Raw genomic sequence first — 57,671 nt, forward strand, 5'->3', positions numbered from 1 at the left:
CCGGGGTGCCGCCGTAGACGCCCTTGGACACCGACGCGGCGACGATCCGGATGCGGTGGCCGCGGTGGTACGTGAAGGCGTTCGGGTACGGGTCGGACTGGGCGCGCACGAGCCGGTCGAGGTCCTCCGCCGGCCAGGTCCAGTCGATGCGGCTGTCCTCCTCGGCGCGCTTGTGGAAGAAGCTGGCCTTGGAGCGGTCCTGCGGGGTCCAGTCGGTGCGCCCGGCCGCGATCAGGTCCAGGCCGTCGACGGTGATCGGGCCGAACAGGGCGAGGGTCTTGTGGAACAGGTCGGTCGTGGTGTCGCGGTCGCCGACGGGGACCGCCCGCTGCAGGACGATGTCGCCCGCGTCGAGCTCCGCGTCCATCATGTGCGCGGTGACGCCGACCTCGCGCTCGCCGTTGATGAGGGCCCAGATCAGCGGGGAGAAGCCGGCGTAGGCGGGAAGCAACGAGTCGTGCACGTTGAGGGTGCCGAGGCGGGGCAGCTCGAAGATCTCCGGCGGGATCCAGGTGCGCCAGTTGGTGGCGACGATCACGTCCGGGTCCGCCTGCTTGAGCCGGTCGAGCAGTTCGGCGTCGCCGGGCCGGTCCCGGATGATCACCTCGACGCCGTGTCCGGTCGCGAGGTCGGCGACGGAGTCGTTCCAGATCCGCTCGTACGGGTGGTCGCTCACCGGATGGGTCACGACCAGCGCGACCTCGTGCTCGGAGGCCAGCAGCGCCTGGAGCGTGCGGTGCCCCCAGGTCTGATATCCGAACATGACGACGCGCATGGGGCCTCCCAGATGAGTGACGGCATTCGATGCCATAGCCTTCGATCGGGAGTTAGGTTAGTCTACCCTTCATTCACGTGGTAGCCGCAGGGCGGTCGTGACAAGCGCGAAAACTAAGGTTAGGCTTCCCTAACTCCTCGCCGGTCGGTGGTGGAGGCGGAGCGGTCGAGCCGGGCTCGACATGGACGATGGGACTGCGATGCCAGAGCCGCGCGGGGATCAAGGACCGGTCTTCGATCTGGTCGGGGTGGGCTTCGGGCCATCGAACCTGGCGCTCGCGATCGCCGTGCAGGAGCGCGCCGCCGCCGGCGGCACGCCCGTGAGCGCCGTGTTCCTGGAGCGGCAGGCCTCGTTCGGCTGGCACCGGGGCATGCTCATCGAGGACGCGACGATGCAGGTCTCGTTCCTCAAGGACCTCGTCACGATGCGCAACCCGACCAGCTCCTTCAGCTTCCTGTGCTACCTGCAGGAGCGCGGCCGGCTCATCGACTTCGTCAACCACAAGAGCCTGTTCCCGCTGCGGGTCGAGTTCCACGACTACCTCGAGTGGGCCGCCGCCCGCGTGGACGACATGGTCCGCTACGGCCAGGACGTCACCGCGGTCCGCCCCGTCTTCGACGACGACACCATCAGCGCGTACGACGTGGAGACCCGCGACCGGACGGGTGCCCGCCGGACCGTCCGCGCCCGCAACGTCGTGCTCGCCAGCGGGCTGCGCCCCGCCCTGCCGCCGGGCATCGAGGCGTCGAAGCGCGTCTGGCACAGCCGCGACCTGCTGACCAATGTGGACGATCTGGCCGGCGCCGACCCGTCCCGGTTCGTGGTCGTCGGCGCCGGGCAGAGCGCCGCCGAGGTCACCGCGTTCCTGCACGAGCGCTTCCCCTCGGCCGAGGTCTGCGGCGTGCTGTCCCGCTACGGCTACAGCCCCGCCGACGACAGCCCCTTCGCCAACCGCATCTTCGACCCCCTCGCCGTCGACGACTACTTCGACGCCTCCGCCCAGGTGAAGTCGATGCTGCTCGGGTACCACGCCAACACCAACTACTCCGTCGTGGACACCGACCTCATCGAGGCGCTCTACCGCCGGGTGTACCGGGAGAAGGTCCTCGGCTCGCAGCGGCTGCGCCTGCTCAACGTCTCCCGCCTCACCGCCGCCGAGGAGCTCGGCGACCGGGTCGCGGTCACCGTCGAGTCGATGCTCACCGGCGCCCGCACCGTGCTGGACGCCGACGTCCTCGTCTGCGCCACCGGCTACACGCCAGCCGACCCGTTCCCGCTGCTCGGCGAGCTCGCCGGCCGGTGCCACTACGACGATGAGGGGCGCGCGGTCGTCGAGCGCGACTACCGCATCCGCACCGACGCGAGCGTGCTGGCCGGCATCTACCTGCAGGGCGGCACCGAGCACACGCACGGCATCAGCTCGTCGCTGCTGTCCAACACCGCGATCCGCTCCGCGGAGATCCTGGAGTCGGTCTGCGACCGGCGCCGCGCCTCCGTGCCCGCACTGTCCGGGTCGGGCTCCTACGCGTGAGCCGGTCGACCACACCGGAGCCGCCGGGCGCGGCGGTCCTCACCTCAGGGCCCACTGGAGGGCCCACCACGGCACGCCCGCTGCCGGCACCCGGGCGTGCCGTGGTGCCGGACCTCCAGCCGGCCGCCGCCGGGAAGAGCCGGCCGGCCGGGCTGGCCGCCACGAACGCCCGCCGGGCGGGGTGGCTCGCCGGGTCCGTCGGCGTGCTCGCCGTGGTCTGCCTGCTGAGCATCGCCGTCGGCACCAAGAACCTGTCCCCGGCGACGATCTGGGACGCGTTCGCGCACTACACCGGCACCGGCGACCAGTCGATCGTGCGGGACCTGCGGGTGCCCCGGACCGTGCTGGCGATCCTCGTCGGCGCCTCGCTCGGCATCTCCGGCGCCGTCATCCAGGCCGTCACCCGCAACCCGCTCGCCGACACGCAGGTCCTGGGGATCAACGCGGGCGCCGGGCTGTTCGTCGTCGTCGCGATCGGGCTGCTCGGCCTGTCGAGCATCACCGCGTACGTCTGGTTCGCGTTCGCGGGTGTCGTCGTCGCGATGCTGCTCGTCTACGCCCTCGCCGCCGTCGGCCGGGGACCGGCCACCCCGGTGCGGCTGCTGCTCGCCGGCGTCGCGCTCGGCGCCGTGCTCGACGGCATCGCCTCGGGCATCCGGCTCGTGCGCCCGCGCGCCTTCTACTACCTGCGGTTCTGGGACGTCGGCGCGCTCACCGGCCGCGGCTGGGACGTCATCGGCGCCGTCGCGCCGTTCGTCGTCGCGGGGCTCGTCCTCGCGCTGCTCGTCGCCCGGTCCCTCAACACCGTCGCGCTCGGCGACGACCTCGCCCGCTCCCTGGGCGCCGGCCTCGGCCGGACCCGCGCCGGCGCCGTGCTGTCGGTGACGCTCCTCGCGGGCGCGGCGACCGCGGCGGTCGGGCCGATCGGCTTCGTCGGCCTCATGGTGCCGCACGTGGCCCGCTGGATCACCGGCCCCGACCAGCGCTGGATCTTCGCGTTCACGCTCGTCGGCGGGCCGGTCCTGCTGCTGTCCGCCGACATCGTCGGCCGGGTCGTGCTGCGCCCCGGCGAGCTGCAGGCGGGCATCGTGACCGCGTTCATCGGCGCGCCCGTGCTCATCTGGCTCGTCCGCCGCCGCTCGGCGAGCGCCCTGTGAAGCCGCTCGTGTCGCCGCCCGTGGCGGCGAAGTCCACAGTGGATCCGGCGGCGCGGCGGCGGACCGTCGACTTCGGACGGACGGTGCTCACGCTGCGGGCCGGGCGGGGCGTCTCGGTGCGCGCCGGGGTGCGCGTCGCCGTCACCTGCGTCGTGCTGCTGCTCGCCGCCGCGGCGTTCGCGGTCCTCGCGCTGGGCACCGGCGAGTTCACCGCGACGCCCGCCGAGGTGCTGCAGGCCCTGTCCGGCGACGGGTCCCGCGCGGTGCGGCTCGTCGTCGTCGAGTGGCGGCTGCCCCGGGTGCTGCTCGCGCTGCTCGTCGGCGCCGCGATGGGCGTCTCCGGCGCCATCTTCCAGGCGCTGACCCGCAACCCGCTCGGCAGCCCCGACATCCTCGGGTTCAGCACCGGCGCGTACACCGGCGTCCTGGTCTGCGTCGTCTTCATCGGCAAGAGCTACCCCGCGACCGCCACCGCCGCGCTGGCCGGCGGGATCGCGACCGCCGCGCTGGTCTACGTGCTCTCGCTGCGGCGCGGGGTCCAGGGCTTCCGGCTCATCATCGTCGGCATCGCGGTCAGCGCCGTGCTGAGCTCCGTCAACCAGTGGTTCATCATCAAGATGGACCTGCAGACCGCCGTCGCCGCCACGATCTGGGGCAAGGGCACGCTCAACGGCCTCGGCTGGGACCAGGTCCCGCCGGCCGCCGCCGCGATCGGCGCGCTGTGCCTGGGGGTGGCGGCGCTCGGCCGGCGGCTGCAGGTGATGGAGCTCGGCGACGACGCGGCCGCCGCGGTCGGCGTCGGGGTCGAGCGGACCCGCCTCGCCTACCTCGCGCTCGGCGTCGCGCTCATCGCCGCCGCGACCGCCGTCGCCGGGCCGATCTCGTTCGTGGCGCTCGCCGCGCCGCAGCTGGCGCACCGGCTCGCCCGCACCGCCGGGATCGCCCTCGTGCCGTCCGCCGCCATGGGCGCGCTGCTGCTCATGGCGAGCGACTTCGCGGCGCAGCGGGTGTTCGCGCCGACCCAGCTGCCGGTCGGCGTGGTCACCGTGTCCATCGGCGGCCTGTATTTCGTGTGGCTGCTGGCCCGCCAGGCGAGGAGATGAGGATGAGCGGACAGCGAAGCGGCTCGGGCCGCGAATGGTCAGGCCGGCGCCGGAGCGCAGCGGAGGTGGCGGCATGACCCGGTTACGCGCCGACGGCATCACCGTCGGCTACGACCGCAGGACGATCAGCACGGACCTGGACCTCGCCGTCCCCGACGGCCGGTTCACCGTGATCGTCGGCCCCAACGCCTGCGGCAAGTCCACGCTGCTGCGCGCGCTGTCGCGGCTGCTCACCCCGGCCAAGGGGCAGGTCCTGCTGGACGGCAGGGCGATCCACGCCTACCCGGCGAAGGAGGTCGCCCGCCGGCTCGGGCTGCTGCCGCAGTCGTCCGTGGCGCCCGACGGCATCACCGTCGCCGAGCTCGTCGCCCGCGGCCGGTTCCCGCACCAGCGGCTGCTGCGCCAGTGGTCGGTCGACGACGAGGCCGCGGTCGCCGCGGCGATGGCCGCGACCGGCGTCGCCGAACTGTCCGGGGAGCTGGTCGACACGCTGTCGGGCGGCCAGCGGCAGCGGGTGTGGGTCGCGATGGTCCTCGCCCAGCAGACCCCGATCGTGCTGCTCGACGAGCCGACGACGTTCCTGGACATCGCGCACCAGGTCGAGCTGCTCGAGCTGTGCCTGCGCCTCAACCGGGAGCAGGGCACCACGATGGTCGCGGTCCTGCACGACCTCAACCACGCCTGCCGCTACGCCGATCACATCGTGGTGATGAAGGCGGGCGTCGTCGTCGCCGAGGGCGACCCGCGGGAGGTCGTGACCGGCGGCCTCGTCGAGGACGTCTTCGGCCTGCCGTGCCGCATCATCCCCGACCCGGAGACCGGCACGCCGCTGGTCATCCCGCGCGCCGGCGCGCTGCACGCGGCCACCGCAACGCTCTGAACCGACCTTGTGAGAAGGGAACCATCAAGCATGTCCAGCAACCCGTTCGACGACGAGAACGGCACGTTCTTCGTGCTCGTCAACGACGAGGAACAGCACTCGCTGTGGCCGACGTTCGCCGCGGTGCCGGCCGGCTGGCGGATAGTCTTCGGCGAGAGCGGCCAGACCTCCCGCCAGGAATGCGTGGACTACGTCGACCGCCACTGGACCGACCTGCGGCCGAAGAGCCTGCGGGACAGTATGGCGCAGGACGTCGCAGCGGCCGTCTGACGATGCCGCCGATGACCGGATCCCGCATCCTGCGGCGCTCCCTCACCCGTAACCGGGCCCGCCTCACCGCCGGCACCGGCCTCATCAGCCTGCACCAGCTCGCCGAGGCGACCGTGCCGGTCCTCATCGGCGTCGGCATCGACCGTGCCGTCGCACCCGGCGACGGCACGGCGCTGCTGCTGTGGGTGGCGGCGCTCGCCGCGCTCTTCGTCGGCCTGCACCTGTGCTACCGCTTCGGCGCCCGCCAGCTGATGCTCGCCATCGCCAACGAGGCGTACCTGCTGCGCGGCGAGCTGGCCGCGAGGATCGTGCACCCGCGCCGGCTGCGCACCGACCTGCGCGCCGGTGAGCTGCTCACGGTGTCCAGCACCGACGCCGACAACGTCTCCTACCTGCTGGACTACGTGCCGCGCATCGCCGGCGCGATCACCGCGACCGCCGTCAGCGCCGCCGTGCTGCTCGCCGTCGACTGGCGGCTCGGCCTCGTCGTGCTGGTCGGCACGCCGGTTGTGCTCGTCGGCATGCAGTTCGCCGGCCCGCTCATCACCCGGCGGGTCACCGAGCAGCAGGAGCTTGCCGGCAAGGCCACGGCGCTCGCCACCGACCTGGTCAGCGGGGTCCGTCCGCTGCGCGGGCTCGGCGCCGAGCGGGCCGCAGCCCGCCGCTACCGCGACGTCAGCCAGGCCTCGCTGCGCGCCGCGCTGCGGGCCGCCGGCACCCAGAGCCGCTACCTGGCGTTCTCCACCGCGGGCAGCGCGCTGCTCGCCTGCGGGGTCGCCGTGCTCGCCGGCTGGTTCGCCCTGGACGGCCGGATCAGCGTCGGCGAGTTCATCATGGTGATCGGCCTGGCCCAGTTCCTCCTGGAGCCGATCGGGCTCCTCGCGATCGTGCCGAGCTGGGTCGCGGAGGCGCGCGCCTCCGCGGACCGGTGCGCCCTGGTCCTGGGTGCCGACCTGCTCCTGCCGGCGGGGGCAGAGCAGAAGACCGTCGCAGAGCCGCATCTTGTACTGGCGGCGGTGCGCCACGGCACCCTCGAAGGCCTCGACCTGACGGTGCGCCCCGGCGAGTTCGTCGGCGTGGTGACCCCCCGCTCCGCCGACGGCGAGGCCCTCGTCCGGCTGCTCGCCGGCGGTGTCCCCCCGGACGAGTTCGAAGGGTCGGTCACGCTCGGCGGGGTGGCCCTCCACGACCTGGAGCCGGCCGGCGCACGGGCGCTCATGCTCGTCGAGCCGCACCACACGGACCTGTTCACCGGCACCGTCGCGGCCAACGTCGCCCTGCTGGAGGACGGCGGGGCAGCGGACCAGGCAGGAGATCAGGCAGCGCTGGCGGCCGCGCTCGAGGCGTCGGCCGCCGCCGAGGTCGTCGACGGCCACCCCGACGGGATGCAACGGCACGTCGCCGAGCGCGGCGCCACCCTGTCCGGCGGGCAGCGGCAGCGGCTCGCGCTCGCCCGCGCGCTCCTCGCCCGCCCGCCGATCCTCGTGCTGCACGACCCGACCACCGCCGTCGACACCGTCACCGAGCACTCGATCGCGCGGTCCGTCCGCGCGCTCCGGCAGGGCAGCACCACCGTCGTCATCACCAGCAGCCCCGCCATGCTCGCCGTCACCGACCGGGTCGTCGTCGTCGACGACGGCAGGGTGTCGGTCGAGGGCGGCCACGCCGAACTCGGCGCGACCCACGACGACTACCGGAAGGTGGTACTACGGTGAACCAACTTCCGATCGCCGACCGGCGCGAGACGCTGCGCTGGCTGCGCGGCGAGCTGCGGGCCCGGTGGAGGGAAGCGGCCGGCGCGTTCGCCGTCGGCCTGCTCGCCGCCGCGGCCGGCGTCACCCCCGTCTACGCCCTCGGCGTGCTCGTCGACCGGGTCCGCGCCGGCGCGCCCGCCTCCGACATCGTCGGCATCACGGTCGTCATCGTCGCCGCCGCGATCGTCGCCGGCGTCACCACCGCCCTGTCGAGCTACCTCATCGCGCGGCTCGGCGGCCGGATCCTCGCCGCGCTGCGGGAGGACGTCGTGGCCCGCGCCGTCACGCTGCCCGCGACCCGCCTCGAACGGATCGGCAAGGGCGAGCTCATGTCGCGGGTCGGCCCGGACGTCGCCGCGGTCAACAAGGCCGTCACAGACGTGCTGCCGACGATGACGTCCTCGGTGCTCCTCGCGGCACTCAGCGTCGCCGCGATGGCCGGCATCGACTGGCGGCTCGGCCTCGCCGGGCTCGTCACCGCGCCCCTGTACGTCCTGGCGCTGCGCTGGTACCTTCCGCGCTCCGGCCCCGGCTACGCCGTCGAACGCGCCGCCGTCGGCGAACGGTCCCAGCTGCTGCTGGAGAGCGTGCAGGGGCTGCGGACCGTGCACGCGTACCGCCTGGAAACCCCGCACCTGCGGGGGATCGACGCCGCCTCCGCCCGCGCCCGCGACGTGTCGGTGAACGTGTTCAGCCTCTTCACCCGCTTCGTCGGCCGGATCAACCGGGCCGAGTTCGCCGGGCTCACCGTCATCGTCGTCACCGGCTTCCTGCTGGTGCGGGACGGCTCGGTCACCGTCGGCGGGACCGCGGCCGCGGCCGTGCTGTTCCACCGGCTGTTCAACCCGGTGTCGATGCTGCTGTACACGTTTGACGAGCTGCAGGCGGGCGGGGCCGGCCTGGCCCGGCTCGTCGGGGTCGTCACCATCCCCGACGAGCGCCCGGCGACCGTCGAGGGACAGTCCCCCTCGGACAGTTCGCTGGAGCTGGCCGGCGTCCGGTTCGGCTACCCCGGCGGCCCCGAGGTCCTGCACGGCGTCAGCCTGCGCATCGAGGCTGGGCAGCGGGTCGCGCTCGTCGGCTCCACCGGCGCCGGCAAGTCGACCCTCGCCGCCGTCGCCGCCGGCATCCTCCAGCCGGCCGCCGGGTCGGCGGGCGTCGGCGGGATGCCGGTCGCGCACATGGGCCCGGAGCTGCTGCGCTCCCAGGTCGTCATCATCACCCAGGAGACGCACGTCTTCGCCGGTGAGCTGATCGAGGACCTGCGCCTCGCCCGGCCCGGCGCGACCGACGCCGAGATCGACGCGGCCCTCGCGACGGTCGGCGCCGCCGACTGGGTCCGCGCGCTGCCCGAAGGGGTGCGGACCGTCGTCGGTGAGGGCGGCCACGAGCTGACCGCCGCCCGCGCGCAGCAGATCGCGCTCGCCCGGCTGGTCCTGGCCGACCCGGCCGTCGCGATCCTTGACGAGGCCACCGCGGAGGCCGGCAGCTACGGCGCCCGCGACCTGGAGGACTCCGCGCTCGCCGCGACCGCCGGCCGCACCACGCTCGTGGTCGCGCACCGGCTCACCCAGGCCAGGTCCGCCGACCGGGTCGTCGTCCTCGAGGACGGCCGGGTCGCCGAGGAGGGCGGCCACGACGAGCTGCTCCTGGCCGGCGGCCGGTACGCGCAGCTGTGGGCGGCGTGGGAGTCCCGCACGCCCACCTTCCCGTAACCGTACGAAATCACATAGAGGCAGGAACAACCGTGTCCACAGTGGACGTGCTGCGGCAGCTGGACGACTGGAACGACCCGACGGAGCCCGGCCACCGCAGCACCGTCGCCGCGGCGTTCACCGCCCAGGTCCGGCGGACCCCGGAGGCGCTCGCCCTCGTCGCGGGCGGCACCCGGCTCAGCTACGCCGAGCTCGGCGCCCGGGTCTTCCAGCTGGCCCGGTCGCTGCGCCGGCGGGGGCTCGCCGACGAGGAGGTCGTCGGCATCGCCGTGCCACGCTCCCCGGAGATGGTCGTCGGGGTCCTCGCCGCCATGGTCGCCGGCGGGGCGTTCGTGCCCGTCGACCCGTCCTGGCCGGCGGAGCGGCGCCGGCAGGTGCTCGCCGACGCGGGCGCCCGCATCGTCCTGGACACGGCCGCGTTCGAGGCCGGGTTCGCGGACGAGTCTCCGGAGCCGCTCGACCTGGACCTGGCGCCGGCCCGCCTCGCGTACGTCATCTTCACCTCCGGCTCGACGGGCCGGCCGAAGGGCGCGATGATCCGGCACGAGGCGATCTGCGAGCGGCTGCGCTGGCAGATCGAGGAGATCCTGCTGTTCGGGCCCGGCGACGCGAGCCTGTTCAAGGCGCCGCTCGCCTTCGACATCTCCGTCAACGAGATCCTGCTGCCGCTGGTGTCCGGCGGCACCGTCGTCGTCGCCGAGCCCGGCGGCGAACGCGACCCGCAGTACCTGCTCGACCTCATCGCGGCGGAGAAGGTCACGTTCGTGTACCTCGTCTCGTCCATGCTGGACGTGCTGCTGGAGATGGATCGGGGGCACGGCCGCCTGTCGGGCCTCAAGCACGTCTGGTGCGGCGGGGAGGTGCTCACCCCGGAGCTGTTCGACCGGTTCCGCAACCAGCTCGGCACCACCCTGTACCACGGCTACGGCCCCGCCGAGGCGACGATCGGCGTCTCCCACGTCATCTACCGCGACGCCGCCGAACGCATCGCCACCTCCATCGGCCGGCCCAACCCGCACACCCAGCTCTACGTCCTGGACGACACGCTCACGCCGCTGCCGCCCGGCGAGACCGGCGAGCTGTACGCGGCCGGGTTCCTGCTCGGCCGCGGGTACGTCAACGCGCCGGCCATGACCGCGGCACGGTTCGTCGCCAACCCCTTCGCCGTGGGCAGCCGCCTCTACCGGACCGGCGACCTGGCCCGCTGGACCCCGGACGGCACCCTGGAGTTCGTCGGCCGCGCCGACAACCAGGTGAAGATCCGCGGCATGCGCCTGGAGCTGGAGGAGGTCGAGGCGGTCCTCGCCGCGCACCCGTCGGTCCGGCACGCGGCCGTCGCCGTGCGGCGCAACGCGGCCGGCGCCGCGCACCTCGTCGGCTACGTCATCGCCCCGGCCTCCACGGCGGGCGCGGACCTGCTCGCCTGGTGCTCCGAGCGGCTGCCCGAGCACGCGGTGCCGAGCGTGATCGTGCCGCTGGACGCGCTGCCGGTCAACGCCAACGGCAAGGTCGACCGGGCCGCGCTGCCCGCGCCGGCCCTGCCGGGCAGCGGCGGCGGGCGGGCGCCGGAGACCGCCTTGGAGCGGGCGCTGTGCGACGTCTTCGCCGCCGTGCTCGGCGTGCCCGTCGCCGCGGACGACGACTTCTTCGCCCTCGGCGGGGACAGCATCGTCGCCATCGGCGTGGTCCGCGAGGCCCGCCGCGCCGGGATCGCGCTGCGCCCCCGCGACCTGCTCACCCACCGCACCCCGGCGGGCGTCGCCGCCGTCACGTCGGTCGCCGCCGCCGCGGCGCCGTCCACGGTGGAGCGCGCCGGCGCCGTCCCCGACACCCCGATCGTCGCGTGGCTGCGCGAGCACGGGCCCGCCCTCGACGGCTTCTACCAGGCGGTCAGGCTCCACACCCCGCCCGGCCTCACCTTCGATAGCCTCCAGCAGATGGTGGCGGCGCTGCTCGCCGCCCACGACGCGCTGCGGGCCCGCGTCGACGACGCCGGCGGCCTCACCGTCGCGCCGTTCGACCCCGCCGCCGTGCCCGCGGTGGCGCCGGCCGGCACCCTGGCGGAGACCGTCGCCCGGCTCGACCCCCGCCGCGGTGTCATGGCCGCCTTCACCTGGGACGAGCAGGCCGGGCACCTGCTCGTGGCCGTGCACCACATCGTCGTCGATGGCGTCTCCCTGCGGGTCCTCGCCGAGGACCTCGGCGCCATGTGGGACGGCGGCACCTTCGCGCTGGAGCCCGCCGCCACGTCGCTGCGGCAGTGGGCCACCGCCCTGCACGGCGCCGCCCGCGACGGGAGGTTCGCCGCCGACGTCGCGTACTGGCAGCGCGCCGCCGCCGTCGCCGACCCGCCGCTGGGCCGCCGCCCGCTCGACCCGGCCCTCGACCTCGTCGCCACCGAGGAACGGCTGACCGTCAGCCTGTCCACCGCCACCACCGCGCGGCTGCTCGGCGCCGTGCCCGCCGCGATCCACGGCGGCGTCGACGACGCGCTCGTCACCGCCGCCGCCCTCGCCGTGCACCGCCGCCGCGGCGCGGCCGGGCCGGTGCTGCTGGAGCTGGAGGGGCACGGCCGGCAGGAGGACCTGCTTGAGGGCCCAGCCGGCGACCTCGACCTGTCCCGGACCTTCGGCTGGTTCACCACCCTCTACCCGGCCGTGGTCGACCCCGGCGACGGCACCGACCTCGGCGCGGCGGTGAAGGCCGTCAAGGACCAGCTGCGGACGGTGCCGTCGCAGGGCCTCAGTCACGGCGTGCTGCACCACCTCGCCGGCCGGGCGGATCTCGCCGCGGCGCCGCAGGTGCTCGTGCACTACCTAGGCCGGTTCGGCGCCGGCGCCGGCCGCCCCTGGACGCAGGTGTCCACCGTGGACGAGGACCGCGACCCGCGGATGCCGCTGCCCCGCGTCCTGGAGCTCAACGCGGTCACCCTCGACACGGCCGACGGGCCGGTGCTGTCCGCGACGTTCAGCTGGCCCGCCGGGGTCCTCGACCGGACCGACGTGGAGGCGCTCGCCGGACACTGGGCCGGGCTGCTCGACGCGATCGCCGCCGACCCCCGCGTCGCCGGGCACACGCCGTCGGACTTCCCCCTGCTCACGCTGGACCAGTCCGATGTGGACCGCTTCGACACCGGCGCGCTGCGGGACGTGCTGCCGCTGTCGCCGCTGCAGGCCGGGCTGTACTTCCATGCCACGTACACCACCGGCGCCGACCCCTACGTGGTGCAGCAGCGGGTCGAGCTCACCGGCCCCCTCGACGCCGACCGGCTGCGTGCCGCCGCGGACCGGCTCCTGGACCGGCACCCGAACCTCGCCGCCGCGTTCCGCCCCACCGCCGCCGGTGACGTCGTCGCCGTGCACGCCGGCGGCACCGCCGCGCCGTGGCGGACCGTCGAGGTCACCGACCCGCGGGACGGCCGTGAACTCGACGGGATCGCGGCCGTGGACCGGTCCCGGCCGTTCGACCTCGCCGAGCCGCCCGCGATGCGGTTCACCCTGGCCCGCCTCGCCGCCGACCGGCACGTGCTCATCCACACGATCCACCACATCGTCGCCGACGGCTGGTCGGTGCCGGTGATGTTCAACGACCTGCTCGCCCTGTACGCCGGCGCGCCGCTCCCACCGCCGGTGCCGTTCCGCGACTTCCTGGCGGCTCTGGATGGACAGGCGCCCGACCTGGCGGTCTGGGACCGGCTCCTTGACGGGGTGACCGAGCCGACCCGGCTCCTCGCCGCGCTGCCACACACCGGCGACGGCGCCGACGGGCACGGCCGCGTCACCCGCGAGCTGCCGGCCGCGCTCGCCGCGTCGGTGCGCGGGTTCGCCACCGCGCACGGCCTCACCGTCGGCAACGTCGTCGGCGGCGTCTGGGGCGTGCTGCTCGGCCGGCTCACCGGGCGGGCCGACGTCACGTTCGGCTCGACGGTCGCCGGCCGGAGCCTGGCCGTGCCCGGCATCGAACGCATCGCCGGCCTGCTCATCAACACCGTCCCGGCGCGGGTGCGGTGGGCGCCCGGCGAGCCGCTCGCCGCCGCCGTCGGCCGGTTCGCCGCCGACCAGCGCGAGACCATGGAGCACGAGCACGCGCCGCTGACCGAGCTGCAGCGCCGGCTCGGCACCGGGGAGCTCTTCGACACCCTCGTCGTCGTCGAGAACTACCCGGACATCGAGGTGGCGGGCGGGGACCTGCGGGTCACCGGCATCGACGTCGTCGAGGCGCCGCACTACCCGGTCACCCTCATGGTGCGCCCCGGCGACCCGTTCACCGTCACCGTCACCCACGACCGGCGGCACGTCGACACCGTCACGGCACGGCGGCTGCTCGGCATGTACGAGACGCTGCTGGCCGCCCTGGACGGCACCTGCGCCGCGCCGCTCGCGAGCCGCGCCGCCGCTCCCGCGCTGCCCACGGTGCACGACGGGACCGTGCTGGACCTCCTGACCTACCCCGGCGGCACGGCCGTCGTCTGCGGGGACCGGGAGCTGACCTACGCGGAGCTCGACCGGCGCTCCGGCCGGCTCGCGCACGCCCTCGCCGCCGCCGGGGTGCGCCGCGGCAACCTGGTCGCGGTCGCCGCCGCCCGCTCCGTGGACCTGCCCGTCGCGGTGCTGGGCGTCCTGCGGGCCGGTGCGGCCGTGCTGCCCGTGGATCCGGCGTACCCGGCGGCCCGCATCGAGCTGATGCTCCGCGAGGCGGCACCCGTCTGCGTCCTCACCGACGACGCGGCATCCGGCGGGCACGGGCTGCCGGTGCTGCGGATCGGCGCGGCGGTCGACGGGGCCACCGGTCACCTGCAGGTGCGCGGGCTCACCGGCGCCGACGCCGCCACCGTGCTGTTCACGTCGGGCTCGACCGGCGTGCCGAAGGCGGTCGTCGGCACCCACGCGGCGCTGGCCAACCGGCTCGCCTGGGCCCGGGACGCCTGGGGCCTGCGGTCCGGGCGGGTGCGGATCGCGAAGAGCTCGCTGAGCTTCGTCGACGGCACCACCGAGCTGCTCGGCGGGCTCGTCGCCGGCGCGACCGTCGTCCTCGCCGACGACGCCACCGCCGCCGACGGCGCCGCCCTCGGCCGCCTCGTCGAGCGCAGCGGCGCGACGCAGCTGCTGGCCGTGCCGAGCCTCGCCGCGGCCCTCGCCGACAGCGCCCCGTCCCGCGTCCGCGGGCTGCGCCGCTGGATCACCAGCGGCGAGGCGCTCACCCCGTCCGTCGTCCGGGCACTCACGGCCGCGTCGCCCGGCGCCGAGATCGTCAACTCGTACGGCTCGTCCGAGGTCGCCGGTGACGTCCTCACCGCCGTCGTCACCGCCGCGGACCGGCCCGTCCCGCTCGGCACCGACGTCCCCGGCGTGCGGGTGCACCTGCTCGACGCGGCGCTGACCCTGGTGCCCGACGGCGCCGCCGGCGAGATCTACGTCGGTGGCGTGCAGAACGCCCGCGGCTACCTCGGCCGGCCCGGCATCACCGCCGGCCGGTTCGTCGCCGACCCGTTCGGCGCGCCGGGGGACCGGCTGTACCGCACCGGCGACCTCGGCCGCCGCGACGCCGCCGGACGGATCGAGTTCCTCGGCCGCGCCGACGACCAGGTGAAGATCAACGGGTTCCGAGTGGAGCTCGCCGAGGTCGAGGCGGCCCTCACCCGCCACCCCGGCGTCACCGGCGCGGCGGCCGCCGTCCGCGGCAGCGCCCTCGCCGCATACGTCGCCGGCGCCGGCGTCGACCCGGCCGCCGTCCGCGACGCGCTGCGCGCCGAGCTGCCCGCGCACCTGGTCCCCGCGACCGTCACCGTCCTGGACGCGATCCCGCTGCTGCCCAACGGCAAGCGCGACCGCGCCGCGCTGCCGTCGCCGGTGGTGCCGCGCCAGCGGGGCGCGCAGGGCGGCGGCTCGCCGCGGGCGGCGCGGATCAGCGCCTGCTACACCGCCGTGCTCGGCACCGAGGCCGGGCCCGGCGACGACTTCTTCGCCCTCGGCGGCGACAGCATCGCCGCCATCCGCGTCATCAACCGCCTCGCGCAGGACGGGATCGTGCTCACCACCCGCGACATCTTCGACCACAGGACCCCGGGCGCCCTCGACGCGCACCTGTCCGCCGCGACCCCCGGCACCGCGGCGGCGGCGCAGGCGGACCCGGAGGCGGTCGGCCCGCTGCCGCTGCTGCCCGCCGCGGAGCGGCTCACCGACGTCCCCGACGGCGCACCCGCCCGGGTCGCGCTGTTCGAGGCGCCGCCGGGGCTCACCGGACCCGTGCTCGAGCGGGCCCTGCAGGCCGTCCTCGACCACCACGACGGGCTGCGCCTGCGGATCACCCGGGAGTCCGGCCTGTTCCTCACCCTGGAGCTGACCGCCCCCGGCACCGTCGAGGCCCGCACCGTGCTGCGCCGCGCGCCCCTCGAGGCGGGCGCCGTGGACCGGGCGCTCGCCGCCCTCGACCCGGCGGCCCCGCTCACGGTCGTCTGGCTCGACGCCGGTGCCGGCGCGGCCGGGCGGGTGCTGCTCGCCGGGCACCCCCTCGCCGCCGACGACGTGACCCTGACCCTGGTCGCGGACGACCTCGCCGCCGCGTGCGCCGCCATCGCCGACGGGCGCACCCCGCAGCCGGCGCCAGTCGGCACGCCGCTGCGCGCCCACGCCCGCGCCACGCAGGAGGACGCGGGCCGCCCGGCCCGGGTCGCCGAGTTCGCGCACTGGCAGGACGTGCTCCGCCCCGCCGCTGATGTCGCGCCCGGTTTCCACGGCGCCGCGCCGGGAACCACCGGTCGGCACACCCGGGTCTTCGAAGGGACCCTCGCCGCGAAGCTGGCCGCCGCGCCGGAGCTCGCCGCGGTCGCCGCCCTCCGCGTCGCCGTCCAGGAACCCGCCGACCTCGTCGTCGAGGTCGAGCGCGTCGCCCGCCACCTGGTGCGGGTCGGCGCCGGCGAGGACCTCACCCGCACCGCCGGCCTGTGCGCCGCGGTCGTGCCCGTCCGCGTGGCGGCGGCCGCCGACGCCGAGGCCGCGCTGGTGCACGCCGCCGTCGCGCTCGGCGCCGCACCCGACGGCGGCGTCGGCTTCGGCCTGCTGCGCCACGGCAACCCCAGGGTCGGCCGCGCCCTCGAAGGCCTGGAACGCGCCGCCGAGCCGCGGATCCTCAGCCGCAGCTCCGGGTTCGGCGCCCCGGGCGGCTGGCCCAGGCTGCCGGTCGCCGCGTCCGCCGACCCGCTGCTCGGCACCCGGTACGCCATCCAGTGCGACCTCACGCTCACCGGCGACGGCCGGGTCGAGGCGACGCTCCAGCACGTGTCCGAGGTGGACGGTGCGGGCCTGGCCGAGCGGTGGTGGCGCGCACTGGAGGCGATGTCGCAGCAGGCGCAGCCCGCCACCGAGGTGTGGGACCTGTCGCCGCTGCAGCTCGGCGTGTACTACCAGGCGACGTTCGACCAGACCGCCAACACCTACATCGCGCAGAACGTGTTCGAGCTCGACCGGCGCGTCGACGTCGACGCGATGACGGCCGCGTTCGGCGCGCTGCTGCGCCGGCACCCCACGCTGCGGGCCGCGTTCGTCGGCGAGGGCGTCCCCGCCCCCGTCCAGGTCATCGCGCCCGCGGAGACGGTGCCGGCCGTGGTGTCCGTTGTGGACACCCCGGACGACGCCGCGTTCGCCGCGCTGGTCGACCGGGACCAGACCGAGCCGTTCGACCTCGCGACCCCGCCGCTGGTGCGCCTCACCGTCGCCCGCCGCCCCGGCGGCCGCGACGCGCTGCTGCTGACCAGCCACTTCCTGCTGTGGGACGGCTGGTCCCGGGAGCTGGTCCTGCGGGACCTGTTCGCCCTCTACGCGGGCCGCACCCCCGCGGCGCCCACGGCGTCGTTCACCGACTACCTGCGCTGGCTCACCACCCGCGACACGGCCGGGTCCGGCGCCGCCTGGCGCAACGCCCTCGCCGGGGTCACCGAGGCGACCCTGGTCGTGCCGGAGGCCGCCGGGCGCGCGCCGATGCTGTCGGAGCGGGTCCACGCCGTGCTGCCCGCCGACGTCACCGCCCGCCTCACCGAGCAGGCCCGGCGCGGCGGCGTCACCCTCAACTCGCTGCTCACCGCCGCGCTCGGCCTCGTCATCGGCTACGAGACCGGCCGCGCCGACGTCGTGCTCGGCACCACCGTCGCCGGCCGCCCGACCGAGCTGCCCGGCATCGACCAGGTCGTCGGCCTGTTCCTCAACACCGTGCCGGCGCGGGTCACCGCGGCCGCCGGCGCGACCGTGCTCGACCTCGCCCGCCGCGCCCAGGCCGACCGGCTCGACCTCGGGCCGCACGAATACCTGGGCCTCGGCGAGATCCAGCGGGCCGCCGGCCACGAGCAGCTCTTCGACTCCCTGTACGTGCTGCAGAACTTCCTCGCCGACGACACGTTCGCCGACCTGGAACGCGAGCAGGGCATCGCCGGCGTCGGGTACACCGACACCACCCACTACCCGCTCACCTGGGTGCTGACCCCGGGCGCGACCCTGCGGCTGAAGCTCGAGTACCGCCCCGACGTGTTCACCGGGGCGCGGGCCGCCGCCCTCGCCGACCGGCTCGTCCGGCTCCTCACGAGCCTGGCCGGCGGGCTCGACGTCCACGTCGGCGCCCTCGACCTGATGTCGCCCGGCGAGGCGGACGGGCTGCGGGCGGCGTGGCGGTCCACCGAGCACCCGATCGTCGACGCCACCATCGCCGACATGCTCGCCGAGCGGGCCGCGGCCTGCCCCGCCGACACCGCGCTCGTCGCCGCCGGCGAGACCCTCACCTACGCGCAGCTCGACGCCCGCGTGAACCAGACCGCGCGGCTGCTGCTCGACCGGGGCGCCGGGCCGGAGCGGATCGTCGCGCTCGCCCTGCCCCGCGGCATCGACATGGTCGTCGCGCTGTTCGCCGTGCTGCGGGCGGGCGCGGCATACCTGCCGCTGGAGCTCGACCACCCCGTCGACCGGCTCGCCGAGATCCTCCTCGACGCCCGCCCGGCGCTGCTCGTTGCGCTGCCCGGCACGCCCGTCGCGGCCCGGCACGAGCGCGCCGTCGTCAGCCCCGCCGACGCGGCCGCGTTCCCGGCGGACCCGCCGCCGGCGACCGGCGACCCGCACCGCCTCGACCGGCCCGCCTACGTCATCTACACGTCCGGCTCGACGGGCAAGCCGAAGGGGGTCGTCACCCCGTACCGCGGCCTCACCAACATGCAGCTCAACCACCGCGCCGAGATCTTCGCCCCGGCGGTCGCCCGGGCCCGGGCCGCCGGCCGCGACCGGCTGCGGATCGCCCACACCGTGTCGTTCTCCTTCGACATGTCGTGGGAGGAGCTGCTGTGGCTCGTCGAGGGCCACGAGGTGCACGTCTGCGACGAGGAGCTGCGCCGCGACGCGGTCGCGCTCGTCGCCTACTGCCAGGCGCAGCGGGTCGACGTCATCAACGTGACCCCCACCTACGCCCACCACCTCTTCGACGAGGGGCTGCTCGACCCGGCCGGGCACCCGCCGTGCCTGGTCCTGCTCGGCGGCGAGGCCGTCTCCGATGCGGTCTGGTCGCGCCTGCGCACCACGGACGGCACGACCGGCTACAACCTGTACGGGCCCACCGAGTACACCATCAACACCCTCGGCGCGGGCACCGAGGACAGCGCGACGCCGACGGTCGGCCGTCCCATCTGGAACACCCGCGGCTACGTCCTCGACGCGTTCCTGCGGCCCGTCGTGCCGGGCACCATCGGCGAGCTGTACATCGCCGGCGCCGGCCTCGCTCGCGGCTACCTCAACGCCGGCGGGCTGAGCGCCGCCCGGTTCGTCGCCGACCCGTTCGCCGCCGGTGGCCGCATGTACCGCACCGGCGACCTTGTCCGCGAGCGCCCCGACGGGAACCTCGACTTCCTCGGCCGCAGCGACGACCAGGTGAAGATCCGCGGCTACCGGGTGGAGCTCGGCGAGGTCGAGGCCGCCGTCGCGGCGCTGCCGCGGGTCCGCCAGGCGGCCGTCGTGGCCCGCGCCGACGCGTCGGTGCCGGGCCTCAAGAAGCTCGCCGCCTACCTGGTGCCGGCGGGCGACGGCGCCGACCTCGCGAGCGCCGTGCGGGCGGCCCTGGCGGAGCGCCTGCCGTCCTACATGGTGCCGTCCCTGTACGGCGTCGTGCCGTCCCTGCCGCTGACCGTCAACGGCAAGCTCGACGTCGCCGCCCTGCCCGAACCGACCGCGCCCGGCGCCGCCGCCGGTGCCGTGCGGGGCCCGCGCAACGACCGCGAACGCGTGCTGTGCGCGATCTACGCCGACGTGCTCGGCCTGCCCGCCGTCGGCGTCGACGAGGACTTCTTCGTCGCCGGCGGGGACAGCATCTCCTCGATCGCGGTCGCCGGCCGGGCCCGCCGCGAGGGCCTGCCCGTCACCCCGCGCGACATCTTCCGCCGCCGCACCGTCCAGGCGGTCGTCGCCGGCCTGCCCGCCACCACGGAGGTCGCCGCTGCCGCCGCCGACGACGCGGTCGGTGTCGTCGCGCTGACGCCGATGCTCGCCGAGACCCGCGCGGCGGCGACCCCGCTGACCGGGTTCTACCAGGCGATGACGTTCCGGACCCCGGCCGCGCTGACCCGGCCGGCGCTCGACGCCGTCCTGCGCGCGCTCGCCGACACCCACCACCTGCTGCGCGCCGTGGTCGACCGCGACTGGACGATCACCGTCCCGCCGGCCGGCCCGCCCGTGCCGGTGACCGAGAGCGCCGACCTCGACGCCGAGGCCGCCGCCGCGCGGCTCGACCCGCACCGCGGTGTCATGCTGCAGGCCGTCTGGTCGCCGGCGGCCCGGGAGCTGCTGCTGGTCGCGCACCACCTCGTCATCGACGGCGTGTCGTGGCGGATCATCGGCGCCGACCTGGCCCGCGCCTGGCAGGACGTGGCCGCCGGCCGGCCCGTGGCCCTCGACCCGGTGCCGGCGTCGTTCCGCGGCTGGTCCCGGCTCACCGCCGCGCGCGGCGACCGGTTCCAGGCCGAGCTCGGCCACTGGCGGGACGTCCTCGCGACCCCCGACCCGCTGCTGGGCTCCCGCCCGCTCGACCCCGCCGCCGACACCGGCGCGACGGTGCGGACGGTCACCGTGACCCTGCCGGCCGCCGACAGCTTCCTGTCCCGGGTGCCGGCCGCCATGTACGGCACGGTCAACGACGCCCTGCTCACCGCGTTCGCCCTCGCCGTCGGCGCCTGGCGGCCGACGCGTGCCGGCTCGGCGGTCCTGGTCAGCCTCGAAGGCCACGGCCGGGAGGGCGACGTCTACGACGCCGACGTCGACCTGTCGCGCACCATCGGCTGGTTCACCGCCATCCACCCGGTGCGGCTCGACCCCGGCGCCGTCACGTGGGACGAGGTCCTCGCCGCCGGGCCCGCCCTCGCCGGCGTCGCCGGCGCGGTCAAGGAGCAGCTGCGGGCCGTGCCCGGCAAGGGGCTCGGCCACGGCGTCCTGCGCCACCTGCGGCAGGAGCTGACCGGCCCCGTGCCGCAGATCCTGTTCAACTACCTCGGCCGGTTCCCGGCCGGGTCCGCCGGCGACTGGGCGCCGACCGGGCCGCTGCGCGAAGGCGTCGACCCGGCGAACCCGGCGATGACCCTGGAGGTCAACGCATTCGCCGCCGACGGCCCCGGCGGCACCACGTTCACCGCGGCGCTGTCCTACCCGTCGGGGCTCTTCACCGAGGCCGACGTGGCCGGGCTCGCGGACCGCTGGCTCGCCGCGCTCGCCGCCCTCGGCCGCTGCGACGCCTTCGGCCACACCCCGTCGGACTTCCCCCTGGTGCGGCTCACGCAGGAGGACGTCGACGACCTCGCCGGCTTCGAGGACGTCCTGCCGCTGCTGCCGCTGCAGGAGGGCATGTACGTGCACCAGGCCATGGCCGAGCCCGGCGCCGACACCTACGTGGTGCAGCAGGTCGCCCGGCTGACGGGCCCGGTCGACCCGGCGCGGCTGCGGGCCGCGGTCGAGGCGACCGTCCGCCGGCACGCCGCCCTGCGCGCGGGCTTCCGCGAGCTGCGCGACGGCCGGATCGTCCAGGCGGTCGCGCCGTCGGTCGAGGTGCCGTGGCGGGTCGTCGCCGGCGGCGACCTCGCGCTGGTCTGCGCGGAGGAGCTGGCCCGGCCGTTCGACCTGGCCCGGCCGCCCGCGCTGCGCTACGCCCTGGTCTCGCTCGGCGACACCGACCACCGGCTCGTCGAGACGATGCACCACGTCCTCGCCGACGGCTGGTCCTACCCGCTGGTGTTCAGCGACATCGTCGCCGCCTACGAGACCGGCGCGGACCTCCCGGCGCCCGCGACCACGTTCCGCGACCATGTGGAGGCCGTCGCCGCCCGGGACCGGGACGCGGCCCGCGCCGTCTGGGCCCGCGCCCTCGACGGGGTCGCGCCGTCGCTGCTGTACCCGTCAGGCAGCCCCGTCGCCGCGCACGACAGCGTCCACAGCGCACTGTCCACCGAAGACACCGCGGCCCTGTCCGCCGCGGTCCGCGCGCACGGCGTCACGCTCAGCACCGCCGTGCACGCCGCGTGGGGGCTGCTCCTCGGCCGGCTCCTCGGCCGGGACCGGGTCGTGTTCGGCTCGACCGTCTCCGGCCGCGGCGGCGAGCTGCCCGGCGTGGAGACGGTCGTCGGGCTGCTCATCAACACGCTGCCGCTGCCGCTGTCGTGGCGGCCCGGCGAGACCCTGGGCGCGGTCCTGACCCGGCTGCAGGACCTGCAGACCGAGGTGCTCGACGCGCAGCACGTCGGCCTCGCCGAGCTGGCCCGGCTCGCCGGCGTCCGGGAGCTGTTCGACTCGATGGTCGTCGTGGAGAACTTCCCGGCGGTCCGGGCGGGCGTGGACTCGCCGCTGCGGGTCGACGGATTCACCGGCACCGACTCGCCGCACTACCCCCTCGCCCTGGTCGCGTTCCCCGGCGACGAGCTGACCCTGGAGGTCAAGTACGACGTCGCGCTCGTTGGCGCCGCCCGGGCCGCGGAGCTCCTAGCCCTGGTCGAGGAGATCCTGCGCGGCTTCGTCACCGGCCTCGACCAGCCGATCGGCGCGCCACCCGCGCGGGCAGGCGTGGACGGCACGCTCGCGGGGCCGCGCTCCACCGTGGACGGCACGCTCGCCGAGCCGCGCTCCGCCGTGGACCCGGCGGCGGTGGCGGTCAGCCACGGCCGCGACCACCTCACCTACGCCGAGCTCGACGCCCGCGCCAACCGCCTCGCCCGCGAGCTGACCGCCCGCGGGGTGCGGCCCGAGTCGCGGGTCGCGGTCGCGCTGCCCCGCGGCCTCGACCTGGTCGTCGCGCTGGTCGCCGTCGTCCGCGCCGGCGGCTGCTACGTCCCCGTCGACACGGGCGCGCCGGCGAGCCGCATCGCGTACATCCTCGCCGACGCCGCACCGGTGTGCCTGCTCACCGACGCGGCCACCGCCGCCGAGCTGCGCGGCGACGTCCCGGCGGTCCTCGTCGACGGGCCGCTGCCGGCCCACGACACCGGCCCTGTCACCGGCACGGGACTCGCGCCGGACAACACGGCGTACATCATCTACACGTCCGGCTCGACCGGCCGGCCGAAGGGCGTCGCGGTCACCCACCGCAACGTGCTCACACTGTTCGCCGCCGCCGAGGAGCTGTTCACGTTCGGCGCGGGCGACGTGTGGACGATGTTCCACTCCTACGCGTTCGACTTCTCCGTCTGGGAGCTGTGGGGCGCCCTGCTCTACGGCGGCCGGCTCGTCGTCGTCGACGGCGACGTCGCCCGCGACCCGCGCCGCTTCGCCGCGTTGCTGCGCGACGAGCGCGTCACCGTGCTCAACCAGACGCCGTCGGCGTTCTACCCGCTCATCTCGGAAGACACGACCGGCCTGGCGCTGCGCTACGTCGTCTTCGGCGGCGAGGCGCTCGACCCGTCGCGGTTGCGGCCGTGGTACGAGCGGCACGCCGACGACGCCCCGCGGCTGATCAACATGTACGGCATCACCGAGACCACGGTGCACGTGACGTTCCGCGCGCTGAGCCGGGCCGACGCGGCCGCCGGCAGCGTCATCGGGGATCCGCTGCCCAGCCTGCGCGCCCACGTGCTGGACGCCCGGCTGCGGCCCGTCCCGCCCGGCGTGACCGGCGAGCTGTACGTCGCCGGCGACCAGCTCGCCCGCGGCTACCTCGACCGGCCCGGCCTGACCGCGTCCCGGTTCGTCGCCAACCCGTTCGGCCCCGGACGGCTGTACCGCAGCGGCGACCTCGCGATCCGGACCGCCTCCGGCGACCTGGTCTACGCCGGGCGCTCCGACCAGCAGGTGAAGGTCCGCGGCCACCGCGTCGAGCTCGGCGAGATCGAGGCGGCGATCCTCGACGTCGACGGCGTCACGAACACCGCCGTCAACCTGCACGACGGGCGGCTCGTCGCCTACCTCGTCGGCTCCTCCACCGTGGACACCGAGCTCGTGCGGGCCTCGCTGGCGCAGCGGCTGCCGTCCTACATGGTGCCGGCGGCGTATGTGCGGCTGCCCGCACTGCCGCTCACCGTCAACGGCAAGCTCGACCGGGCCGCGCTGCCCGCGCCGACCGGCGAGCGGGCCGCACCGGTCGAGGTCGCCGCCGGCGAGTCCGACACCCAGCGGCTGCTGCGCGCGCTCGTCGCGGAGGTTGTCGGGCTGACCGAGGTCGGCGCCGACGAGGACTTCTTCACCGTCGGCGGCGACAGCATCATCGCCATCCAGCTGGCGAACCGGGCCCGCCGCGCCGGCCTGTCCATCAGCCCGCGCGACGTGTTCGTCCACCGCACCGCCGCCGCCCTCGCCGCGCAGCTGGCGCCGGCCGCCACCACTGAGCAGGCGGCGCCGGTGACGGCGGCCGCCGCGAGCGACGGGGTCGGCGAGGTGCCGCTGCTGCCGATCGTGCAGCGCCTCGCCGAGCTGGGCGGCCGCATCCACCGGCACAACCAGGCCGACCTGCTCGTCACGCCCGCCGGGCTCACCCACGAGGACGTCACCGCGCTCGTCGACGGCCTGGTGCGCCGGCACGACGCGCTGCGCCTCCAGCTGCACCGCCCCTCGCCGATGCTGTGGTCCCTGGAGGCCCGCCCGTCCGCCGCGGTGTCCACCGTGGACGTCCGGCGGGTCGGTGCGGCCGGGCTCGCCGACGCCGCGCTCCGCGAGCTGGTCGGGGTCGAGTCCGACGCGGCCACCGGCCGGCTCGACCCCGACGCCGGCGAGGTCCTGCAGGCCGTCTGGTTCGACCGCGGGCCGGGGGAGCGCGGCCGGCTGCTGCTCGTCGCCCACCACCTCGTCGTCGACGGCGTGTCCTGGCGGATCCTCACCGAGGACCTCCGCGACGGCCTCGCCGCCGGCCCGGTGACGGGCACCTCGCTGCGCGCGTACGCCCGGCTGCTGCAGGAGCAGGCCGGCCAGGCGGCGCGGCTCGGCGAGTTCGAGCACTGGGCCGCGACCCTCGCCCCCGGCGGCGAGCTCGACCCCGCGAAGCACACCATCGGGCTCACGGTCGGCCAGACCCGCGACCACGACCTCGTCCTCCCGCCGGACGTCACCGGGCCGCTGCTCGGCGCGGCCGGCGCCGACGTCACCACCGCGCTGGTCGCGACGCTGGCGGCGGCGGTCGCCCGCTGGCGGTCCGCGCGCGGCGGCGACCCGTCCGCGCCGCTCACCGTCGACCTGGAGCGGCACGGCCGGGAGGAGCTCGACGGCACCGACCTGTCGCGGACCGTCGGCTGGTTCACGGCGATCGCACCCGTGCGCCTGCCGGCCGTACCGGACGCGCACCAGGCACTGGCGGAGGCGCGCCGGCTGGTGACGGCCGCGCCGGACAACGGGCTCGGGTTCGGGCTGCTGCGCTACGCCAACGCCCGCACCGCCCCGGCGCTCGCGCGGCTCGGCACGCCGCAGGTGCTGTTCAACTACCTCGGCCGGTTCGCCGCGCCGTCCGACGCGGACTGGGACACCGCCCCGGAGGCGGACGCGCTGCGGACCGCGTCCGACCCGGACCTCGGCACGCCGTACCTGCTGGAGGTCAACGTCGCCGTCCGCACCACGCCGGACGGCCCGGAGCTGCGGGCCGTGCTCACCTACGCCGACGAGGGCCTGGACATCCCCGGCCTCGCCGCGCACTGGGCCGGCGTGCTGCGGGAGCTGGGCGCGCCCACGGAGGAGGTGTGGCCGCTGTCGCCGCTGCAGGAGGGCCTGTACGTGCAGGCGGGCCTCGCCGGCGACGCCGACGTCTACATCGCGCAGAACGCGTTCGACTTCACCGGCCGCCTCGACCGCGACCGCCTCGCCGCCGCCTGGACCCGCGTCCTGGAGCGGCACCCGGCGATCCGGCTCGGCTTCACCGTGTCGGGCACCCGGCCCGTCGGCGTCCTCGGCGCCGCCCTGCGCGGCAAGGTCGGGGTCGTGGAGGCCACCGGCGACCTCGAGGCCGTCATGGCCGAGGACCGGACCCGGCCGTTCGGCCTGACCACGCCGCCCCTGGCGAGGCTCACGATCGTGCGCCGGCCCGACGGCACCGACCGGCTGCTGTTCACCTACCACCTGCTGCTGTGGGACGGCTGGTCCCGCGAACTCGTGCTGCGGGACCTGTTCGCCCACTACGCCGGGCAGACCCCGGCGCCACCGGCGGGCCGGTTCACCGACTACCTCGACTGGGTCGCCGCCCAGGACGCCGACGCCTCCGCGAAGGCGTGGGCGGATGCGCTGCGGGGCCTCGACGAGCCGACCGTGCTCTACCCCGCCGCCGCCGGCACCCGGCCGGTCCTCGCGACCAGCATCGCCCGGCAGCTCACCGAGGAGCAGACGGCCCGCCTCACCGCGCAGGCCCGCGCGGAGGGCGTCACGCTCAACGCCGTGCTCAGCACCGCGCTCGGCGTCGTCCTCGCCCACGCCGCCGGCCGCAACGAGGCCGTCTTCGGCACCACGGTCGCCGGCCGCCCGACCGAGCTCGACGGCATCGACGAGGTCGTCGGCGTCTTCCTCAACACCGTCCCCGCCCGGGTTACCCTGACCCCCGGCGAGGCGGCCCGCGACGTGCTGCGCCGCGTGCAGGCCGACCGGATCGACCTGATGCCGCACGAGTACCTCGGCCTCGGCGAGATCCAGCGGGCCGCCGGCCGCTCGACGCTCTTCGACAGCCTGTACGTGCTGCAGAACTTCCTTGACGACGACACGTTCACCGACCTGGAGACCGAGCACGGGATCGTCGGCGTCACCGCGGTCGACGCCACCCACTACCCGCTCACCTGGGTCGCCACGCCCGGGAGGCGGCTGCGGATCCGCCTCGAGTTCCGCGCCGACGTCGTCCCGCCCGGGGACGCCGACGCGCTGCTCGACCGGCTCCAGCGGGTCCTGCTGGCGCTCGCCGGCGACGTCACCGGGCCGGTCGCCGCGCTGCCCGTCGCGGACCCGGCCGTGCTGGAAGGCGTCCAGGGGGAGATCCTGCCGGAGACGATCGCCGAGCTGATGGCGGCGCAGGCGGCGCGCACCCCGGACGCGCCCGCGCTCACGTCCGGCGCGACCACCGTCACGTACGCCGACCTCGACGCCCGCGTCAACCGGCTCGCCCGGCACCTGCTGCGCCTCGGCGCCGGCCCGGAGCGCGTGGTCGCGCTCGCGCTGCCCCGGTCGATCGACATGGTCGTCGCGCTGTTCGCCGTGCTGCGCACCGGCTCCGCCTACCTGCCGCTGGAGCTCGACCACCCCGACGAGCGGCTGCGGGTGATGCTCGACGACGCCCGCCCGTCGCTGGTCCTGACCGCCGGCCGCCTCGACGGCGTCCGCCTCGACGAGCTGGACCTGTCCGGCGAGTCCGGCGCCCCGCTCACCGGCGCGGAGCTCGGCGCGTTCGCGCCCGGCACCCCCGGCCGCCTGCACCACCCCGCGTACGTCATCTACACGTCCGGCTCGACCGGGCGGCCGAAGGGCGTCGTCACCCCGTACCTGGGGCTGACGAACATGCAGCAGAACCACCGGCAGGCCATCTTCGCCCCGACGATCGCCGCGCACGGCGGCCGCACCCTCACCATCGCCCACACCGTGTCGTTCTCCTTCGACATGTCGTGGGAGGAGCTGCTGTGGCTCGTCGAGGGCCACCACGTGCACGTGTGCGACGAGCACCTGCGCCGCGACGCCGTCGCCCTCGCCGGGTACTGCGCCCGGCACCGCGTCGACGTCGTCAACGTCACCCCGACCTACGCCCAGCACCTGCTCGACGCGGGCCTCCTCGACGGGCCGCACCGGCCGGCGCTGGTCCTGCTCGGCGGCGAGCACGTCCCCGAAGGGCTGTGGGCGACGCTCCGCGACACCGACGGGGTGCTCGGCTACAACCTGTACGGGCCCACCGAGTACACCATCAACACCCTCGGCGGCGGCACCACCGACAGCGCGACGTCCACCGTGGGCACCCCCATCTGGAACACCCGCGGCTACGTGCTGGACGGCTGGCTGCGGCCAGTGCCGCCCGGCGTCCCCGGCGAGCTGTACATCACCGGCGCCGGCCTCGCCCGCGGCTACCTCAACCGGCCCGCGCTCACCGCCGACCGGTTCGTCGCCGACCCGTTCGTGGCCGGCGGCCGCATGTACCGCACCGGCGACCTCGTCCGGCTCCGCACCGACGGGCTGCTGGACTTCCTCGGCCGCACCGACGACCAGGTGAAGATCCGCGGCTACCGGATCGAGCTGGGCGAGGTGCAGGCGGCGATCGCCGCGCAGCCCGGCGTGCGGCAGGCCGCCGTCCTCGCGGTCTCCGACGGATCGGGGGGCAAGCGCCTCGTCGCGTACGTCGTGTCCACTCCGGACGGTCTGGACGTGGCGGCGCTGCACGCGGCGCTGAAGGCGACGATGCCCGCCTACATGGTCCCCGCCGCGTACGCCGTCGTGCCCGCGCTGCCGCTGACCGTCAACGGCAAGCTCGACGCGGCCGCGCTGCCCGAGCCGCGGCCCGTCGCCACCGCCGGGCGCGCCGCCGCCACCGACACCGAACGGCTGCTGTGCACCGTCTTCGGCGAGGTGCTCGGCATCGACGGCTACGGCGTCGAGGACGACTTCTTCGACCGCGGCGGCCACTCGCTCATCGCGATGCGCCTCCTCGGCCGGCTGCGCGCCGAGCTCGCCGCGGACCTGCCGCTGCGGGCGCTCTTCGACGCGCCCACCCCCGAACGGCTCGCGCTGCGGCTCACGTCGGCCGGCGCCACCGCCCGTCCGGCGCTGACCCGGCGCCCGCGCCCCGGACGGATCCCGCTGTCGCCGGCCCAGGAGCGGCTCCTCCTGCTGCACCACCTCGACCCAGCCTCGACCGCGTACAACTACCCCCTGGTCATGCGGCTGCGGGGCGGCGTCGACGTCGCGGTGCTGCGGGCCGCCCTCGCGGACGTCACCGCCCGGCACGAGGTGCTGCGGACCCTGGTGACCCTCGACGGGCAGCACGTGCTCGAGGCCGTCGACGTCCCGGTGCACGACCGGCTCGACGCGGCCCTGTCAGCCCCGTTCGACCTGGCGGCCGAGGCGCCGATCCGGGCCGCGGTCGTCGCCGAGCCCGGCGGCGACACGCTCCTCGCCCTGGCCCTGCATCACATCGCGATGGACGAGTGGTCGGACCAGCCGCTGCTGCGCGACCTGACCACCGCCTACACGGCCCGCCTGGCCGGCCGGGCTCCACAGTGGACGCCGCTGCCGGTGCAGTACGCCGACTACGCCGCCTGGCAGGCCGACCTGCTCGGCGACCCCCTGGACCAGGCCAGCGGCCACGCCACCGCCCGCCGGTTCTGGCTGCGGCAGCTGCGCGGCCTGCCGGAGGAGATCCCGCTGCCCGGCGCGCTGCCGCGGACCGCACCCGGCCCCGCCGGGCAGGTCGGCGCGACGCTGCCCGCCGCCCTCGTCGCCCGGCTGCGCGCCATCGCCGGGGAACAGCAGGCCAGCCTGTTCATGGCCCTGCACGCCGGCCTCGCGGTCCTGCTGTCCCGGCTCGGCGCCGGGGAGGACGTGCCGATCGGCACGCCCACCTCCGGGCGTGGCGACCCTGCGCTCGCCGACCTCGTCGGGTTCTTCGTCAACACCGTCGTGCTGCGCACCGACCTGACCGGCGCGCCGACGTTCACGCAGCTGCTGCGGCGGGTCCGCGCCGCCGACCTCGCCGCGTTCGAGCACGCGGAGCTGCCGTTCCAGCAGGTCGTCGAGGCCGTCAACCCGCCGCGGGCGGCCGGCCGCAACCCGCTGTTCCAGGTGATGATCGGCTACCACCACCGGCCCGCCGACTCCGTCGCCGGCGGCACCGTCCTCGGGCTGCCGCTCGGCCCGGAGCCGGAGTTCGCCGCCGATCCGAAGGTCGACGTCAACGTCACCTTCGTCGACGCGGGGGAGACCGTCGCCGTCACCGTCGAATACGACACGGCCCGCTTCACCGCAGCCACCGCGTCGCGGCTGACCTCGCGCCTCGTCGGGCTCCTCACCGACCTGGCCGCGCATCCCGACGCGCCCGTCCGAGACGCGGCGCTCCTCGCGGCGGACGACGAGACCGACCTGGCCGCGTGGCGGGACGGCGGGCCGCTGCCGCCGACGGGCTCGTGGGTCGCGGCGTTCCGCGGCCACGCCGCCCGTGCCCCCCACACCGACGCGCTCGTCAGCGGCGGCCGTACGTGGAGCTACGCCGAGCTCGACGCGGCCTCCGACCGGCTCGCCGCGGCGCTGGCCGCGCGGGGTGCCGGGTCTGAGCGGCTGGTCGGGATCTCGCTGCCACGCACCGCGGACCTGGTCGTCGCCGTCCTCGCCGTGCACAAGGCCGGCGCGGCGTACCTGCCGCTGGACCCGGCGTTCCCGGCCGAGCGCCTCGCGTACATGGTGCAGGACGCGGAACCCGTCGTGGTGCTGACCCCGGACACCGCGCTGCCCTCGGCGGAGCCCGCGGGCCTGCCGCACGCGGAGCCCGGGAACGCGGCGTACGTCATCTACACCTCGGGGTCGACCGGCCGGCCGAAGGGTGTCGTGGTCACCCACCGCGACCTCGACGCGTTCCTCGCCGCGATGGACTCGGCGGTGCCGATGACGGCCGCGGACCGTCTGCTCGCCGTCACCACGCTGTCGTTCGACATCTCCGTCCTGGAGCTGATGCAGCCGCTGCGCACCGGCGGCTGCATCGTGCTGGCGTCGGGCGAGGAGGTCCGCGACCCGGCCCTGCTCGCGCCGCTCGCCGCCGCGGCGACCGTCATGCAGGCGACGCCGTCGCTGTGGGCGGCGCTGCTGGAAGCGTCCGATGTGGACCTCACCGGCGTGCGGGCCCTCGTCGGCGGCGAGGCGCTGCCGCCGTCCCTGGCGGACCAGCTGCGCCGGCGGACCCGTTCGGTGACGAACCTGTACGGGCCGACCGAGGTCACCGTGTGGGCGACCGTGTCCGCCGTCGGGGAGGGCCGGCCCACCATCGGCGGGCCGCTGCCCGGCACGACCGCGCACGTCCTGGACGCCGCGCTGCGGCCGGTGCCGCCGGGCGTCGCCGGCGAGCTGTACCTCGGCGGCGCGCAGGTGACCCGCGGCTACCTCGGCCGCGCGGCGCTGACCGCCTCCCGGTTCGTCGCCGCCGCCGGCGGGGCCCGCCTGTACCGCACCGGCGACCTGGTCCGGTGGCTGCCCGGCGGCGACCTCGAGTTCCTCGGCCGCACCGACTTCCAGGTGAAGGTCCGCGGGCACCGCATCGAGCTCGGCGAGATCGAGGCGGCCCTCGCCGCGCACCCGGCGGTGGCCCGCGCGGTCGTCGTCGCCCGCGACGACCGGCTCGTCGGGTACGTGACCACCGACGGCACCGACCCCGGCGACCTGGGGCGGCACCTGGCCGAGCGGCTGCCCGCGTACATGGTGCCGGCCGCGTTCGTGGTGCTGGACGCGGTACCGCAGACACCCAACGGCAAGGTCGACCGGGTGGCGCTGCCCGCGCCCGACTTCACCGCCACCACCACGGCGGACCGCCCGCGCAGCAGGACCGAGGCGCGGCTGTGCGCGCTCGTCGGCGAGGTGCTCGGGGTGGCGCGGGTCGGCGTCACCGACGACTTCTTCGCCCTCGGCGCGCACTCGCTGCTGCTCGTCAGGCTCGCCGCGGCCGTCCGCCGCGAGCTCGGTGCCGACGTGCCGGTCGCCGACCTGTTCACGGCGCCGACCGTGGAGGGCCTCGCCCGCCGGTTGGCCGGCGACCTGCCACCCGGTGACGCCCTCGCGCCGGTCGTCATGCTGCACCCCGGCGCCGGGCGGCCGCCGCTGTTCTGCCTGCCTCCGGCGAGCGGTCTCGTCTGGCAGTTCGCGGGGCTGAAGCGGCACCTGCCGGCGGACGTGCCGCTCATCGGGCTGCAGTCGCCGCGCCTGAGCCGGACCACCGGCCTGCCGTCCACACTGGACGAGCTCGCCGCGGAGCTCGCCGGCCGGGTGCTCGAGCACGCGCCGGACGGCCCGGTGCGGCTGCTCGGCTGGTCGTTCGGCGGCGCCGTCGCGCACGCCGTCGCCCGGCTGCTCGTCGGGGCCGGCCGGTCGGTGACGTTCGTCGGCATGCTCGACTCGCGCGTCACGCTGCCGGTCGTCGAGGGGGAGTGGGACGGGCCGGCCGCGATCGCCGCGCTGCTGCAGGAGCTGGGCTACGACGTGCCGGCCACCTCGGTGCCGACGGTGCGGGACGCGGTGTGGTTCGTGCGGGCCGCCGGCGGTGGCGTGGCCGCCCTCACCGACGAGCAGATCGCCCGGGTCGTGGAGAACTACCTCGACAGCGACCGGATGATGGCCGGCGCGCGGCCCGGCGTCCTCGCCGCGGACGTGCTCTTCGTCGACGCGACCGTGCCGGAGCCCGGCTTCACAGGGACGGCGTCGGACGGGTGGCGGTCCCTTGTGGACGGCCGGCTGACGGCGGTCGGGCTCGCCTGCGGGCACTCGGAGCTGCTCGACCCGGCGGTGCTGGAGCAGCTGGGGCCGCTGGTGGCCGAGGCGCTCTGACCGCAGACAAAGAGGGGCGGCGCCACGACGGCGCCGCCCCTCTTGTGTGGTCGCGGGTTACGCGGCGGCGAGGTCCGGGACCTTCGTGGCCGGGTCGTTGTCGGCGGCGGCGGCGAGCGCCGGCACCAGGATGTCGAGGGCGAAGAGCAGCGCGTTGGGGCCGCTGTAGGCCAGCGCGCCGGACAGCGGGGTCTCGAACGTCGTGTACAGGGCGCGGTCGGTGGTGACGACCTTCAGCTTGGCGAACACCGGCGAGGCGGTCATCGTGGCCTTGGTGGCGCCGTTGACGAAGAGGATGTCCTTGTCGAGCAGGTCGAGCCGCTCCTCGCTGATCTCGTCCTTCTCGGCCTGCGCGGCGAAGCCGAGCGCGTCGAACAGGGCGCGGCGCGGGTCCTTGGCGGCGATGAGCCAGTGCTGGCCGTTCTCCGGGCCGAAGTCCTCGACGAGCACCTTGCCGGCGAACTCGGGGTGCGCCTTCTTGACCTCGGCGAGCTTCGCGTTCACCTTGTCGACGAGGGCCTTCGCCTCGGCCGACTTGCCGAGCGCCTTGCCGGTGGTCAGCGTCTGTGCGTCCCACGGGGTCTGCTCGTCGGCGTAGTCCTTCGACTGCACGACCGTCGGCGCGATCTGCGTGAGCCGGTCGTACGTCTCCTGGTTGACCGTCTCGTAGATGGCGATGATCAGGTCGGGCTTCTCCTTGAGGATGGCCTCGAAGTTGATCTCGGCGGAGAACGTCGGCAGCGTCTTGCCGCCCAGCGCCGACTTGACCCACGGGTAGTTCGGGTACTCGGTGAACCACTCGCGGGTGCTGACCGGCGTGACGCCAAGGGCGAGCACGAAGTCCTGGTCGTTCCAGCCGACCGTGAGAACCCGCTTCGGCTCGGACTCGATCTTCGTGGAGCCGAACTTGTGCTCGATCGTGACGGGGAACGCGGCCGGCGCGGCGGACCCGCTGGGCGTCGCGGCGGCGGAGTCCTTCGTGTCGTCGCCGCAGGCGGCGAGGCCGGTCACGGCGAGCAGGGCGGCCGCGGCGAGCGCCGTGCGGCGCGACCACGTCCTGGGTCGGGGGGTGCGGGTCATCAATGCTCCTTGGAGAGTTCGGGGTCGCGGCCGCCGCGCCGGAGGGTGGCGCGCCGAGGCAGGAATGTAGGTTAGCATTGCCTAACTTAGGATGGGCTTCCATGTCCGTCCTTTCGGGACCTCCATGTCTGCCCCTCGGAGAGGACGACTCAATGCAGCGCACCCTGCTCGGCGGAAAGATCCACCGCGCCACGGTGACCCAGGCCGACCTGCACTACGTGGGATCGATCACCATCGACAGCGCGTTGCTGGAGGCCGCCGGCCTGGTCGAAGGGGAGCAGGTGCAGGTCGTCGACATCGACACCGGCGCCCGCCTCACCACGTACGTGATCGAGGGGGCCCGCGACAGCGGGGTCATCGGCATCAACGGCGCCGCCGCCCGCCTCGTCTCGCCCGGCGACCTGGTGATCATCATGTCGTTCGAGCTGGTCGACGCCGCCGAGGTCGCCTCGCACCGCTCCCGCGTCGTCCACGTCGACAGGGCCAACCGCATCGTCGAGCTCGGCACCGACCCGGCCGCGCCCGTCCCCGGCGACCCCGACCAGCGCCCCGGCCGGGACGCCGGTCTGGACACTGCCGCGCCGGCCCTCGCCGCGAGCCGCTGACGTCATGGCCCCGCCGTGGGGGGACGACGCCTGCACGCTGACGGTGTGCCGCGACTGCTGCTGCGGCAGCACCGACAAGCACCCCGACGTCGACCACGACGCGCAGCTCGCCGCGCTGCGCTCCGGCGCCGGCCGGCACCGCGTCCGCGTCAGTGAGTGCCTCTCGGTCTGCGAACGCTCCAACGTCGTGGTGGTCCAGCCCTCCCGGGCCGCCCGCCGCGGCGGGGCCAGACCCGTCTACCTGGGCGACATCCTCGGCCACGACACCGTCGACGCGGTGGGCGCGTGGCTCACCGCCGGCGGCCCCGGCGTCGCCGAGATGCCCCCGGGGCTGCGGGACCACGAGTTCGACGCCGCGACCTGCGTCGGCTGCTGAAACCGGCGTCGCGGCGGGCCTTCCCGAGATCGCGTCTCATCACCGATGCTGAGCCGATGGTCATCGCCCTGGCCCGCCGCGACGACGTCACCATCGCCTACGAGCGGCTCGGCCCGCCCGGCGGCGAGCCCCTGCTGCTCATCATGGGGCTCGGCATGCAGCTGCTGTCGTGGCCCGACGAGCTGTGCGCCGAGCTCACCAGCCGCGGCTACAGCGTCGTCCGCTTCGACAACCGCGACGCGGGCGAGTCGACGCACTGGTCGCAGGCCGGCAACCCGAGCCTGTTCGACCTGCTGACCCGCCCGCGGGCCGTGGCGCCGTACCGCCTGGCCGACATGGCCCTCGACGCCGTCGCCGTCCTCGACGCCGTCGGCTGGCCCTCCGCCCACGTCGCCGGCGCCTCCCTCGGCGGCATGATCGCGCAGACCCTCGCGATCGGGCACCCGGACCGCGTGCGGACGCTGACCTCCATCATGTCCACGCCGGCGCCCCAGATCGGCCGCGCGCGGCTCGGGGCGCTGCGCGCCCTCGGCATCCCGCCGGCCACCACCCGCGACGAGGCCGGCGAGCGCATGCTCCAGGTCTTCACCGCCATCGGCTCGCCCGCCTACCCGCGCGACGAGGCGTGGCTGCGCGACGTCGGCCGCCGCGCGTACGACCGCGGCCACGACCCGGCCGGCGCCCGCCGCCAGCTCGCCGCCATCCGCGCCTCCGGCGACCGCCGCCCGGGCCTGGCCACGGTCCGCGTCCCGACGCTGGTCGTGCACGGCGACGCCGACCCGCTCATCCGCGTGGCCGGCGGGCACGCCACCGCCGCCGCCGTGCCCGGCGCCCGCCTCGTCGTCCACCCCGGCATGGGCCACGACCTGCCGCGCCCGCTGTGGACGCCGATCCTCGACGAGATCGGCGCCCTCACCGCCGCCTGATTCCGGTTGTGGGCCCGCATAGGATCGGGCCTGTGACCGAGCCGACGGATCCGCACGTCACGGCCGCTGTGGACCGGGGCGACGTGGACTGGCTCGCCGCACACGTCGACGGCACCGCCTGCCCGCCCGCGCTGCTGGCCCGGCTCGCCCGCCACGGCGACCCGTCCCTGCGCCTGCTCGCCGTGCAGTGGCTCGGCGCGCGGCTCATCGGCGGAGACGTCGACGAGGATCTCCTGCGGCTGCTCGGGACGGACGAGACGCCGGAGGTCGCGCTCGCCACGGCGACGCTCTTCCAGCGGCACGGCCGGCTGCCGCCGTCCGCCTGGCCCCGCTGGCGTGAGCACGGTCCGGTGGCGGTGGTGCGGGTGGCGTGGCTGCGGGCCGAGCTGCTGCACCTGCCGGGCCGCCTTCCCGCCGAGCCGCCCGGCGAGCCGCTGCTCCAGGCGGTGGCCGGCCTGGCCTGCGCCGACGCGTCCGACCCGCCGCGGCTGCTCGACGAGCTCACCGGCCGCGACGACCCGGTCCTGCACGGCGCCGCGCTCCGCCTGTGCCGGGAGGGGCTGCGCGCCGCGGTGCTCGCCCCCGCCGCCGCCCGCCGGATCCTGGGGCGGCTCCTCGACAGCGGCACGCCGGCGGTCGTGGCCGGCGCGCTCACCGAGCTGGCCGAGCCCTGGGCCGCCGTCGACCCTGTCGCCCCGCACCGCCTGCGCGCGCTCCTCGCCCCCGCGCCCACCGGTCCCGGCGTTTCGCCGGCGGGCGTCGCCGGCACGGCGGATGTCGCATCGGCGGCGGTGGCGGCCGCGGCGCGGCACGGCCTCCGGGAGCCGCTGCTCGACGCCGGCGCCGACGTCCGGGTGCCGCCCCGGGTCCGGCAGCGCGCGCTCGAAGCGCTCGGCGAGCTGCTCGACCGCGAGCACATTCCCGCCGTCGTCGGTCTCGGTGCCACCGATCCGTTGCTGCTGGGCCCGGCTGCGGTCGCCTGCCTCACCACCATGCACCACCGCGGCCTGATCGTCGCCGCCGCCGACGCCGCGGGTGTCGTGAGTCTCGCGCTCGCCGACCACGCGATTCCCGCCGGCGACGTCGCGGCGCTGCTGTACACGGCCCGGCACGCCACCCGCGCCGCACTCCTCGCCGGTCCCGCTGCCTGTTCCGTTCCCGGTTCGTCTGCCGGGGCTGATGACGGGAGTGGGGCGGACTGGGCGCGGCGGCTCGACCTGCTGGTGGCCCTCGCGCGGCAGGGGGCGCCGGACCTCGACATCGGCGGGGACGTCGCCGCGTTGCTGCCTCGTGCCGCCGAGCCGGAGCCGTTCCTGGCCGCGATCCGGGCGCTGCGCCACGCTCCCGCCGAGGACGCCGTGCTCGCCGCCCTGCCCCGCGCGCCGGCCGCGGCGCTGCACGCTCTCGAAGCGGTCGGCGGCGACCGTACCGTCGCCGTGCTCGCCGACGGTCTCGCCCAGGACCTGCCGTTCCTGCGGCCGTGGCGGCACCAGGCGCTCGAGCTGTGCTGGCTGCTCCAGCCCGACCCGGCCCGCCGGCACGCGCTGCTGCTGCGGCTCGACCCGGCGGCCCTGCCCGACCGGATCGCCGCCGACCTCGGCCGCCCCGACGAGCGCGAGCTCGCCGTCCTGCGCGCCCGCGCCACCCCCGACCGGCCGCTCCAGGCGCTGATCTGGCTGGCCGGTCACGCCGCCGCCGTGGACGACGTGACCGAGCTGCTAAGCCGGATCGTCGCCGAGCTGGCTCTCGCGTACGACACCCGCGGGAACCCGCCGGACGAGCAGCACCGGCTCCCCGCCGACCTCGCCGCCGTCGACCCGGACCGGGACCGGCCGGCGGCCACGAAGCGGATGCCGGTCGTGCCGCAGGAGGCGCTCGCCGCGCTGCAGGGGCTGGGCCGCCGCCTGTACCGCGACGGCCGCATCCGCCCCGTCTGCCTCCTCGACGCCGCCGACCACGCCGCCGACCACGCCGCCGACCCGGACGGCGCCGCTGGAGGTCTCTCCGGCCCGTACGATGCGGCCGGACGCTTCGCCGGGCGGCCTGACGCCGCTCAGTTGGACGCCGGCGAGCGGGTTAGCCGGTGACGCGTTCGCCGCGAGCGTCGCGCTGGACCTGCTCGACCGGCCGGGGACGCCGCCGACCGAGCTGGCGGTGCTGCTCGAGCTGCTGGAGCGGGCACCGTGCGAGCGAACCCGCGCCCGCACGCACCGGTTCCTGCGCCACCGCGACCCGCACGTGCGCAAACACGCCGTCGCGGTCCTCGCCCGCGACGGGATCGAGGCACTCGCCGCGACGCTGACGCCGCTCACCGCCGCTGGGGACGTGCAGACGGTCCGCCAGGCCCTCATCGCGCTCGGCCGGGCCGGCGCCCGCTGGGCCGGTCACGCCGTCGCCGCCTGCCTCGAACACCCGAACATGAACATCAAGAAGGCCGCGGCGGAGGCGTTGCGCACCACCGGAACCCCAGCCACGGTGCCGCACCTGCTCGGCTGGCTCGGCCGGCACGACAACCCCGGCCTGCGGGCCGCGCTGACCGCCGCGCTGCGGGCGATCCTCGCCGACGCGGCCGACGCGACCGTCATCGCCGCCTTCGAACGTTCCGGCGAACTCCCGCTGCTCGAATCCCTCGACGGAGCCCTGACCGCGCGGTCGGTCGCGGCGCTCACCGACCAGGGCTCGCCGGCCGGCCCGGCGCTGCTGCACCTCATCGCCGGCGGCCGGCTGCGGGTGCGGGACGGCGCCGTCGCCTCGCTCGCCGGCCGGATGGCGGCGCACGGCATCACCCAGTCGGCCGCGGCCGCCGTACGTGAGCCGCATCCGGACCTCGTCGCCCTGACCCGCGACGGGTGGCACGCCGGGACCGCCCGCCGGGTCGCCGCCGCCGAGGGGGAGCTGCCGGAGACGCTGCTGCCCGGCCTGCGGCGGCTGCTGCCCGACTGGCTCAGGCTCGCGGCCGCCGAGCCGGACCTGCGCCCGTCCGTGCTGCGGCTCGTCGTGCGCTGCTGCCCGGCGCCGTGGACGCCCGAGGAGCGGATCGCGTTCGGCCGCGCGCGGTCCACTGTGGTCACCGGGGTGGGCGAACTGTCGCACGCCGCCCGCGACGCCCTCCTCGCCGTCCTCGAGGACCTGGCCCCACACCTCACCCCCGCCGCGGCGCTGGACGTGGCGTCCAGGTTGCGGGCCGCGCCGCCCGCGCCCGCCGGCCTCCGCTCGACCCTCGCCACGTTGCGCCGCTGCGGCGCCGTCCTCACCCGCCACGACGTGGAACGCGCCCTCGCCGATGCCGCGCTCGGCGCCGACCCGTGGCAGGCCGAGACGCGTGTCCTGCGCGAGGCGTTCGGCTTCCAGCCGTCCACAGGAGAGGCGTTTGATGCCAAACCGTCCACAGCGGAGTCAGGGGAGCGCCTCGCTGCACTGATCGAGGCGTGGCCCGGCACCGCCGCCGACGAACGCCCCGCACTGCTCGACCGGATGGTGGCCCTGCAACCCATTGACGCTCCACTGTGGACTCTCGGTGAGGAGGCCGGCCGCACAGGCCCGGCGCCGCGGACCCCGCACGACGGCGACCTCGACCAGCCCCGCTCGGCTGCCCTGCGCGACCGCCTCCTCACCATGCTCGACCACCCGCAACCCGGCACCACGCAGCGCTTGCGGGCGGCCGAGGCGCTGCGCTCGTGGCCCGAACCGGCCATCCAGCGTCGTCTGCTGCAGGTGTACCTGCAGCGCGACGCCGACCTGCCGCCCACCCCGGCACTGGCCCGCGCGCTGACCCCCGAGGACCTGGCCGCCGACGCCCCTGTCCCGCGGCTGCACCAGGCGATGCGGCTCACACACTGGCTCGTGCCTGCGGACCTGCCGCCGTTCGTCCCGGCCCTGCTCCGGCTGCGCGACCACCCGGACCCGTCCGTCGTGGCCGCCGCCGGCACCGCGCTGCACCGGCTGCCGCGCTCCACGGCCGCCACCCTGCTCGGCGATCCGCCCGCGCCGTTGCTGCCGGAGCCGGCCGAGCCCCGCTTGCCGGCCGGGCTGCTGGACCGGCCGTCGGCGACGGTGCGCCCACCGACCCGCGACGAGCTGCTGCACCTCGCCCGCGACGGCGACGCCACGAGGATCCGCGTCGCCCTGGCCGGTCTGGCCGAGACCGGCGACGGGACCGGCCTGGCCGAGCTGCTCGGGGACCTGCTGCGGCACCCCGAGGCGAAGGTCCGCCTGCACGCCCACCGCGTGTCGCGCCAGCTGCTGGACCGGCCCACGTACCTGCGGCACAGCGAGGTCCTGCTCGCCGACCCGCAGCCGGACATCGTGCGCGCCGCGGTCCGCGCGGTCAGCGGCGCCGCCTGGGCACCGGCGATCGGCGCGGTCGTCGGCCTGCTGCTGCACCCCGACCCGACCGTCCGCCGCACCGCCGAGGCCGGCCTGACCCGCTTCGGTCCCGCCGTCGCGCCGGCGCTCACCAAGGCCGCCGCCCGCGCCCGCCCCGACCGCCGCGCGGCGTACACGAAGATCCTGACCGCTGTCACGACGCCCCGATAGCGCTCGCCGGCCGCCCGCCCTACGGTGCTGACCGCCGACGTCCGCCCTCTGTGCCGCGGTCCTACGGCTCAGTAGCCGCTGCCGGTGGACGGCGCGTCAGCCGGCGGCTCCCCGCGCTCGCGGGCGGCGAAGTCGTCGAGGATCGCCTCGGTGACGGTCGCGCCGAAGCGGGTGGCGCCGGCGCGGTGCAGGGTGAGCAGGGTGTCGAGGCTGCGGACCCCGCCGGCCGCCTTGACCTCGACGTGCGGGGAGACGGTGGCGCGCATCAGCTGGATGTCCGCCAGGGTGGCGCCGCCGCCGGCGAACCCGGTGCTGGTCTTCACGAACCCCGCACCGGCCCGCTCCGCGATGCGGCAGCCGGCGACCTTCTGCTCGTCGGTGAGGTACACGTTCTCCAGGATCACCTTGACGACCCGCCCCTGCGCCGCGGCGATCACGGCCGCGATGTCGTCGTGCACGTACGCCTCGTCGCCGCTGCGCAGCCGCCCGATGTGCAGCACCATGTCGATCTCGTCGGCGCCCGCCTCGACCAGCGCCCGCGTCTCCGCAGCCTTCACCGTGGTGAGGGTGTCGCCGTGCGGGAACCCCGCCACGGTCCCGACGAGCACGCCCGTCCCGTCCAGTGCCGCCCTGGCGAGGCCGACGTCGGACGGCCGGACGCACACCGAGGCGACCGCCCGGCGCGCTGCGACCTCACACCCGTGCCGGACGTCGGCGGTGGTCAGCTCGGGCCGCAGCAGCGAGTGGTCGATCATCTTGGCGACGTTCATCGGGACTCTCCTGTTCCGGGTGGCCGCACGTCGAACGTGACGCGCAGGTCGTAGCGGGCGCCGACATACCGGCTGACCGTGTGCTCCAGCGGCGCCGAGTGCTGGTCGACGATCAGCCGGGTCTCGACCAGCAGCGGCTCGTCCGCAGGCACGTGCAGCCGCTCGCCGTCGGTGCCGGCCCGCTGCGCCGTCAGCGTCGACGAGCCGAGCGTCGGGCGCAGGCCCAGCCCGTGCAGCGCGTGGTGCAGCGAACCGGCCTCCAGATCGAGGTCGAGCAGGGCGCTCAGGTGTGCGGGGAAGCAGGCGTACTCGACCGCGAGCGGGACGTCGTCGGCGAGCCTTACCCGGGCGATCGACACCACCCGGGGTGCGGCGGCCGTCAGTCCGAGCGCCGCCGCCTCGGCCGCGGAGGCCGCCCGGACCTCGCCCTCCAGCAGGCGCGAGCGCGGGGTGCGGCCCCAGCCGCGCACCTGGTCGTGGAAGCTCATCAGGGTCCCGGCGGCCCGCGGCTCGGGCCGCTGCCGCACGAACGTGCCCCGCCCCTGGATCCGCTCGATGAGCCCGTCGGACTCCAGGGCGTTGAGCGCGGCCCGCACCGTCATCCGGGCGACCCCGAACTCCGTGGCGAGCACCGACTCGGCCGGCACCGTGTCGCCGGGCCGCGCGCCGGCGAGCCGCGCCCGCAGCTCCCGCTCGATCCGCACGTACAGTGGCGCCTTGCTCACCAGTCCTCCAGGTCCTCTAGACAACCTAGACAGTGCCAGACGCGTAAGGGGAGCGTCAACCCGACCGGGTGATCGATGGTCGATACCGTGGAAGCCCGGGGCGGCCCGTTCCTATGGTGGTCCGATGAGCGCAGCCGGAGCGGCCATGTTGGGTCTGTTCGCCGCGCTCATGCTCGAAGCGCTCGACCTGCTGGCGGCCCGCCGCCGGACCGCGCGGCCGCCGTGGCGCGGGTCGGGCGAGCCGGGGCCGACGGCGTACGCGGTGTCCGCCGCCGTCCGGTGCCTCGCCGGCGCGGGGCTGGCCGCGTGGCTCGGGGCGTCAGGACAGGCGTCCGGCCCGGCCGGGGCGCTGGCGTCAGGGATCGCGGCACCGTTGCTGCTGACACAGATCGCCCGGGTTGCCGCGCCGTTCCTGAGTTTCGCCGCCGTCGCCGGTACGACCGCCGCCGCCCCTCCCGAGACCGCCACGCCGATGCTGAACGGCGCCGGACGGGTGTCACGCCTGCGCGTCAAGCTGCCCGCGGCCCGCAAGAAGACCGGCGACGACCACCATGCGAGTTGAGGCCTTCCTCGCGCGGCTGCTCACCGCGCTGGGGCGTCACGACCGATCGGCGCCGGCCCGTGGGCTGGTGCTGGCCGCGCTGAGCCGGGACACGCCCGCCTTCGGCGGCACGGTCCAGGCCGCCGGCCAGCCGCGATGGCCCGCGCCGCGCCATCGAACCGCCCCACCGGATCAGCCCGCCGCCCCGGTCCGCCGCGGCACGCCACTGTGGCGCGCCCGGACCGCCGACCCGACGCACCCCGATGTCGTCCCATCAGACCAGCCGGGCTCCTCGGACAACGACCGGCCGGCCCGAACCGCCGTGCCTACAGACCAATCGGGCGCATCAGCCGCCCCGGCAGCCTCGGACCATGCGCCCGCCCGCCGTCGGCGATCGCTGTGGCGTGGCCGGGCCGACTCGCCCGGTCTCGTGCCCGGCGACTCGGCGGGGCGGGGTCGCGGCGGGTCGGTGACGGATCAGCCGGGTGCTCCGGATGGTGAGTCGGCGCGTCGTGGGCGGTTGCTGTGGCGGGGCCGGGGTGCGTCCTCCGACGTCGCGCCGGCCGGATCGCGGTGGCCGGGGCAGGGTGCGTCGCCGGACGTCGCGTCCGCGGGCTCGCGGTGGCCCGGGCAGGGGGCGGTGCCGGACGTCACGCCCGGTGACGCGGCTTCTACGGGGTCGCGGTGGCCGGCGCGGGGTGGATCGCCCGCGGAGCCGCCCGACGCGGACGTCGCGTCCGCGTTGCCGCCGCGGCAGGCGAAGCGCGAGGCCGCCTGGCCACCGCCGCTGTTCGCCATGCCCGACGCGAGTCCGGCGCGGCGCTCGCCGTCGACGACGACCCGGCGACTGTGCGCGGCGGTACACCTCGACTCAGGCCTCGCAGAGCGGGTCGTCGCCGAGCTCACGGACGACCCGCGGCGGGCCGTGGCGCCGTCGGTCGGCCTGGACCTGGAGCCGGTGCTGTGCCACGCGCTGCGGGCCAGGCTGCTGGGCACGGTCAGGGACGCGTTCCTCACCGCGGCGGTGGTCGTCGCGCTGATCCTCGCGCCGCGCACCACCGCCGCGGTCCTGCTCCTCGGCGCCGTCGCGGGGCTGTGCCGGTCGAAGGCGGTGCGAGGGGCGCCGCCCGCCGGGCGGGCGCTGCTGGCCGCCGCGCTGGTCTTCGGTCTCGTCACGGCCGTCGGCGCGGTGCTGACGGTCGCCGGCTCGACCGTCGCGGCGCCGGGCGGTGAGCTCGACCGGGTCGTCGCCGCCGTCGGCGCGGCGCCCGGGGGACGGGTGTGGGCGGCGCTCGCGGTCCTGGCCGGGTGCGCCGTCGGCGGGCACCTCGCACACCTGTGGTGGACCGCCACGACCCTCACCGCCGGGACCCACCCGGCCCCGGTGCGGGCCTCGACCGCCCGCCGGGTCGCGGTCGTCGCGGCCGCGCAGCGGGGCAACGTCGCGTTCAGCCGGGGCGACCCGTTCGTCGGTGCCGGGCCGCGGGTGCGGGCGTGGTCGGTCGCGGTGGCGCTGCGCGCGATCGACTCCGGCGGCTACCGCCCCCGCAGCCCCGCGACCCTCGACCCCGTCCTGCTGCGCCGGCACGTCGGTCAGGCGCTGCAGGGCCTCGGCGACGGCACCGGGCATCACGGGGTGCCTGGGCTGACGGTGACGTCGTACCTGGCCGCGGACGGGGTCCGCGGCGGCGGCGACCCGCTGCTCGAAGACGGCGTCCCGCTGCCGCTCGCGTCCCGGGAGGCCGTCGACGCGGTCGTCCGGGCCCCGCAGGAGGGCCTGCGCCACTACGACCGGGTCGTGATCGTGCCGCGCGCCAGGGCCGTCACCACCGCCGAGGGCCGGCCGGTCGTGCCGCCGGACGACGGCGACGGGCACGTGTCCGTGTTCGTGCACACGTCGATCGAGGCCTCGGTGGTGTACGTCGAGCTCTCCGCCCACGTCCTGCCACCGGTACGCACCGCGTGCTTCGTGCCGGCGCCGGTCGTACACCTGGAGCTGCTCACACAGCTGACGGCCGCGCCGTGGCGGCTGACCCGCACGGCGGCCCACCGGCTGCGAACCCTGGCGCGCCGGCCCGACCCCGGCGGCTGGCACGACCACAGCGCCCGCCTCGGCATCCGCGACCTCGTCGGCGACCCCACCGCCGCCCTGCCCGCCCTGGAGGCGACGAAGTACGTGAAGATCGTCGAACGCGTCGTGGTCGAAGCCGTGGCCGACTTCCTGGAGCGTTACGACCTGGACGCCACCTCCTTCCGCGCCGAGGTCCCGACGACCCGCTGAGCCGCTCCGCCGGCCGTGCTCACGGGGCGCCCGAGCCGGGGGTGACCAGCCCGGTCTCGTACGCGGCGACGATCGCCTGGGCGCGGTCGCGCAGCTGCAGCTTCGACAGGATCCTCGCGATGTGCGTCTTGACCGTGGCGTCGCTGAGCTGCAGTTGCGCCGCCAGCTCCGCGTTGCTGAGCCCCCTGGCGAGCAGCCGCAGCACCTCCACCTCGCGCGGCGTCAGCCCCGACAGGTCACGATGGAGCGTGGCGGTGCGGGCGTCCCGGGTCGCGTACCGCTCGATGAGCCGCCGCGTGATCGACGGCGCCAGCAGCGCGTCACCGGCCCGGACCAGCCGCACCGCGCCGACGAGGTGCTCGGGGCTGACATCCTTGAGCAGGAACCCGCTGGCCCCCGCCGACAGCGCCGCGTAGACGTACTGGTCGAGGTCGAACGTCGTCAGGATGATGACCCGCGGCGCGGCCCCCGTGACAGGCCCGCCGAGAATCCTGCGGGTCGCCTCGAGACCGTCCATGCGCGGCATCCGCACGTCCATGAGCACCACGTCGGGCCGGGTGCGCCGGACCGCGTCGACCGCCTCGGCCCCGTCGGCCGCGTCCGCGACCACCTCGATCCCACTCGCCGTGAGAATCATCCGGAACCCGGTCCGCACCAACGCCTGATCGTCGGCGACGACCACCCGCAACGGCTCGCTCACGAAACCTCCCTCCACCACACTCCGACCAGGATGCACCGCACCCGCCCACCGCCCTGGACGCCCCTCCTCCAGACGATGCCGCCCGGACACTGCACTTCGCGCCGCAGCCAAGATCGAAGGACAGCCCTGGCCGCGGGCGTGACCGGATCCATCCTTCGATCATGCTGGGTGGCAGCGTTCAACGATGGGCGAGGCCCGGCAGCAGCCGCGCAGATCGCCGGTGCACCTCGGGGACTGCGACATCGCCAACTCACCACAACCACCACGGACAAGGTCGCACCGACCCCGCCGCCGCGCCCGCCATGTCGGCGAACGGGGTTTGTACCCGCACTGCTGGGGTGGTGGCGGCGGACGGCATGCTGTTGCTGGTCGCGGTCCTGTCGGTGCTGCTGGGGAACGGCGCGGTGTTTGCGTTGCGGGATGGCACGTTCGCAGAGACGGGGCAGGTGCCGCGCTGCTGAGGACGGCGCTGAGGGGACGGGTGCTCTCTGCCCTGGGGATCGACGCGGTGTCGGCACGAACGGCGCACCGGTGCGGGACGGTGTGCTGTTGGGGACGGTGCACTGTCTGCGTTGCTGGGGAACGGCGCAGGGGATGGTGCGATGTCCGTGTTGCTGGAGACGGCGCTCTGCCTGGGTTGTTGCGGGACGTCGCGCGGATTGCGCTGCTCGGGAACGGCGCGTTTGCAGGGGGCGGTGCAGCGTCCGGGAAGTGGGGGACGGTGCGTTGGCAGGGGATGGCGCAGGGACTGGGTTGGGGACTGTCGGCTGTCTGCGTTGTGGAGGACGGTGCGGCGTCCGCGCTGCCAGGGGCGGCGCGGTGTTGGAGACGGCGTGCAGCCCGGGTGGTTGGGGGACGGTGTATTGGCAGGGGTTGACGCAGCGTCCGGGGTGATTGGGGATGGCGTGCAGCCCGGGTAGTCGGGGACTGCGAGTCGGCAGGGGATGGCGCAGCTTCCGGGCGGTTGAGGATGGGGCGGCGTCGGGCGGTCTGCAGGTGCGGGGGAAGCGTGGGTGGCGGTCAGTCCAGGTCGGAGAGCCGCTTCAGGTAGCGCAGCATCGCGGTCTCCCGGTGGGTGGCCGGGGAGGAAGGCGTCGCCCGTGACTGCATGGCTGGTCAGTAGCGCCGCGCCGACGGGGAAGGGCGGGGCCGGGGATGTGGGCGCCGGGTGGTGAGGTGGGCGGGTCATGGGGCGGGGATCGGGATGGTGGCGTGGACGCGGAAGCCGCCGGTGGGGGTCGGGCCGGCGGACAGGGTGCCGTCGTGGACGGTCAGGCGGTCGCGGAGGCCGGCCAGGCCGCGGCCGCTGCCAGGGTCGGCGGAGGCGTCGGCGGCGCCACCGGTGTCGGTGACGTCGACGTGCAGGGTGTCGGTGGTGTGGTCGACGGTGACGGTCACCGAGGCGCCCACGGCGTGCTTGACCGCGTTGGTCAAGGCCTCCTGCACCACCCGGTATGCCGCCAGCTCCACCCCCGCGGGCAGTGGCACCCGCGTGCCGGTCTGGACGACCTCGACGGGGACGCCGGTGCGGCGGACGCGGTCGGCGAGGACGTCGAGCTGGTCGAGGCCCGGCGTCGGGGCGAGGTCGGGGCCGTCGTCGTCCATCGTGAGCAGGCCCATGACGTGGCGCAGCTCGACCATCGCGGCGCGGCCGCTCGACTCGACCGCCAGCAGGGCCTCGCGGGCCAGGTCGGGCTCGGTGTCCAGGACGGTGCGGGCGGCGCCGGCCTGGACGACCATCATGCTGACGCTGTGGCTGACCACGTCGTGCAGCTCGCCGGCGAGCCGGGCGCGCTCCTGCTGGACGGCGAGGCTCGTCGCGGTCGCCTGCTCCCGCTGCAGGGCCAGGGCCCGCTGCTTCCAGACGTGGATCGCGTTGGCGGTGAGGCTGACCGCGCACAGCAGCAGGAACACCGCCAGCCCCGGCCCCGCCTCCGTCTCCGCGTCGCCCCGGCCGCTGGCGAGCAGGGCCACGGTGGCCACGATAACGCTGCCGATCGCGAGGGCCCGGTGGCGGCTGTAGAGCGCGGCACTGTAGGCGGCGATGACGAAGCACACCAGCGCCGGCGTCGGGTCGAACCCGGGCTCCGCGCGCAGCAGCAGCGCGGCCACGACGATGACCCACAGCGAGGCGACCGGGAACCTGCGGCGGGTCACCAGCGGCAGCGCCAGGAGCGCGGCCAGGACATACTGCCCGGTGGACGGGTCGTCGGGGACGAAGTGCGGGCCCGGGTCGGGGTCCGGCGGCTCAGGGACCGGTGGCAGGCGAAGGTCGGGCACCCGCATGTGCCGGTCGCCGTCGAAGACGAAGTCCGGGGCGGGCGCGTCGCCGGGCTGCGACGTGCTGCTGACCGTGACCAGCGTGAGCACCAGCGCGAGGACGGCGTCGGCGGCCCACGCCCACCTGCTCAGCTTCGGCATCGGGCCGCTCACGCGCCACAGCTCGGCGCCGATCGCCCGCAGCTGCTGCCGCACGAACCCGATGTCCACGGCCCAAGTCTGCCAAGCGCCCCGCCGCCTGGCATCGGCTTCAAAGACCACACGCCGCCGCGCTGTGTAGTCCAAAAGGATGACGCACCCGCCGGAGACCGTCACCGTGGCCGACGTGCCGGAGACCGCCCGCTTCCTACGGTCGGAGCATCCACACGAGACGACCGCGGAGGTACACCGTGAGCGCGCCACTCATCCAGATCAGCGACGTGAGCAAACGGTACGACGACGGCCCACCCGCCCTCGCCGGCCTGACGCTGCGGATCGACGCCGGTGAGGCCGTCGCCGTGCTGGGCGCGTCCGGCAGCGGCAAGTCCACGCTGCTCAACCTGATCGCCGGGCTGGACCGGCCCACGTCGGGCAGCGTCACCGTCGACGGCGTGCGGGTCGACGGGCTCGGCGAGGCCGCGTCCGCGAAGTACCGCCGCGCCCGCATCGGCATGGTCTTCCAGTTCTTCAACCTCGTCGACGACCTGACCGTGCACGACAACGTCCTGCTGCCCGCGCAGCTGGCCGGTGTACCGAGGGGCGAGGCCACCGCGAGGGCCGGCGAGCTGCTGGAGAAGCTGGGGGTGCGGCGGCACGCGAAGGCGTTCCCCGGCCGGCTGTCCGGCGGTGAGCGGCAGCGGGTCGCCGTCGCGCGCGCCCTCATGAACCGCCCGTCGCTGCTCCTCGCCGACGAGCCGACCGGCGCCCTGGACACGGCGTCCGGCCGCGAGGTCCGCGACCTGCTGACCGCCCTGCACCGCGACGGTCAGACCGTCGTCCTCGTCACCCACGACGTGACCCTCGCCCACGAGTGCGCCACGAGGACCGTGGAGCTCGTCGACGGCCGCCTCAGCCGCGACGTCAAGCACGGCATCCAAGCAACGGTGACGGCGTGAGCGGCGTCGGCAGTGTGGTGCGTGCCGGCGGGCGGCGGAGGGTCCAGTCGGTCGTGATGGCGTTGACGACCATGCTCGCCGTTTCCGCGTCGGTACTGGCAGCAGGCCTCCTCGACGCTTCCCGCGCGCCCTTCGACCGGGGCTTCGCCAAGCAGCAGGGCGCCCACCTGACGGCCACGTTCGACGCGGGCGCCGTCACCGCGGACACCGTCGCCGCCACCGCGAAGGCGGCCGGCGCGACCGCGTCCGTCGGCCCGTTCAGGACCGTGTCGCTGCGCCCGACGACGGTCAGCGGCAGCCGCATCCCGCCGGGGCTCCAGCTGCCGCCCGCGATCCTCGCCGGCCGTGCCGACCCCGGCGGGCCCGTCGACCGGCTCGACCTGACCGCCGGCCGGTGGGCCACCGCCGCCGGGGAGATCGTGTGGGCGGCCGGCCGGTCGCCGCTCGAGGTCGGCGACCGGCTCACGTTCACCGATTCGCCGGGCAGCCCCACGCTCACCGTCGTGGGCCTCGCCAGGTCGGTCGGGACCAGCGCCGAGGCGTGGACGACCCCCGACCAGCTGACGGCGCTGCTCAGCGGCGACGTCAAGGGCGGTTTCCAGATGTTGTACCGCTTCGCCGACGCCACCACCGACGCGCAGCTCACCGCGCACCGGGCCGCCGTCGCCGGCGCGGTGCCCGCCGACGCGATGACGGGCGCCGCGTCGTACCTCACCGTGAAACGCGACGCGGAGCGCCGGGCGGCGACGTTCGTGCCGTTCGTGGTCGCGTTCGGGGTGCTCGGGCTGTGCATGTCGGTGCTCATCATCGGCGTCGTCGTGAGCGGTTCGGTCGGCGCCGCGACCCGCCGCATCGGCATCCTGAAGGCCGTCGGCTTCACCCCCGCCCAGGTCACCCGCGCGTACATCGGCCAGGCGCTGATCCCGGCCACCATCGGCGCCGCGCTCGGCGTGCTGCTGGGAAACCTCGCCGCGGTGCCGGTCCTGGCGGACGAGAGCGACGCGTTCGGCACCGCCTCGATGACGGTCGCGCCGTGGGTGAGCGTGGTCGTGCCGCTCGTCGCGCTCGCCGCGGTCGTGCTGACCGCGTTCGTGCCGGCGCTGCGGGCCGGCCGGCTGCGCACCGTCACCGCCCTGGCCGTCGGCCGCACCCCGGCCAGCGGGCGCGGGCGGACGGCGCGGCGGCTGCTGGGCCGCCTGCCGCTGCCCCGGCCGGTGAGCCTGGGGCTGGCGAACCCGTTCACCAGCCCGTCCCGCTCCGCGACGATCGTGGCGGCGGTCGCCCTGGGCGCGCTCGGGGTGACGTTCGGGGTCGGCCTCGCCACGTCCCTCGCCGGCATCCAGGAGGGCCTCAACCGCCGCACCGCCGGCGCCGTCGTCGCCCACGCGTTCACGTTCGGCCCCGGCCCCGGCGGCCCCGCCGGCCCGCCGGCACCGGGCCAGCCGGGCGGCCCGGGCGGTTCGGGAGGCCCCAGCGCCCCGGTGAGCGCCGGCCAGCCACCCGGTGCGGGGCAGAACGGCAAGGGCGGTCCGCAGACGGACGCCGAGGCCCTCGGGAAGGTGCGGGCCGCGATCGACGCGCAGCCCGGCACCCGCCGGTGGTTCACCACGGGGCACGCCGAGATCGGGGTCTCCGGCCTCACCACCCCCGCCGACGTCGTCGCCTTCACCGGGGACTCCTCCTGGGGCGCGTACAAGATGATCTCCGGGAAGTGGTTCGACGGGCCGGGCCAGATCGTGGTGCCGACCGCGTTCCTGCGCGCCACCGGGCTCAAGGTCGGCGACACGGCCACGCTGACCGACGCCGGGCGCTCGCTCAAGGTCCGGATCGTGGGGGAGTCGCTCGACCTGAGCGACGACGGCCGGGGCGTCGTCACCGACGCGGCCACCCTCACCGCCCTCGGCACCGTCGTCGAGCCGGAGTCGGTCGAGTTCCACATCGACCTCGCCCCGGGCGCCACCGCCAAGTCCTATGTGGACGCGCTGAACAAGGTCCTGGAGCCGCTCGGCGGCGGCGCCGACGTCAACGTCGGGGAGATCAGCGAGACCGTCGTCGCCATGGACACGCTCGCCGCGACGCTCACCCTGATGCTCGTCGTCGTCGCCGGGATGGGCGTGCTCAACACGGTCGTGCTCGACACCCGCGAACGCGTGCACGACCTCGGCGTGTTCAAGGCCCTCGGCATGTCCCCGCGGCAGACGGTCACGATGGTCCTCACCTCGGTCACCGGCACCGGCCTGCTCGCCGGCGCGATCGGGGTCCCGCTCGGCATCGTGCTCCACCACGCGGTCCTGCCGGCGATGGGCCGCGCCGCGAACACCGGCATCCCGTCGTCGTACATCGAGGTGTACGCCCCGCTGCTGGTCCTGCCCCTGGTGTTCGGCGGCCTCGTCATCGCCGCCGCCGGCGCCCTCCTGCCGGCGGGCTGGGCCGCCAAGACCCGGACCGCCACGGCACTGCGCACCGAGTAGTCAGATCCCTCTGGGGCCGGGCGAGCGACCGCCCGGCCCCAGAGGTGCGCACAACGACACAGAGCGGCTGTCGCCGCACCGGCGGATCAGGCAGGCCAGCCGATATGCTGGCCGGTGATGAAACAAGCGGGTGAAACAGAGCAGCGGCAGCGCGTCACCATCCGCGACGTCGCTCAGCAGACCGGCCTGTCCATCGCGACGGTGTCGCGGGTGCTCAACGGCCGTGCCAACGTCGCGCCCGGCACCCGGGACCGGGTCCTCGAGGCGATGGGCGGCCTCGGCCGGCAGGCGCCGCGGCGGCGCGGGTCGGGCGCGGAGAAGGCGGACAACGGCGTCTATGTGCGCTGCCCGTACGTGCTGACGGACTACTTCGGGCTGATCGTGTCCGCCATCGCGGAGGCGCTCGACGTGCACGGCATGCACGCGATCGTCGACGCCGGCGAGTCGTCGTGGAAGCGCACCGAGGTGCTCAAGACGCTGACCGGCTGGCCGCAGGTCGCGGGCGCGCTGCTCATCCTGCCGTCGGAGCCGGAGGAGGACCTGGAGCGGCTGCGCGACCAGGGCTTCCCGTTCGTGGTCGTGGATCCGCGCACGTCGCCGCCGCGCGACATCGCGGCCGTGTCGGCGGCCAACTTCGCCGGCGCCCGGCGGCTCGTGACGCACCTGACGGAGCTCGGGCACCGCCGCGTCGGCATCCTCGGCGGCCGCCCGGGCTGGATGGCCAGCAGCGACCGGCTCGCCGGCTGGCTCGCGCCGCTCGTCGGCGCCGGCGTGCTGCCCTCGCCCGACCTGGTGCGCGCCGTGTCCGACCCGACGGTGGAGGAGGGGTACCGCGCCGCCGGTGAGCTGCTCGACCTGCCGGAGCGGCCGACGGCGATCGTCGCGTTCAACGACAAGATGGCCGTCGGGGCGCTGCACGCCGCCGCCGACCGGGGCCTGCGCGTGCCGCACGACCTGTCGGTGGCCGGCTTCGACGACATCGAGCTCGCCCGGGCCACGCACCCCGCGCTCACCACGGTCCGCCAGCCGCTCGGCGAGATGGGGCGGATGGCGGTCAGCCTGCTCGGCCGGATGCTCGCCGGGCACGAGCTCGACGCGCTGCACGTGGAGCTGGCAACCGACCTCGTGGTGCGTGGCTCGACCGGGCCGGTGCCATCCTGACGCGTGTTTCATAGAAACTTCCATCGAATCCTGAAAAAAGGTTGACACGCTGCTGCGGCGGCGTGTTTCCTTCGTGTTACAGGCGTCGATGGATTCCGCGCGCCTCCACCATCCGCAGAAGGAGGCGCCGTGAGGCGATCCATCTCCGTGGCTGCCGTCGCGCTGGTCACCGCCGGCGCCCTGGGCGCCGCAGCCGCCCCGGCGGCGGCGAACGCCCGGCCCGGCGCCCTGGTCACGGGCACCTACTCGACCGGCGCCGCGCACTGGCAGCCGCTGCCGGACGCCCGGGTCGGCGCCGGGGCCGGCATCCAGGCCGACGCGACCGTCGTCGTCGACCCGAGCCGGACGCGCCAGTCGTACACCGGCATCGGCTTCTCGATCGACGAGACCTCCGTGTCGAACCTGTGGAAGCTCACCCCCGCCGAGCGCGAGCGCGCCGTCCGGCTGCTCGTCGACCCGCGCACCGGCGCCGGCCTGGACCGCTTCCGGCTCACCATCGGCAGCCCCGACCTCATCGAGCACCTGCCGTTCTGGTCCTACGACGACCTGCCCGCTGGCGTCACCGAGGACCCCGACCTGCGGTACTTCTCCATCCAGCGCGACATCGACCTGCACATCGTCGACACGATCAAGCTGATCCAGAAGTACAACCCGCAGGCGACGTTCCTCGCCTCCGCGTGGAGCGCCCCGGCGTGGATGAAGACCAACAACAAGTTCCTCGGCGAGGTCGCCCTCAAGCCCGGCAGCACCAGCGAGCACTACCAGGTCGGCAAGCTCCGCGACGACCGCATCGACGTGTTCGCCCGCTACTACGTCAAGTACGTCCAGGCGTACGCCCGGCTCGGCATCCGCGTCGACGCGCTGACGCTGCTCAACGAGCCCGGCATGGACGTCGTCTACCCGGCCATGGACATCAGCGTCGAGCAGCAGCAGAAGCTGTCCGTGGCGATCGACCGCGAGCTGCGCAAGGCCCGCCTCGACGTCGACCTCTACATCCACGACTTCAACTTCTGGGACTGGCGTGACCCGAACAGCACCGCCACGAAGAACTACTACCGGGTGCTCGACGACCCGGCCGCCGCACGGGCCGCCGACGCGATCGCGTTCCACCCGTACTGGGGCGACCCCACCGTCATGCGGGACGCCTACGAGCAGACCGGCAAGCCCGTGCACCTCACCGAGACCAGTGACCTGTCCCCGGCCACGGTCCTCGCCGACTTCCGCCTCGACGCGTCCTCCTACGTCATGTGGGCGCAGGCGACCGACCAGGACGGCGGCACCCTGCACTGGACCCCGGCCCGCGACAACAACGTCGACTGGGACGAGGTCGCCCGCACCACCAAGTGGCCGGACCGGCTCGTCAAGGTGGACACCGCTTCCCGCACGTTCACCGTCCGCGACGAGCTCTACCAGCTCGGGCAGTTCAGCCGGTACCTGACGCCCTCACACGTCCGGGTCGCCTCCAGCGGCACCGCGGGCGGGATCGGCAACGTCGTCTTCCGTGACCGGCACGACGGCTACGTCGCGGTCGTCGGCAACGCGCTCGACACCGACCGCACCGTGCGGGTCGTGCTCGCCGGGAAGTCGTTCGTCGCCACCGTGCCAGCGCACGCCTACGCCACGTTCCGCTGGGACGCGGACCTGCCCCGCGGCCGCAACCACGCCCCCGTCCTGCGCGACCCGGGCCCGGTCGTGGTCGACCAGTACGCCACCACGACGCTGCGGCTGCAGGCCACCGACGCCGACCGCGACGCCCTGTCCTACTACGCCACGGACCTGCCCGACGGCGTGACCGTCGACGCGGCCACCGGCGCCGTCTCGCTGCACCCGACCGTCGCCGGCGCCTTCGACCTCACGGTCACCGCCACCGACGGCCGCGCCGCCGCCTCGCGCACGGTCCACGTCACCGTCCGGCCGCACGGCGCGCCCGTGGGGGAGAAGGTCGAGGCCGAGGCGTACGTGGCGCAGCACGGCTGGACCGACGGCGGCCCGAACTTCATCGAGTCCAACCCCGCCGCCAGCGGCGGGAAGAACGTCGGGTGGACCGCCGCCGGCAACTGGCTCGCCTACCGCCTCGACGTCGCCGCCGGCACCTACGACGTGGAGCTGCGCGTCGCGACCGGCACCGGCGGCCCGCTGCCCGGCGCGATCTCGCTGCGCGACGCGACCGGCGCGGTCCTGGCCACGGTGTCCGTGCCGGACACCGGCGGGTGGGGCGCCTACCAGTCCGTCCACGTCCCGGTCACCTTCGCCACCGCCGGCGACCAGCAGCTGACGCTGTTCTGCGAGACCGGCGGGTTCAACGTCGACTACCTGCGGCTGACCTGACCGGTCTGTCGCGCCCGGCCCCGCCGGATCCTGGGTCCCCAGGATCCGGCGGGGCGTCGTCATGCGGAGCCGAACGTTACGGGCGCGGCACCAGGCGGTAAATTCTCCGGCCACGTGGGGCGGCTCACACCGGTCACAGAGTGCTCCAATGCCTGTTCCCGGGGGTTCGGGACCTAACGACCCATGGGAATGCATGAGATTCGCCAGGGCGCCACCGAGTAACTTCCGCCTATACACTGCGCAGCGGTCCTGATCACGCACAGCCAACTGAAGAATCGGAGTGCGCGCCGCGATGCGTCCTTCCACTCAGTCCGCGACACCTCGTCGTCTTTTCGGCGGTGGCCGATGACCGGGTACGGGCTCACCCGCCGGCAGATGTCCGGCGGCGGCGTCTGGCTCTTCCAGATCGGCGCCAGCTCCCCGATGGCGGTCCTGGCCGGCGGTATCGTGGCCACCTACGCCTCGACCGGGATGGTCGCCACCCCGCTGACCTTCCCCCTGCTCGGCATCGCGCTCGCCCTGCTCGCCGTCGGGTACGTGTCGATGGCCCGCAACGTGCCGCACGCCGCCCCCGCCTACGCCCTGCTCGCGCACGGCTTCGGGCCGACCGCGGGCATCATCGGCGGCGCCCTCGCGCTGGTCTTCTACTCATGCATCCAGATGAGCCTGTACGGCCTGGTCGGCGCCACCCTCGCCGAACTGCTCGGCGGCAACTGGGTCGTGTGGGCCGCGGTGCTCTGGCTCGCCGTCGCCGTCTGCGGGCTGCTGCACGTGTCGCTGTCCGCGTTCGTCGTCGGGTCGGTGCTCTGCGTCGAGCTGGTCGTCATCGCCCTGTTCGACCTGGCCGCGTTCGCCCACCCCGCCGGAGGGTCCATCAGCACCGAGCCGATCAGCTTCCCCGGCCTGTGGGCGCCCGGCATCGGTGGCGCCCTCGCGCTCGGCATCGCGGCGTTCATCGGCTTCGACACGGCCCCCGCCTACAGCGAGGAGGTCCGCACCAGCCGCAGCATCACCCGCGCCACCATCGGCGCCCTCATCTTCATGCCGCTGTTCTACGGGCTGTCGGCCTGGGCGCTCGCCGCGACCGTCGGCGCCGACCGGATCGCCGCCGTCGCCGCCGACCCCGACGCGGGACTGCCCTTCAACGTCCTCGACGAGTGGTACGGCAGCGGCCTCAGCCTCCTCGCCACGATGCTGCTCATCACCTCGGTCTTCGTGGCGATGCTGTCCTTCCACAACGTCCTCGCCCGCTACGCCTTCGGGATGGCCCGCGAGGGCGTCCTGCCGGCGTGGCTGGCCCGCACCGGCGCCAGCGGGCAGGCCGAGGGCGCCCCGACCGGCGGCTCGGTCCTGCAGAGCGCGAGCGCGCTCGTGGTCGTCGGCGTGTTCGTCGTCCTCGGCGCCGACCCGATCACCGTGCTCTTCACCTGGCTGTCCGCGGCCGGCGCCATCGGGATCATGCTGATGCTGGTGCTCATCTCGGCCGGCAGCATCCGCTACTACCGGCGCGGCGGCGGCTCCCGCGAAGGCCTCCTGGTCAGCACCGTGCTGCCCAGCCTGGGCGTGATCGCGGGCACCGGCATCCTGCTCGTCACGCTCACGAACCTCTCCTCGCTGCTGGGGATCGCCGGCGACTCGATCCTGCAGGCCGTCATCCCCGCCGCCGTGCTCATCACCGTCCTCGTCGGGGCGGTCTGGGCGCTCATGCTGCGGTCGCGCCGGGCGCCGGTGCTCGCCGACGTCGGGCGCGGCAGACCGGACCCGCTGCGGGTCCTGGACCGCCGGCTCAAGGACCTCGATGTTTGAGACCGACCCGGCGGTGGCACCGCCGGCCGCCTCATACGGCACCTCCGGCTCCTCGTTCTCGTCCGGCCCTTCGTCCGGCCCCTCCGGCTCCTCGTTCTCCTCCGGCCCTTCGTCCGGGTCCTCGTCCGCGCACGGCTCCTCGTCCGCGCACGGCTCCTCGTCCGCGCACGGCTCCTCGTCCGTGCACGGTTCCTCGTTCACGCCGGGCGGCGACTCGACGTACGACCGGGTCTCGCGGCCGCACCGCCGGTTCGCCCACGACGACGCCGACCCCGACAGCCGTCACCTGCGCGCGGTCCCGCCGGAGGGGCCGCGCGGCAGGGGCGACGGCAACCCCGAGGCCGACGTCACCGCCGCGTTCCGGGGCGAGGTCGTCTCCCGGCTGCGGCGCTTCTCCGTCCTGCACACCCGTCACGTGTGGGAACGCCGCCGCCGCGACCCGCTCAGCCCCCACGGCGTCGCCCTGTTCTACCTCGAGCGCGGCGTGCCGGTGCTGCAACAGCTGCGGACCGCGACCCGCATCTTCCTCGCCGACGACGAGGCCAACGACCTGCCGATGCTGCTGTACGGCCTGGCCCGGCACGCGCACGAGGGCTACCAGGCCGACCCCGGCTTCGACCCGCGGACGCAGATGGTCAACAAGAGCGACCCGATGTCGGCCACGGCGGTGTTCGCCGGCATCGGCGTGTGCACCCTCGACACCCCGTACGGCACCTGGGCCGACGCCCAGCGGCAGGCCGCCAACGAGTTCGACCTGCCCGGCCGGTGCTTCGCCCGCCTCATCGACGGCACCCGGCTGCTGCTTGACCGCGGCGGCCGCAAGCAGTTCAACGGGCTCACCGTCGAGAGCTCCGTCGACGACACCAACACGCACTACGGCGTGCCGAGCATGCAGTGGCGCTGGAACCCGGCGCTCTCCGAGATCGAGCCGCACGATCCCACGTACCACGTGTGGCGCTGGATGAGCGAACTCGGGCGGATCGTCGACGTCGGGTCGCAGCCGAGGTGAGCGGCCTCCCGGACCCGACCATCGGCGGGCGACTCGACCAGCTGTACGCCGACCTGACCCGGCACTCCGACTACGACCTCGGCTTCCCCGGCGCCATCGACCTGCCCGACATGACCGCCGTGACGCGCTTCGAGCGGGTCCTGCTGAACAACGTCGGGCACCCGTACGCCGCCGGCGGCTCGTACCGGCTGCACACGAAGGTCGTCGAGCACGAGGTCGTCCAGTTCGTCGCCGACCTCGTCGACGCACCGCTGGACAACCGCCACGGGTACGTGACGACCGGCAGCACCGAGAGCAACCTCTGGGCCCTGTGGCAGGCCCGCCAGCACCTCCCGGGCGCGGCCGTGTTCGCCTCGACCGCCGCGCACTACAGCATCGCGAAGAACGCCGAGCTGCTCGGCATGCGGCTGCACCTCGTCCCCGCCGACGACCGCGGCGAGATGCGCTACGACGACCTGCGCGCCGCCGTCGCCCGGCGCCGCCGCCCCGGTGCCGGCGCCATCGTCGTCGCCACCGTCGGCACCACCATGACCGAGGCCGTCGACGACGCCGCCCTGATCGACAAGACCCTCGCCCTCGCGGGCATCGACCCCGCGCAGCGCTGGATCCACGCCGACGCGGCCCTCGCCGGCATCCCCCTGGCGCTCTGCGACCCGCTGACCCGGCCCGGTTTCACCTTCGCCGACGGCGTGCACTCCTTCGCCGTCAGCGGCCACAAGTTCCTCGCCACGCCCTTCCCCTGCGGGATCGTGGTCGCCCTCGCCGACCGCCACACCGGACGGGGCAGCATCACCTACACCGCCGCCCCGGACAGCACCATCACCGGCTCCAGGTCCGGC

At 75.3% G+C, this 57,671-nt stretch carries 28 protein-coding genes (2 of these 28 cut by a window edge); 22 read left to right on the forward strand and 6 right to left on the reverse strand.

Annotation, left to right across the window (positions count from 1 at the left end; genetic code table 11):
- Positions 1 to 775, reverse strand: partial view of a methionyl-tRNA formyltransferase gene (locus ABZ321_RS43210; RefSeq protein WP_354901580.1) — the 5' portion only. The gene continues 173 nt to the left of window position 1, outside the view; 775 of the gene's 948 nt are visible here — the first part of the coding sequence; the start codon lies at positions 773 to 775; its stop codon lies off the left edge, out of view.
- A gap of 199 nt (positions 776 to 974) precedes the next feature.
- On the opposite strand from ABZ321_RS43210, the gene ABZ321_RS43215 reads away from it, so the two are divergent.
- From ABZ321_RS43215 to ABZ321_RS43250, 8 genes are all read left to right on the forward strand, one after another.
- Positions 975 to 2,306, forward strand: coding sequence for a lysine N(6)-hydroxylase/L-ornithine N(5)-oxygenase family protein (locus ABZ321_RS43215; protein ID WP_354901582.1), 1,332 nt, complete (start codon positions 975 to 977; stop codon positions 2,304 to 2,306).
- Between the two features lie 104 nt (positions 2,307 to 2,410).
- Complete coding sequence (locus tag ABZ321_RS43220; protein ID WP_354901584.1) at positions 2,411 to 3,463, forward strand: iron chelate uptake ABC transporter family permease subunit; 1,053 nt, start codon at positions 2,411 to 2,413, stop codon at positions 3,461 to 3,463.
- Positions 3,460 to 4,566, forward strand: coding sequence for an iron chelate uptake ABC transporter family permease subunit (locus ABZ321_RS43225; RefSeq protein WP_354901586.1), 1,107 nt, complete (start codon positions 3,460 to 3,462; stop codon positions 4,564 to 4,566). The genes ABZ321_RS43220 and ABZ321_RS43225 overlap by 4 nt, the downstream gene beginning before the upstream one ends.
- Positions 4,567 to 4,639: 73 nt before the next feature.
- Positions 4,640 to 5,446: an ABC transporter ATP-binding protein gene (locus tag ABZ321_RS43230; RefSeq protein ID WP_354901588.1), complete on the forward strand. Its 807-nt coding sequence runs from the start codon at positions 4,640 to 4,642 to the stop codon at positions 5,444 to 5,446.
- 30 nt (positions 5,447 to 5,476) lie between these two features.
- Complete coding sequence (locus ABZ321_RS43235; protein WP_344498877.1) at positions 5,477 to 5,716, forward strand: MbtH family protein; 240 nt, start codon at positions 5,477 to 5,479, stop codon at positions 5,714 to 5,716.
- A gap of 11 nt (positions 5,717 to 5,727) precedes the next feature.
- Positions 5,728 to 7,431, forward strand: coding sequence for an ABC transporter ATP-binding protein (locus ABZ321_RS43240; protein WP_354901590.1), 1,704 nt, complete (start codon positions 5,728 to 5,730; stop codon positions 7,429 to 7,431).
- Positions 7,428 to 9,185, forward strand: coding sequence for an ABC transporter ATP-binding protein (locus ABZ321_RS43245; RefSeq protein WP_354901592.1), 1,758 nt, complete (start codon positions 7,428 to 7,430; stop codon positions 9,183 to 9,185). The genes ABZ321_RS43240 and ABZ321_RS43245 overlap by 4 nt, the downstream gene beginning before the upstream one ends.
- 32 nt (positions 9,186 to 9,217) lie before the next feature.
- A complete protein-coding gene (locus ABZ321_RS43250) occupies positions 9,218 to 32,143 on the forward strand; it encodes a non-ribosomal peptide synthase/polyketide synthase (RefSeq protein ID WP_354901594.1) in 22,926 nt (7,641 codons plus the stop codon).
- Between the two features lie 57 nt (positions 32,144 to 32,200).
- On the opposite strand, the gene ABZ321_RS43255 is transcribed toward ABZ321_RS43250, so the two are convergent.
- Positions 32,201 to 33,223 (reverse strand): ABC transporter substrate-binding protein, encoded by a 1,023-nt coding sequence (locus ABZ321_RS43255; RefSeq protein WP_354901596.1) that lies wholly within the window; start codon positions 33,221 to 33,223, stop codon positions 32,201 to 32,203.
- A 152-nt stretch (positions 33,224 to 33,375) separates the two neighbouring features.
- Here ABZ321_RS43255 and panD point away from each other — a divergent pair, with 152 nt between their 5' ends.
- The 5 genes from panD to ABZ321_RS43280 are packed head-to-tail and all read left to right on the forward strand — an operon-like array spanning position 33,376 to position 39,666.
- Complete coding sequence (panD, locus tag ABZ321_RS43260; RefSeq protein ID WP_354901598.1) at positions 33,376 to 33,828, forward strand: aspartate 1-decarboxylase; 453 nt, start codon at positions 33,376 to 33,378, stop codon at positions 33,826 to 33,828.
- A 37-nt stretch (positions 33,829 to 33,865) separates the two neighbouring features.
- Positions 33,866 to 34,204, forward strand: a complete 339-nt coding sequence (locus tag ABZ321_RS43265) for a hypothetical protein (protein WP_344500676.1) — start codon at positions 33,866 to 33,868, stop codon at positions 34,202 to 34,204.
- A 56-nt stretch (positions 34,205 to 34,260) separates the two neighbouring features.
- Entirely contained in the window at positions 34,261 to 35,130 is an 870-nt protein-coding gene (locus ABZ321_RS43270; RefSeq protein WP_354901600.1) for an alpha/beta fold hydrolase, read from the forward strand.
- 32 nt (positions 35,131 to 35,162) lie between these two features.
- On the forward strand, positions 35,163 to 37,217 hold the full coding sequence (locus ABZ321_RS43275) for a hypothetical protein (RefSeq protein ID WP_354901602.1): 2,055 nt from the start codon (positions 35,163 to 35,165) through the stop codon (positions 37,215 to 37,217).
- Complete coding sequence (locus tag ABZ321_RS43280; RefSeq protein WP_354901604.1) at positions 37,147 to 39,666, forward strand: HEAT repeat domain-containing protein; 2,520 nt, start codon at positions 37,147 to 37,149, stop codon at positions 39,664 to 39,666. The genes ABZ321_RS43275 and ABZ321_RS43280 overlap by 71 nt, the downstream gene beginning before the upstream one ends.
- A gap of 68 nt (positions 39,667 to 39,734) precedes the next feature.
- Here the strand turns inward: ABZ321_RS43280 and deoC are convergent, their stop codons facing one another.
- The gene (gene deoC, locus ABZ321_RS43285) at positions 39,735 to 40,436 is read right to left on the reverse strand and encodes a deoxyribose-phosphate aldolase (RefSeq protein WP_354901606.1); all 702 of its coding nucleotides are present in this window, start codon (positions 40,434 to 40,436) and stop codon (positions 39,735 to 39,737) included.
- On the reverse strand, positions 40,433 to 41,161 hold the full coding sequence (locus tag ABZ321_RS43290) for a GntR family transcriptional regulator (protein ID WP_344498894.1): 729 nt from the start codon (positions 41,159 to 41,161) through the stop codon (positions 40,433 to 40,435). The genes deoC and ABZ321_RS43290 overlap by 4 nt, the downstream gene beginning before the upstream one ends.
- A gap of 124 nt (positions 41,162 to 41,285) precedes the next feature.
- Here ABZ321_RS43290 and ABZ321_RS43295 point away from each other — a divergent pair, with 124 nt between their 5' ends.
- Both ABZ321_RS43295 and ABZ321_RS43300 read left to right on the forward strand, forming a co-directional pair.
- Complete coding sequence (locus ABZ321_RS43295; protein ID WP_344498896.1) at positions 41,286 to 41,723, forward strand: hypothetical protein; 438 nt, start codon at positions 41,286 to 41,288, stop codon at positions 41,721 to 41,723.
- Between the two features lie 619 nt (positions 41,724 to 42,342).
- Positions 42,343 to 43,983: a hypothetical protein gene (locus ABZ321_RS43300; protein WP_354901609.1), complete on the forward strand. Its 1,641-nt coding sequence runs from the start codon at positions 42,343 to 42,345 to the stop codon at positions 43,981 to 43,983.
- A gap of 19 nt (positions 43,984 to 44,002) precedes the next feature.
- On the opposite strand, the gene ABZ321_RS43305 is transcribed toward ABZ321_RS43300, so the two are convergent.
- Complete coding sequence (locus ABZ321_RS43305; protein WP_344498900.1) at positions 44,003 to 44,683, reverse strand: response regulator transcription factor; 681 nt, start codon at positions 44,681 to 44,683, stop codon at positions 44,003 to 44,005.
- A 1,185-nt stretch (positions 44,684 to 45,868) separates the two neighbouring features.
- A complete protein-coding gene (locus ABZ321_RS43310; RefSeq protein ID WP_354901612.1) occupies positions 45,869 to 47,173 on the reverse strand; it encodes a histidine kinase in 1,305 nt (434 codons plus the stop codon).
- Between the two features lie 179 nt (positions 47,174 to 47,352).
- Between ABZ321_RS43310 and ABZ321_RS43315 the strand changes: the two genes are divergently transcribed.
- The 7 genes from ABZ321_RS43315 to ABZ321_RS43345 form a co-directional block, all read left to right on the forward strand.
- Entirely contained in the window at positions 47,353 to 48,057 is a 705-nt protein-coding gene (locus tag ABZ321_RS43315) for an ABC transporter ATP-binding protein (protein WP_354901614.1), read from the forward strand.
- Positions 48,054 to 50,528 carry an FtsX-like permease family protein gene (locus ABZ321_RS43320; protein WP_354901616.1) on the forward strand — a complete coding sequence of 825 codons (2,475 nt, stop codon included), beginning with the start codon at positions 48,054 to 48,056 and terminating at the stop codon, positions 50,526 to 50,528. The genes ABZ321_RS43315 and ABZ321_RS43320 overlap by 4 nt, the downstream gene beginning before the upstream one ends.
- A gap of 117 nt (positions 50,529 to 50,645) precedes the next feature.
- Positions 50,646 to 51,689 (forward strand): LacI family DNA-binding transcriptional regulator, encoded by a 1,044-nt coding sequence (locus ABZ321_RS43325; RefSeq protein ID WP_354901618.1) that lies wholly within the window; start codon positions 50,646 to 50,648, stop codon positions 51,687 to 51,689.
- A gap of 129 nt (positions 51,690 to 51,818) precedes the next feature.
- A complete protein-coding gene (locus tag ABZ321_RS43330) occupies positions 51,819 to 54,017 on the forward strand; it encodes a carbohydrate-binding protein (protein ID WP_354901620.1) in 2,199 nt (732 codons plus the stop codon).
- A gap of 345 nt (positions 54,018 to 54,362) precedes the next feature.
- On the forward strand, positions 54,363 to 55,823 hold the full coding sequence (locus tag ABZ321_RS43335) for an APC family permease (RefSeq protein ID WP_344498912.1): 1,461 nt from the start codon (positions 54,363 to 54,365) through the stop codon (positions 55,821 to 55,823).
- On the forward strand, positions 55,816 to 56,832 hold the full coding sequence (locus ABZ321_RS43340; protein WP_354901622.1) for a hypothetical protein: 1,017 nt from the start codon (positions 55,816 to 55,818) through the stop codon (positions 56,830 to 56,832). The genes ABZ321_RS43335 and ABZ321_RS43340 overlap by 8 nt, the downstream gene beginning before the upstream one ends.
- On the forward strand, positions 56,829 to 57,671 hold the 5' portion of the coding sequence (locus tag ABZ321_RS43345; RefSeq protein WP_344498916.1) for a pyridoxal-dependent decarboxylase. The gene runs 339 nt beyond the window's last position; 843 of the gene's 1,182 nt are visible here — the first part of the coding sequence; the start codon lies at positions 56,829 to 56,831; its stop codon lies beyond the right edge, outside the window. Before ABZ321_RS43340 ends, ABZ321_RS43345 begins: the two co-directional genes overlap by 4 nt.

The sequence above is a fragment of the Dactylosporangium sp. NPDC006015 genome (genome assembly GCF_040614215.1).
GTDB classification, from domain to species: Bacteria; Actinomycetota; Actinomycetes; order Mycobacteriales; family Micromonosporaceae; genus Dactylosporangium; species Dactylosporangium maewongense.

Excerpts from the sequence above, each read along its gene's own strand:
- ABZ321_RS43295 (WP_344498896.1), top strand. The coding sequence starts at position 41,286 with ATGAGCGCAGCCGGAGCGGCCATGTTGGGTCTGTTCGCCGCGCTCATG.
- ABZ321_RS43240 (WP_354901590.1), top strand. The coding sequence starts at position 5,728 with ATGACCGGATCCCGCATCCTGCGGCGCTCCCTCACCCGTAACCGGGCC.
- ABZ321_RS43255 (WP_354901596.1), bottom strand. The coding sequence starts at position 33,223 with ATGACCCGCACCCCCCGACCCAGGACGTGGTCGCGCCGCACGGCGCTC.
- ABZ321_RS43270 (WP_354901600.1), top strand. The coding sequence starts at position 34,261 with ATGGTCATCGCCCTGGCCCGCCGCGACGACGTCACCATCGCCTACGAG.
- ABZ321_RS43230 (WP_354901588.1), top strand. The coding sequence starts at position 4,640 with ATGACCCGGTTACGCGCCGACGGCATCACCGTCGGCTACGACCGCAGG.
- ABZ321_RS43280 (WP_354901604.1), top strand. The coding sequence starts at position 37,147 with ATGCGGCCGGACGCTTCGCCGGGCGGCCTGACGCCGCTCAGTTGGACG.
- ABZ321_RS43215 (WP_354901582.1), top strand. The coding sequence starts at position 975 with ATGCCAGAGCCGCGCGGGGATCAAGGACCGGTCTTCGATCTGGTCGGG.
- panD (WP_354901598.1), top strand. The coding sequence starts at position 33,376 with ATGCAGCGCACCCTGCTCGGCGGAAAGATCCACCGCGCCACGGTGACC.
- ABZ321_RS43325 (WP_354901618.1), top strand. The coding sequence starts at position 50,646 with ATGAAACAAGCGGGTGAAACAGAGCAGCGGCAGCGCGTCACCATCCGC.
- deoC (WP_354901606.1), bottom strand. The coding sequence starts at position 40,436 with ATGAACGTCGCCAAGATGATCGACCACTCGCTGCTGCGGCCCGAGCTG.
- ABZ321_RS43335 (WP_344498912.1), top strand. The coding sequence starts at position 54,363 with ATGACCGGGTACGGGCTCACCCGCCGGCAGATGTCCGGCGGCGGCGTC.
- ABZ321_RS43340 (WP_354901622.1), top strand. The coding sequence starts at position 55,816 with ATGTTTGAGACCGACCCGGCGGTGGCACCGCCGGCCGCCTCATACGGC.
- ABZ321_RS43235 (WP_344498877.1), top strand. The coding sequence starts at position 5,477 with ATGTCCAGCAACCCGTTCGACGACGAGAACGGCACGTTCTTCGTGCTC.